A 57,671-nucleotide genomic window follows, 5' to 3' on the forward strand; every position below is an offset into this window, starting at 1 on the left:
GGACGGGCTGGTTGTGCGGACCGTAGCCGGCACATTCAGCCCGTCCGGCGTTTGAGGACAAGCGGCGCAGCCGCTTTGGGGGTCCGGGGGTCTCCCCCGGTTTCGGGAAGGGGCGGGGCTGGGGAAGAAATCAGGCGCGTGTCAGGCGCAAGGTGACGATCTCGAAGGGGCGGAAAGACAAGCGGATATCATCCGCATCGGCCGCGGCGACAGGCCGCTCCAGCAGATCGCAGATGGATACCGACCCCACCGCGAACCCCGCCGTCAGGCGGACCCGGGCCCGCCCGCCCAGCGACTCGTACAGCCGCACCACGACATCCCCGCTCCCGTCGTCCGCGAGCTTCACCGCCGAGACCACCACGGACTCGCCGGAGACCGACACCAGCGGCTCCACGCCGGCGGACCCCGGAACCCGCCGCTCCGGCAGGTTGATCCGGTACCCCTCCCGTACCGCGTCCGCCAAGGACGCGTTCGGGACGAGCGCGTAGCGGAAGCGGTGCACGCCCTGGTCCGTGCGCGGGTCCGGGAACCGCGGCGCCCGCAGCAGGGAGAGGCGGAGCGTGGTCGTGGTGCCCGTGCCGCCGTCGCGTACGGCGCGCGTCACGTCGTAGCCGTACGTAGAGTCGTTGACGACGGCCACCCCCCAGCCCGGCTCCTCCAGGTGGACGAAGCGGTGCGCGCACGCCTCGAACTTGGCGGCGTCCCAGCTGGTGTTGGTGTGCGTGGGCCGGTGGAGGTGGCCGAACTGGGTCTCCGCCGCCACCTGGTCCGTGTGCACGTCGAGGGGGAACGCCGCCTTGAGGAACTTCTCCGTCTCGTGCCAGTCGACCTCCGTCGTGACGTCCAGCCGCCGCTCGCCGGCGGGCAGCGTCAGGAGCTGCTCCACCCGCGAGGCGCCGAAGGTCCGCACCACGCGTACCGCCCGGTCGTCCGTGAGCTCCAGCGTCTCGACGTCGGTCAGGTCCGTGACGGTGTTGCGGTAGAAGTGGTCCACGTCCCAGGCGTCCCACATGTTCGGGAAGTCCTGGTGCAGTTGGAGCAGGTTCGCCGCCGTGCCCGGCGCGACCGTCTCGCGCTCCGCCGCCGGGTCGTACACGGAGACCACGAGCCCCCGCCCGTCCACCTCGACCCGCAGCAGCCCGTTGTCCAGGACGAAGCCACCGCCCTGCCGGGGACGGGCCACAGGCGCCGCAGCGGGCGCGGACCCGACCGCCGCGCCGTGCGCCTCGGCGTCCCCGCGCGCGTGCGGCGCCGCGTTGAAGACCACGCTGCCGCCCGCCGAGCCGTCCCCGGCCAGTGCCGTCAGCGCCTCCCCGACGATCGTCTCCAGCTCCTCCGCCACCGCCGCGTAGGTCGCCGCGGCCTCCCGGTGCACCCACGCGATCGACGTGCCCGGCAGGATGTCGTGGAACTGGTGCAGCAGCACCGTCTTCCACAGCCGGTCCAGGGCCTCGTACGGATAGCGGAAACCCGTCCGCACGGCCGCCGTCGCCGCCCACAACTCCGCTTCCCGCAGCAGGTGTTCCGAGCGCCGGTTGCCCTGTTTGGTCCGCGCCTGGCTGGTGAGCGTCGCGCGGTGCAGTTCCAGATACAGCTCGCCCACCCAGACGGGGGCGTGCTCGTACTCCGCGTGCGCCTTCTCGAAGAACGCCGACGGCTTCTCGAAGACGACCCTCGCCGCCCCCTCCAGATCCGCGAGCCGCTTCGCCCGCGCGAGCATCTCGCGCGTCGTCCCGCCACCGCCGTCCCCCCAGCCGGTGGGCGCGAGGGAACGGGTCGCGCCGCCCTTCTCCTGGAAGTTGCGGACGGCGTGCGCGATCTCCCTGCCCGACAGCTGCGCGTTGTAGGTGTCGATCGGCGGGAAGTGCGTGAACACCCGCGTCCCGTCCAGCCCCTCCCACCAGAAGGTGTGGTGCGGGAACTTGTTGGTCCGGCTCCATGAGATCTTCTGCGTCAGGAACCACTTGGCACCCGCCAGTTTCACCAGCTGCGGCAGGGCCGCCGAGTAGCCGAACGTGTCCGGCAGCCACACCTCCTCGGTCTCGATCCCGAACTCCTCCAGGAAGAACCGCTTCCCGTGCACGAACTGCCGTGCCAGCGCCTCCGACCCCGGCATGTTCGTGTCCGACTCCACCCACATACCGCCCACGGGGACGAACCGGCCCTCCGCGACCGCCTTCTTCACCCGTGCGTACACCTCCGGCCGGTGCTCCTTGATCCACGCGAACTGCTGGGCCTGCGACATCGCGTAGACGAAGTCCGGCTCGTCCTCCAGCAGCGCCGTCATGTTGGCGGTCGTCCGGGCGACCTTGCGCACCGTCTCCCGCAGCGGCCACAGCCACGCCGAGTCGATGTGCGCGTGACCGACCGCGCTGATCCGGTGCGCCGAGGCGTGCGCGGGCGCCGCCAGCGCGTCGGCCAGCCGCTCGCGGGCGCGGGCCGCGGTGCCGCCGACGTCCTGCAGGTCGATCACGTCCAGCGCCCGCTCGACGGCCCGCAGGATCTCCCAGCGGCGCGGCGAGTCCACGGACAGCTCGGCCATCAGCTCGCCCAGCACCTCCAGGTCCTGGACCAGCTCCCACACCGTCCGGTCGAGGACGGCCAGGTCCATCCGGCCCAGCCGGTAGCGCGGCGCCGCGTCCGCGGTCTCCCGGTCGCCCAGTTCGGTCGGCACGAAGGGGTGGTAGTCCAGGATCACCGGGTTCGACGACGCCTCGACGTGCAGCAGCACGTCCTCGCCGCCCGCGACCTTCTCACCGATGCGCACCCACTGGTTGCGCGGGTTGAGCCCCTTCACCGGCGAGCCGTCCGGACGGTAGACCAGCCCCTCGCACTGGAAGCCCGGCATGTTCTCGTCGAACCCGAGGTCGAGCAGCGCCTCCACGGTCCGGCCCGCCCACTCCGCCGGCACCCGCCCGGACACCGTGAACCAGCTCGTCCCCCACGGAGGTCCCCATTCCGCGCCGGGCCCGGTCGGCACCCGCTCGGCGGCCAGCCCCTCCGCCACGGGCACGGGCTCGCCCGGCGCGTTCCACACCGAGACGGCCAGCGGCACCGACTCGGGGTACACGGCGGGCCGGACGCGCTCGTCCAGCACCCGCTTCAGTCGGGCTTCGGTGATGCTGCGGTCGTTGTGCATGGAGTCGGTGTCCTCACGCAGTAGGTCTACCAGGGGAAAGCGACGGACGCGGGTGCCGAGGAGGCGTACAGCTCGTCCACGGCGCGCACTTCGACGCGCGTGGCCGCCTCACCGGCGGTGCGGCGCAGCGCCGCGACGTAGTAGGCATGCCCACAGGTGCCGCCGAGGAAGCGGTGGCCCCCGCCGGGCAGCACCTGGTGGATCTCGTAATGGCGTACGGGCGTCCCGGCCGCGGCGGCGCCCCAGACCAGCCGCAGTTCGGCTGTGCCGTCGGCGCGCGTACGCGAAGCGGTCACCCGCACGGGGCCCGGCCGCGCGGGCGCGGGCGGCTTGGCATCCCGTACCGCGAGCGCGCCGAGCCGCCAGCGGACCGTGCCGTCGTCCGGCCCGCGGAGCCGGACGCCCAGGGTGCGGATACCGCGACCCGCCCGGCCGCGCAGCAGCGCGCCGACGCGCAGTACCGCCGTGGTCCAGCCGTGCCCGCCCGCGGGCAGCGTGCCCACGGGAAGGTACGCGAGGAGGCCCGAGTCCAGGGCCACGGCGAGCTCCACGCGCACCGCCGCGGAACCGGCGTCGGTACGGTGCGCCAACTCCACCACCGTCGCGCCGGACAGCGGCAGCCGCGCCGCGTACAGCTCGACGGTCGCCGCGTCGGCGAGCGCGCCCGTCACGAGGAGGCTGCCGCCGCCGCGCCACGCGTCGGCGAAGTCGAAGCCGACGGCCGGCCGGGCCCCGCCCGTACGGATCACCCAGCGGCGGCCGGGCAGCCGGTCCTGGAGGCCGAGGTGGTTCCAGGCGGAGTCGGCGACGCGCCTCCCCTTCTCGTACCAGGCGGTGCCGTGGCCGGTGTTGAAGCTCGTCGCGAAGGGCAGCGAGGCGAGCGTCGAACGGTCCGCGACGGACGCGGCGGGCGCCCGCCAGGGACCGGTCGGCGGCGCGGCCGGGTCGAGGGCATCCCCGGACCAGAAGCGGTCGTCCCGCGCGTGGAAGGCGGCAGGGGAGCGGCCGTCCGCGGGCAGGCTCGTCCACGTCCACTCGGGCCGGTAGAAGCCGTACGAGACGGTGTGCGGCCCGGCCGCGGGCACGACCGCGTCCCAGTCGACGCGTGTGTCCCAGCCGTGCGCCTCGACGTCGACACCGGCCCACAGCGCGTAACGGCTCCGCCCCAGCCGCTCCGCGCGGGCGGCCGACTCCACGAGCCCCGCCCGGTCCCAGCCGAAGTTGAGGAACATCGAGTCGGCCGCCTCGAAGAAGGCGGAGTTCCGGTCGTCGAGCCGGTTCTGCCACGCGATGTCGCCGGACACGGCCATCGCGTCGTACCAGGTGACCCGCAGCCCCTCGCCGCGCGCCCGCAGGTACCGCACGAAGTCCCGTACGTCCGCGCCCAGACGGGCGTCGCCGCCATCGGTCTCGGCGTTGAGGAACCAGCCGTCGAAGCCGTACGCCCGTGCCACCTGGACGAGCTTGTCCGCCAGCGGGAAACCACCGCCCGGTGCGCGCCGCACCAGGTCCTCGGTCCAGCGCAGCCGCCCGCCGTACGCGGTCGGCGGCAGGAACACCGTGCCCAGGACCGGTACGCCGTTGCGGTGCGCGGCGTCCACGACGGGCGCGTTCGGCGCCAGGATCAGCCCCTCGCCCGACGACCCGCCCCAGAAGACCAGTTCGTCGAGGTACGCCCAGTGCGTCGGCGCGTAGAAGTCGGCGGTGCCCGAACCCTGGGACGGATTGCCCGACGTGGGGGCGAACGCGGCCAGCGCCGAGACCCGCGCCTGCCCGGCACGCGCCGTGCCGTTCACCGGCGGCGGGACGAAGCGCGCCGCGAGCGGCACGGTGGCCCGGTTGAAGGCCAGATCCATGTCGTCCTCGACCCGCCACGCGGCGAGACTCCGCCACCGGACGCCCTCGCCGGGCGGGCCGTCGGGGAGGGTGTCGGGGAACCAGTACGAGGCGTACGGCTGAAGGGTGTTGTCGGTCGTGGCCGCGGCCGCGGTCGCGGCTGTGCGTGGCAGGGCGAGTGCCGCGAGGGTCGTGGTGCCGATGGTGAGGACGTGGCGGCGGGTGGGTCTTGGACACATGGCTGCTCCGCGGGGGTGGAGGGGGAGTTGGGCGCGCAATTCAGCCCGTCCGGCGTTTGAGGACGCGGCCGCAGGCGGCAATGGCGGGTCAGCGAAAGGAACTACCGGACCTGGGCCACGGTCAGTACCTCCGTGATGCCCCGCAGGGCCAAGTGCTCGGCGTCACCCGCCAATTGGGCCAGCACGCAAGCCGGTCGCCGCCCGCGCGCAGCAAGCCGCATCCACGCCTCGAAATACCCCCCGCCCGGCGCGCAGACGGACCGCAGCGGCGCCCCCGCGACATCCCCCGCCTCCACGACCAGCGCGGTCGACCGCGGCGACGCGGCGGGCCCCGCGGCACGGTGCTCACGGGCGAGACGGGCGAGCGTCTCGCCCGCCGGTTTGACCCGCCGGTCGTTGGTGAGCAGCCCCAGCCCGTACTCCAGCTCGGGGAAGTCCGCGAGCGCGCGGTCGACGTCGTGGGAGCACCACCAGGTGATGCCCCAGAGGTGCGGGCAGTCCAGCGCGTTGGTGACGGTCGCCTCGGTGAACGCGGCCGCCCGTTCGGGCGCGATGTGCGGGGCGGGCGCCCCGACCTCCTGGAGCCATACCGGCCGGGCCGGGTCGTGTGCCCACGCCTTGGACAGTTCCACGAGGTATGCCGCGTGCAGTTCGGTGGCGGCGCCCCGCGGCCCGTGCCGCTGCGCGGTGCCGTTGAAGACCCAGGAGTGCACGGCGGTCATGGCGCCCAGCCGCGCCGAGTGGGCGGGTGTGAAGGCGTGCGTGCCGTCGTACCAGGCGGGGTCGTAGGAGGCGTGCAGATGGAGGCGGCCCGGCGCGGCCCGCTCGCAGGCGGCGAGCATCCGGCGCAGCCAGGTCTCCGCCTCGGCGGGCCCGATCCGGTCGGGGTCGGGGTGCGGGTCGCCGGAGAACTGGTTGGTCTCGTTGCCGACGGTCATGCCGAGGAAGTGCGGCCGGCCGGCGAGGGCCCCGGCGAGCGCGCCCAGGTACTCCTCCTGTGCCGCGACGACCTCGGGGTCGGTGAACATGTTGCGGCGGTGCCAGGTCGTCGTCCACGAGGGGATGAAGTCGAAGCTGGACAGGTGGCCCTGGAGCCCGTCCACGGCGACGTCGAGCCCCCGCTCGCCCGCCGCGTCCACGAGGCTCACCAGCTGTGCGACGGCGCGCGGCCGGATCAGCGTGCGGTTGGGCTGGAAGACGGGCCACAGCGGGAAGACCCGGATGTGGTCCAGACCGAGCGCGGCGACGGAGTCGAGGTCGGCGCGGATCTCGTCCAGGTCGAAGTCGAGCCAGTGGTGGAACCAGCCGCGGGTGGGCGTGTAGTTGACGCCGAAGCGCATGGAGTGTCCCTTCGGGCGGGGGAGCGGGGCCGGTCAGCCCTTGACGGCGCCTTCGCCGACGCCGCGGAAGAAGTACCGCTGGAGGCACGCGAACAGCACGATGAGCGGGGCGACCGCGATGACGGTCCCGGCGGCGACCAGCCGCGGGTTCTGCTGGAAGGTCCCGTGCAGGAAGTTCAGGCCGACGGTCAGGGTGAAGTGGTCCGAGTCGGAGAGGACGATCAGCGGCCAGAGGAAGTCGTCCCACGCCCCCATGAAGGAGAAGATCGCGACGACCGCGAGGGTGCCCCGCGCGGACGGCAGGGCGATCCGCAGGAAGCGCTGCCACGCGTTCGCCCCGTCGATGACGGCCGCCTCCTCGATCTCGTACGGGAGGTTCGCGAACGCGTTCCGCATCAGCAGGACGTTGAGCGAGCCGACGGCGCCGGGCAGGACCACGGCGGTGAGGGTGTTGTTGAGGTGGAGGTCGCGCATCATGGTGAACTGGGCGATGACGATGGACTCCAGGGGCACGAGCAGCGCCGCCACGAAGGCGAGCCCCGCGAGCCGCCGGCCGCGGAACTGCAGCCTGGCCAGCGCGTAACCGGCCAGGGAGGCGCCGACCAGGTTGGTCAGCACATTGGCGACGGCGACCTTCAGGGAGTTCAGGGCGTAGTCCCAGACCGGGATGATGTCGGCGACCCCGGAGTAGTTGCGGAGGGTGGGGTGTTCGGGGAGGAGATCCGGCGGATAGGTGTAGATGTCCTCGGAGGCGCCCTTGAACGAGGTCGACAGCTGCCAGAGGAAGGGGCCCACGGTGATGCCCAGCACGACGAGCATCAGCAGGTAGCGCAGCGCCTTCTCCCGGCCGGAGGTCCGGTTCACGGCGCGCTCTCCCTGCGGTCGGCGCGCAGCACCAGCAGCATCAGCAGCAGGGCGACGACGAAGACGACGAGGGAGAGCGCGGAGGCATAGCCGACGCGCCCGTTGAGGCCCGTCCCGGTGCGCTGGACGAGCATGACGAGGGTGGTGTCCTGGCCGGCGGGCCCGCCGGTGGGCCCCGCCAGCAGGTACACCTCGGAGAAGACCTTGAAGGCGGCCACCGACGACAGGGCGCCGACCAGCACCATCGTGGAGCGCACGGCGGGGACGGTGACGCTGACGAAGCGCCGCCAGGCGCCGGCCCCGTCGACGGCGGCCGCTTCGTGCAGCTCGCGGGGGACGTTCGCGAGCGCCGCCAAATAAATGATCATGTAGTAGCCGAGGCCCTTCCACACGGTCAGCGCCATGGCGCTGAACAGCAGCAGCCATTCGTCACCGAGGAAGGCGACCGGCCCGGCCCCGAAGAACCGCAGGATGCCGTTGAGCAGCCCCCGGTCGTCCAGCATCCAGCCCCAGATCAGTGCCACCACGACGACGGAGGCCACGACCGGGGTGTAGAACACGGACCGGAAGAACGCCACTCCCGGCAGCCGCTTGTGCACCAGGAGCGCGAGCAGCAGCGGCAGCAGCACGGTGAAGGGCACCACCAGCAGGACGTACAGCCCGCTGTTGCGCAGCGCCACCCAGAACTGGTCGTCGTCCAGCATGTCCCGGAAGTTCCGCAGCCCCACCCAGCCGCCGGGCGTCAGGGTGCGGGCGTCCGTGAACGCCTTGTGCACGGTGGTGAGGAAGGGATACAGGTTGAAAGCGGCGATGATCCCGAGGCCGGGCAGAAGGAAGAGCCAGGGGCTGGCCGCGCGGTGGGTGCGCACGCGTACGGCGGGCTGTCGCACGGCCGTCAGCTCTGCTTGAGGAGCTTGTCGCTCTGCGCCACGGCGTCGTCCAGTGCCTGCTGCGGGGACTTCTTCCCCTGGAGGGCCTTGGCGACCTCGTTCTTCAGCGCCACCTTCATTTCCTCGCTCATCACCACCGGCGTGTAATTCACCGCGCCCTTGAGCATTTTCGCCGAGGCCACCCGTACCCGGCCCTCGTCGGTGCCGTCGCCCTTCGTCCAGTACGGGTCGTCCAGCGAGCCCTTGGTGCTGGGGAAGACGGCGACCTTGTGGGCGAAACCCTCCTGGTTCTTCCGGTCCGTGACGAAGTGCGCGAAGGCGATGGCGGCGGCCTTGTGGCTGCTCTGCTTTCCGACGGCCAGGCCCATCACATACATATTCGGTCTGCCCGTGTTGTTCGGGGCGTCCGTGATGCCGAGCTCCTTGTACAGGGCGGGCGCGTTCTTCCTGAACGTGTCCAGGTCGTGGGCGCTGCCCGGATTGATGGCCACCTTCTGTTCCAGGAACTTCTGGCCCGAGGTGTCGGCGGTGTTGGTGAGTGCCTGCGCGTCGAGTCCGCCCTGCCGGTACAGATCCTTGTACTTGCCGAGGAGTTCGACGCCCTTGGGCTCGTTGTAGGTGAACTTCGTGGCGTCGGCGTTCATCAGCCGCACGCCGTAGCGGCCGAAGTCCTCGATGGACGGGGTGCCCGCGAGCGTCGCCGTCCTCCCACCGGACCTCCGCGCCAGGGCGTCCGCGGTGGCGAACAGCTCGTCGTAGGTCCTCGGCGGCTTCTCGGGGTCGAGCCCGGCCTGCCGGAACAGCGCCTTGTTGTAGAACAGCGGACCGGTGTTGAGGTACCAGGGGAAGGCGTACGAACCGTCCAGGCCCGGCAGCGAGTTGCCCTGCCAGGACTCGGGGGTGTACTCGTCCTTGAACTTCGCGGCGGTCTTCTCCCGGTCCAGGTTCAGCAGCATCCCGGCCTTGGCCAGGGGATAGGAGAGATCGGGCGAGACATTGACGACATCGGGCAGGGTGCCCCCGCCGGCGTCCGCACTCAGTTTCTCCGCGTAGTTGTCGGCCGGCTGGTCCAGCCATTTGACCTTGACCTTCGGGTACTGCTTCTCGAATTCCCCGATCAGGCCCTCGAAATAGTCCTTGAAGTTGCTCCGGAGATTCCAGGTCTGGAAGGTGATGCCGCCCTCGGGAGCGCCGCCCGCGTCATCCCCTCCGGAACCGCCTCCGGAACCACAGGCGGTGAGCAGCAGGGCGGACGCGAGGAACGGAACGGCGGCAGCGGATCTCCGGGATATGGGCATGGCGCGGCGAACTCCTTCGGTAGGACCGGGAGGTGCGCAACAAAAGCTGCCCCCGCCGCCCGGTGAAGTCAATACCGCCGGCACCGGCTAATGCGCTTTAGTCGTCGGTGAGTTACGGTCGCCCAAGCGCTTTGGCGCGACCCGGTGGCCGACACCGCAGCAGGAAGGAGAAGCATGCGCCGCACCCCGGCCCGCCGCCCCACGATGAAGGACATCGCACGCCGCGCGGGCGTCTCGGAGAGCGCGGTCTCCTTCGCGCTCAACGGCCGTCCCGGGGTCTCCGACGCCACCCGGGCCCGCGTCCGCCGCGTCGCCGAGGAGCTCGGCTGGCGGCCCAGCACGGCGGCCCGCGCCCTGTCCGGCGAGGGTGCGGCCACGGTCGGCCTCGTCCTCGCCCGGCCCGCCCGCACCCTGGGCGTCGAGTCGTTCTTCCTCCAACTCGTCTCCGGAGTACAGGAAGTGCTCGCCGACCACCACCTCGGGCTGCTCTTCCAGGTGGTCGAGGACATCGACGCCGAGTGCGCCGTCCACCGGCGCTGGTGGGCGGAGCGCCGCGTCGACGGCCTCCTCGTCGTCGACCCCCGCACCGACGACCCGCGCCCCGCCCTGCTGGACGAACTCGGCCTGCCCGCCGTGGTCGTCGGAGCGCTCGACGGCGGCGACGGCGGCGACGGTGCCCACGGAGCGATCTCCAACCTCTGGGCCGACGACACCGGCGCCATGGCCTCCGTCGTCGGTCACCTCCACGGCCTCGGGCACCGCCGCATCACCCACGTCGCGGGCCTGCCCGAACTCGCCCACACCCGGCGCCGTATGGCCTGCCTGCGCGCCGAGGCCGAGCGGCGCGGGCTGCCCGACACCACCTCGGTGACCACGGACTACTCCGACGCGCAGGGCGCGGAGGCCACGCGCCGACTGCTGTCCGGCCCCCGGCCGCCCACCGCGATCGTCTACGACAACGACGTCATGGCCGTCGCGGGACTCGCCGTCGCGGCGGAGCGCGGCGTGGCCGTACCGGGCGAACTCTCCATCGTGGCCTGGGACGACTCCGTCCTCTGCCGCAGCACGCACCCGGCGCTGACCGCACTGGCCCGTGACACGAACGCCTTCGGCCGGCAGGCCGCACGACTGCTGACCGCGCTTCTGGCGGGAGCCCCGCCGACCCGGGTCCAGGCGCCGACCCCACATTTGACGACCCGGGAATCGACGGGCCGGGAATCGACAGGCCGGGCGTAGGCGGCACACGACAACCCCTCTACCCCAGCCCTTACCAACCGCTTAGTATGCGAACCGCACGCCACCCACCACCCCGTCCGGAGGCCCCTGTGAAGGCATGGCGAGTGCACACCAACGGCGAACCCCGGGACGTCATGCGTCTCGAAGAGGTGCCGGACCCCCGGCCGGCCCCCGGCGAAGCCCTCGTCCGCGTCCGCGCCGCCAACGTCAACTTCCCCGACGCCCTGCTCTGCCGCGGCCAGTACCAGGTGCGCCCGCCCATGCCGTTCACCCCGGGCGTCGAGACGTGCGCGGAGATCCTCGCCCTCGGAGAGGGCGCCGAGGGCACGGTGGGAGCGCGCGTCCTCGCCCAACCCGCCCTCCCCGCAGGAGGTTTCGCCGAACTCGCGGTCGTCCGCGCCGACACCCTGCTGCCCGCACCCGGGCCGTTGGACGACGCCGAGGCCGCCGCCCTCCACGTCGGCTACCAGACCGGCTGGTTCGGCCTGCACCGCAGGGCCCGGATCCAGCCCGGCGAGACCCTGCTCGTCCACGCCGCGGCAGGCGGCGTCGGCAGCGCGGCCGTCCAGCTCGGCAAGGCCGCGGGCGCCACGGTCATCGGCGTGGTCGGCGGCCCCGACAAGGCGAAGGAGGCCCGCGAGAACGGCTGCGACGTGGTCGTCGACCGCCGCACCGACGACGTGATCGCGGCCGTCAAGGACGCCACCGGCGGCCACGGCGCGGACGTCGTCTACGACCCGGTCGGCGGCGACGCGTACACCCAGTCCACCAAGTGCGTCGCCTTCGAAGGCCGCATCCTGGTCGTCGGCTTCGCGAGCGGCAGGATTCCCAGCGCCGCCCTCAACCACGCCCTGGTGAAGAACTACACGATCCTCGGGCTGCACTGGGGCCTGTACAACACCAAGGACCCGGCCGCCGTCCGCGCCTGCCACGACGCGCTGACGGAACTCGCCGCACGCGGCGCGATCAGGCCCCTCGTCAGCGAACGCCTCCCGCTCGACGCGGCCGCCGACGCCGTCCAGCGCGTCGCCGAGGGCAGGACCACCGGCCGCCTCGTCGTCGTCCCCGCCCAGGACGGCACGCGGTGAGCGCCGTCGACGCCGACGGGCTGCGCGACCGCGTCGCCGCCCTCCTCGCCGCGCACGACCCCGCCACCACCGGCCGCCTCGACTTCCTGCGCGCCCGCTTCGACGCCGGGCTCGCCTGGGTCCACTTCCCCGAAGGGCTCGGCGGACTCGGCGCGCCGCGCACCCTCCAGCCCGCCGTCGACGCCGCGCTGGAAGCGGCGGGCGCCCCCGGCAACGACCCCCGCCGCATCGGCATCGGCCTCGGCATGGCCGCCCCCACCCTCCTCCAATACGGCACCGACGAGCAGAAGCAGCGCTTCCTGCGCCCCCTGTGGACGGGGGAGGAGGTGTGGTGCCAGCTGTTCAGCGAGCCCGGCGCGGGCTCCGACCTCGCCGGGCTCGCCACCCGGGCCGTACGCGACGGCGACACCTGGACCGTCGACGGCCAGAAGGTATGGACCTCCAGCGCCCACCTCGCCCGCTGGGCGATCCTCATCGCCCGCACCGACCCCGACGTCCCCAAACACCGGGGCATCACCTACTTCGTCTGCGACATGACCGACCCGGGCGTCGAGGTGCGGCCACTGCGCCAGATCACCGGCGAGGCGGAGTTCAACGAGGTGTTCCTGACGGGCGTACGCATCCCCGACGCGCACCGCCTGGGCGAGGCCGGCGACGGCTGGCGCGTCGCCCAGACCACCCTCATGAACGAGCGCGTCGCCATCGGCGGCACCCCCGTCCCCCGCGAGGGCGGCATGATCGGCACCGTCACCCGGACCTGGCGCGAACGCCCCGAGCTGCGCACCCACGACCTCCACCAGCGGCTGCTGAGGCTGTGGGTGGACGCCGAGGCGGCCCGGCTCACCGGCGAGCGGCTCCGCCAGCAGCTCAAGCAGGGCCGCCCCGGACCCGAGGGCTCCGCCATGAAACTCGCCTTCGCCCGGCTCAACCAGGAGATCAGCGGCCTGGAGGTCGAACTGCTCGCCGAGGACGGACTCGGCTACGACGACTGGACGATGCGACGGCCCGAACTCGTCGACTTCACCGGCCGCGACGCCGGATACCGCTATCTGCGCGCCAAGGGCAACTCCATCGAGGGCGGCACCTCGGAGGTCCTGCTCAACATCATCGCCGAGCGCGTCCTCGGCCTGCCGCCCGAGCCCCGCGACGACAAGGACCGACCGTGGAAGGACCTCCCCCGATGACGCCGGACCTGCTCTACTCCGAGCCCGAGGAAGACCTCCGCGCGGCCGTCCGCTCCCTGCTCACCGCGCGCGGAGCCCCCGCCTCCGTACTCGCCGCGGCCGAGAGCGGCCGCCCGTACGACGCCGGGATCTGGAACTCCCTCAGCGGCATGGGCGCCACCGGGCTGCTCGTGCCCGAGAAGTCCGGCGGCCAGGGCGCCACCGCCCGCGAGGCCGCCGTCGTCCTGGAGGAACTCGGCCGCACCGTCGCCGACGTCCCCTACCTGACCAGCGCCGTCCTGGCCGTACGCGCCCTGCTCGGCTGCGACACCGGGCGCGCCGACGTCGCGACCACGCTCGCCGCGCTCGCCGAGGGACGACGGATCGGCACGCTCGCCGTACCCCTGCCGACCGCCCCGGGCGCCGCCGCGCGGCCGACCGTGAGCGCTCGACCCACCGGCCCGGAACGGGCGTTGCTCACCGGGACGGTGAACGCCGTCGCCGGTGCCGTCGGCGCCGACGTCCTCTTCGTCCCCGCCGACACCGGCCTGTACGGCGTCGACACCGCCGCGGAAGGCGTCACGGTCACCCCCTTCACCCCGCTCGACCTCACCCGCCCGCTCGCCCGGATCACCCTCGCCGAGGCACCGGCCACCCTGCTCGCCGAGCCCGCGCGCGCCCGCACCGCCGTCGACGCCGCCCTGCTCACCGGCGCCGGACTGCTCGCCTCCGAACAGCTCGGCATCGCCGAGTGGTGCCTGGAGGAAACCGTCCGCTACACCACCGGGCGGCGGCAGTTCGGCCGCGCCGTCGGCTCCTTCCAGGCACTCAAACACCGGCTCGCCGCACTCTGGCTGGACATCGCCGCCGCCCGCGCCGCGGCCCGCAACGCCGCCGACGCCCTCGCGACCGCCGCCCCGGACACCGCGATCGCGGTCGCCGTCGCACAGTCCCACTGCTCCGAGACCGCGGTCCGTGCGGCACACGAGTGCGTACAGCTCCACGGCGGCATCGGCATGACCTGGGAACACCCCGCCCACCTCTACCTCAAACGCGCCAAGACCGCCGCGACCACCCTCGGCACCCCCGGCCACCACCGCGAAACCCTGGCCGGCCTGGCGGACCTGCCCGCACCTGTGCACTGACGCCGCCACGTTCCGCCTGTGGCCCACCAACCCCGATCATGACCCCTCCTTTGCGTAATGTTTAATTGCAACTGATTCGCAAAAGCAGCAGAACGTGAGTAAGAGGGTGTGGAGCATGACGGCCCGGTCCGTACGGGGAGTGGCCGCCGTGGCCATGGCAGGGGTTCTGGCGGCGAGTGCCGTGGCGTGTTCGACGCCCGGGGCCGATAAGGGCAAGGGCAAGGACTCTCTCGTCGTCGGGCTCGCCAATGAGCCCGAGACGCTCAGTCCGCTGCTCGGCTACGGCAAGGACGGCAACTCCAAGATCTTCGACGGGCTGCTCCGCCGCGACGCCGCCATGAAGCTCCGGCCCGCCCTCGCCGCCGCGCTCCCCACGGTGACCGACGACGGCCGGACGTACACCTACAAACTCCGGCACGGTGTGAAGTTCAGCGACGGCGAGCCGTTCTCGGCGAAGGACGTGGTCTTCACCTACCGGACCATCCTCGACGAGAAGACCAACAACGCCGCCAAGGGCGAGCTCGACGCCATCGACGGGGTGACCGCGGACGGCGACGACACCGTCGTCTTCAAGCTCAAGTACCCGTACGCGCCGTTCGCCGAGCGCACCGTCCTGCCCATCGCCCCCGAGCACGCGGCGAAGGGCCAGGACGTCAACACCGGCTCGTTCAACACCGCGCCGATCGGCACCGGCCCGTACGTCCTCACCGGCTGGAGCAAGGGCGAGAAGCTCAGCTTCAAGGCCAACCCCGGCTACTGGGGCGGCGAGCCGAAGATCAAGAAGCTCACCATGGCGATCATCAAGGACGACGACATCCGCGCCACCCGCCTGCGCGGCGGTGACCTGGACGGCGCCATCCTGCCGCCGAACCTCGCCAAGGGCTTCGGGAACGACAGGTCCAAGCTGTCCGTCACCGCACGGACCACCGACTTCCGCGGCGTCACCCTGCCCACGGCGAACAAGGTCACCGGCGACCTCGCCGTCCGCCGCGCCCTCGACCTGGCCGTCGACCGCGAGGCCATGGTCGACAAGCTCCTCGAAGGCGCCGGCAAGGCGGGCTACGGCCCGGTCCCGACCGACAGCGAGTGGTTCGCCAAGGGCACCGAGCGCCCGCACGACCTCGGCAAGGCCAGGAAGCTCCTCGACGACGCGGGCTGGAAGCCCGGCGACGGCGGCGTCCGCGAGAAGGACGGCCAACGAGCCGAGTTCACCCTCTGGTTCCCCGCCGGTGACAAGCTCCGCCAGGAGCACGCCCTGGCCTTCGCCTCCGACGCCAAGAAGGCCGGCATCAAGGTCGAGGTGCAGAGCGGCACCTGGGAGGTCATCGAACCGCGCATGAAGAACGACGCGGTCCTCGCCGGCGGCGGCAACCCCGCCGACCCCGACTTCGACCTCTACAACCTGCTCCACTCCTCGCTCGCCCTCGACGGCTTCAACAACATGGCCGCCTACGCGGTCCCCGACGTCGACAAGGCCCTGGAGGAAGGCCGCCGCAGCGGCGACAAGGCCGCCCGCAAGGCCGCGTACGACAAGGTCCAGCGCGGCCTCGCCGACAACCCCGGCTACACCTTCCTCACCCACGTCGACCACCTCTACGTCATGAACGACGACTGGCAGGACGTCACCACCCAGGTCGAGCCGCACGACCACGGCCTCGGCGCCGGACCCTGGTGGAACGTCGAGTCCTGGCAGCCGAAGAAGTGACCGCCCGGTTCCCCTGGGGGCCGATGGCACGCATGGCGGGACGGCGGCTGCTGGCCGCCGTCCCCGTGCTCGCCGTCGTGACCTTCGGCGTCTTCGCCATCGCCGCCGCCTCGCCCTTCGACCCCGCCAAGGCGTACGCGGGCTCCGCCGGACTCGGCGCGGGCCAGGGCGTCCTCGACCAGCTGAACGAGAACCTCAGCGCCGACCGGCCGTTCGCCGCCCGCTGGTGGGACTGGCTCACCGCCGCCCTCACCGGCGACCTCGGCGACTCCAGCTCCCTGCGCCAGCCCGTCGCCCAGGTCATCGGCGAACGCGTCGGCTGGTCCGTCCTGCTGTGCGCCGTCGCCTTCGCACTGGCCGTGACGGTGGGGACGGCACTGGGCGTCCTCGCTGCCCGGCGCCGCGGCGGCCTCGTCGACCGGGCCGTGACCTCCCTGGCCTACATGCTCGAAGCGGCGCCGCCCTTCTGGCTCGGGCTGCTCGCCATCTGGTGCCTCGCCCTCAAGCTCGACGCGCTGCCCGCGGGCGGCCTCACCGACACCGGCAGCGACGCCGTCACCGCGGGCCAGATCGCCTCCCATGTCGTCCTGCCCGCGACGGTGCTCGCCGTCTCCCAACTGCCCTGGTTCGTCCTGTACGTACGCCAGGGCGTCGGCGACGCCCTGGACGACGACCCCGTACGCGGGGCACGCGCCCGGGGCCTCGGCGAGCGGACCGTACTCCTCGGACACGCCCTGCGGTCCGGGCTGCTGCCCGTCCTCACGCTCGTCGGCTCGCGCGTACCCGAACTGATCACCGGCGCGCTCCTCGTGGAGACCGTCTTCAGCTGGCCCGGCATCGCCTCCGCGACCGTGGAAGCGGCCACCAAGGTCGACTTCCCGCTGCTCGCGGCGCTGACCGTGCTCGCCACGGCCGCGGTCCTGGTGGGCAACCTGCTGTCCGACCTGCTGTACGGACTGGCCGACCCGAGAGTGGGATTCGATGGCTGAGGCCGTGACTGAGTCCGCGGCTGAGGCCGTGAGCGCCGCCTCCCGGCGCATCATGCGCATTCCGCGCCCCCGTTTCTCCGCCGTGCTCGTCGTGGCCGTCGTCCTCGTCGCACTGCTCGTGCCCGCCCTGGTCCCCCTGGACGAACAGGCCGTCGACCTCGGCGCCAGACTGCGGGCACCCTCCTGGGCACACCCCTTCGGCACCGACGAGGTCGGCCGCGACCTGCTGCTCCGCTGCGTCTACGGGCTGCGGATCTCGCTCCTCGTCGGCGTCGTCGCGGCCCTCGCCGCGACCGTCGTCGGCACGGCGGTCGGCGCCCTGGCCGGTGCGCTCGGCGGCTGGGCGGACCGCGTCGTGATGCGGATCGTGGACGTCTGCTCCTCGGTACCGCACCTGCTGCTCGGCATCTTCATCGTGGCCATGTTCCGGCCCGGCGTCTGGCCCGTGATCGTCTCCGTGGCGCTCACCCACTGGCTGTCGACCGCGCGGATCGTCCGCGCCGAGGTGCTGTCGCTGCGCTCGCGCCCGTACATCGACGCGGCCGTCGTCGGCGGCTCGTCCCGGTGGCGCATCACCGTGCGGCACCTCCTGCCCGGCGTGCTGCCCCAGGCCGGGCTCGCCGCGGTCCTGATGGTCCCGCACGCGATCTGGCACGAGTCCGCGCTGTCCTTCCTGGGGCTCGGACTCCCCACCCACCAGGCGAGCCTCGGCAACATGGTCCAGGCCGCCCGGGGTTCGCTCCTCGCGGGGGACTGGTGGCCGACCCTCTTCCCGGGCCTGTTCATCATCGTCCCCACCCTCGCCGTCGCGGGCCTCGCGGCCGCCTGGCGCGACCGCCTCAACCCCCGCCGCCGATCGGAGCTGACGCTGTGACCACACCTCGGGTCCCGGCCCCCGCCGCGGAGCCCGCGCCGGGCGCGGACGACCGCGTATCCGACGACCGCGTATCCGACGACCGCGTATCCGACGACCGCGTATCCGACGACCGCGTATCCGACGACCGCGTATCCGACGACCGCGTATCGGATGACTGTGTATCTGGCGGCCCGGTATCTGACGACCGCGTACCGGACGGCCCTGTACCGGTCGGCCCCGTACCTGACGGCCCCGTGCTGGACGTCCGCGGCCTGTCCGTCCGCTTCCGGATGCGCGGCGGCCGGGAGATCGCCGCCGTCACCGACGTGTCGTTCACGCTCCGGCCGGGCGAGTGCCTCGCCCTCGTCGGCGAGAGCGGCTGCGGCAAGTCCGTGCTCGCCTCCGCCCTGCTCGGGCTCCTGCCCGGCAACGCCCGTACGGCGGGCCACGCGCGGCTCGGCGCCCTCGACCTCCTCGCCGCCGACGAACGCACGCTGGCCCGCACCGTACGCGGCCGCCTCGTCGGCCTCGTCCCGCAGAGCCCCTCCGCGCACCTCACCCCCGTGCGCACCGTCCGCTCGCAACTCCACGAGACCGTGCGGGAACTCACCGGCGTCCGGAAGTCCGGACTGCGCGCCGCGGCCGAAGCCGCCGCCGAACGCGCCGCGTTCCCCTCCGGCCACCTCGACCGCCACCCCCACGAACTCTCCGGGGGCCTCGCCCAGCGCGCCGCCACCGCGCTCGCCCTCGTCGGCGACGCCCCGCTGCTGCTCGCCGACGAGCCCACCACCGGCCTCGACCGCGCCCTCGTGAACCGCACGGCCGACGAACTGCGCCGGCACGTCGACGCGGGCCACGCCCTGCTGATGATCACCCACGACCTGGCGGCGGCGGAGCGCATCGCGGACCGCGTCGCCGTGATGTACGCGGGCCGCGTCGTCGAGATCGCCGACGCCACCGCGTTCTTCGGCGCGGACGGCCCCCGCCACCCCTATGCCCGCGGCCTGCTCGACGCCCTGCCCGAGCGCGCCTTCACCCCCATCCCCGGCATGCCCCCCGAACTCGGTGACCTGCCGTCCGGCTGCGCCTTCGCCGCGCGCTGCCCGAAGGCGACGGCCACCTGCGGGACGGTCCCCGAACCCGCCGACGGCGTGGCCTGCCACCACCCGGAGGAGACCGCACATGCTTGAGCTGAGCCGGATCACCGCCGGGTACGAGCGGCGGGCACCCGTCGTACGGGACGTCTCGCTGACCGTCGCACCGGGGGAGGCCGTGGGGCTCCTCGGGCCCAGCGGCTGCGGCAAGTCCACCCTCGCCCGCGTCGCCGCCCTGCTGCACCGCCCCTACTCCGGCACGGTCGTCGTCGACGGCCGCGCCGCCGACGGCTGGCGCCACAGGGCCCCGCGGGAACAGCGCACCGCCTTCGGCGTCGTCTTCCAGCAGCCACGCCTCTCCGCCGACCCGCGCATGCGCCTCGCCGACCTGATCGCGGAACCGCTGCGCGCCACCGGACGACGGGACGAGGCCGATGGCCGCGTGACCGAACTGGCCGGCCGCACAGGGCTCTCCGCCGAACTGCTGCGACGGCGGCCGCACGAGGTCAGCGACGGCCAGCTCCAACGCGCCTGCCTGGCCAGGGCCCTGGTGCTGCGCCCGCGCTGGCTGATCTGCGACGAGATGACGGCCATGCTGGACGCGTCCACGACCGCCGCCCTGGTGGCCGTGGTCGAGGACTACCGCGCGGAAACCGGCGCGGGTCTGCTGACGGTGGGCCACGACCGGATGCTGCTGAACCGCTGGTGTGACCGTACGGTGCACTGGGACGAGCTGGTGGGAGCGGCCGGGCGGCGGACCCCTTGAGCCGGGAGGGGCGGGCCGGGGGAGCGAGCTCCTAACGGCGGTCGCCCGCGCCGACCAGCTCCCGCTCGGGCTCGGCGGCCGCGGGCCGCGGCGCCGCCCGCCGCACCGAGGCGACGGCGACTCCCACCAGCACCAGTACTCCACCGAGCACCGCGTTCGCCGTCGGCAGGTTGCCGAGCAGCGCCGCGTCCAGCCCGAGCGCGGCGACCGGCACCGCGTAGAGGACGAGGGACGCCGTGGACGCCGTGGTCGCCCGCAGCGTCCGCGACCAGGTCCAGAAGGCCATGGCCGTACAGCCCAGGCCCAGCCAGAGGACCGCCAGGGTGCGGTGCCCCTCCGCGGCCGTCACCTGCTCGACGGCACCGGGGGCCGTCACCAGCAGCGGGAGCAGCCCGAAGAGGCTGCCGTAGAAGACGCACTCGGCACCCGAGTACTTCTTGAGCAGCGGCTTCTGCAGTGCGAAGGACGTCGCCTGGGTGGCGGCCGCGAGGAGGACCATCAGCGCCCCCGTCAGCGAACCGCTTCCGCTGCCCGAGGTCACGGCCACCAGCAGCGCGCCGCACAGGGCGAGCCCCAGGCCCGCGAGCCCCCGCCGTCCGGGGCGGTCGCCGAGGAACGCCATGCCAAGGATGGTGGTGAAGACCGGAGAAGCGGCGATCAGCATGGCCGCGGTGCCCGCTTCCACACTCTGCTCGCCCGCGCACAGGAGCACCTGGTAGGCCGTCATCCCGGTGAGCCCGAAGGCGGCCATCCGGAGGGCGTCCCCGCGCTTGAGCGGGCCGATGCGCTTCAGCGCGAGACAGGGCAGGAGCAGCACCACGGTGATCGCGATGCGCAGCAGCGCGATCGTGGTGGGCGAATAGTCCGGCAGCGCGATACGGATCGCGGTGAACGCCGATCCCCACAGCACTGCCGTGGCCGCCATCGGAAGCCAAGGGGTCGCCGCACGCTGTGCCGCCGTCATGGAAAACACCACCAGCTCGGTCTGGGACTGAGCTGTCAAATTAACAACGGCGGATCTATAAGGCAAATAATGAATTCTATCCAGAGATCAAAGAAATTCTTTGGGGGTGGTGGAATTCAGCGTCTCCGTACCAGCGGGAACGGCAGGGTCTCGCGGATCGACAGACCGGTCAGGAACATCACGAGCCGGTCCACCCCGATGCCGAGCCCGCCGGTCGGCGGCATCGCGTACTCCAGGGCCCGGAGGAAGTCCTCGTCCAACTCCATCGCCTCCGGGTCGCCGCCCGCGGCCAGCAGGGACTGCGCGGTCAGCCTGCGGCGCTGCTCGATGGGGTCGATCAGCTCCGAGTACGCCGTCCCCAGCTCCGTGCCGAACGCCACCAGGTCCCAGCGCTCGGCGAGACGGGGGTCGGCACGGTGCGGCCGGGTGAGCGGCGAGACGTCGGTGGGGAAATCCTTGTAGAAGACCGGCAGCCCCGTCCGCTCCTCGACCAGCCGCTCGTACATCTCCAGCACGATGTCCCCGCGCCCGTCCTCCGGCTTGTGCGGCACACCCGCCGCGTCGCAGTGCCGGCGCAGCGCCGGGACGGGCGTATCGGGGTCGATCTCCACGCCCAGGGCCTCCGACACCGCGCCGTGGACCGTCTTCACCGGCCAGCTGCCCGAGATGTCGTGCTCGACGAGCTTCCCCTCGCCGTCCGGGTGCAGGATGACGGCCGTGCCGTGGGCGGCCACCGCGGCGGCCTGGATCAGCTCGCGCGTCAGGTCCAGCATCACGTCGTAGTCCGCGAACGCCTGATACGCCTCCAGCATCGTGAATTCGGGATTGTGCTTGTAGGAGACACCCTCGTTGCGGAAGGTGCGGCCCATCTCGAAGACCTTCTCCATACCGCCCACGCACAGCCGCTTCAGATACAGCTCCGGCGCGATCCGCAGATAGAGGTCGAGGTCGTAGGCGTTGATATGGGTCGTGAAGGGCCGGGCGTTGGCGCCGCCGTGGACCTGCTGGAGCATCGGCGTCTCGACCTCCAGATAGCCGCGGTCGAGCAGTCCCTGCCGGAGCGCCTGCACCGTGGCGCTACGGGCCCGCACCGTCTGCCGGGCCTCCGGCGAGACCGCCAGGTCCACATAGCGCATCCGCACCCGCGCCTCCGGGTCGGTCAGGCCCCGGCGCTTGTCGGGCAGCGGCCGCAGGCACTTGGCGATCATCCGGCACCGGGACACGAAGACGGTCAGCTCGCCGCGGTCGGTGGTGCCCACCTCGCCCTCCGCCTCGACATGGTCGCCGAGGTCGATGTGGGTGACGAAGCGCCGCAGGCACTCCGCCCCCGAGTCGCTCCGCGTGAAGGTCAGTTGGAGATCGCCGGACCAGTCGCGGAGCACGGCGAACACGACCCCGCCGTGGTTGCGGACCAGCAGGACGCGACCGGCCACCGTCACCCGCTCACCCGTACGGGACGCGGGCGGGAGCCCCGGATGCGCGGCCCGCAGCACCGCGAGGGCATGGGTGCGGCGGGCATCGACCGGATAGGGGTCCACCCCCGCCTCCCGCAGCCGGTCCAGCTTCCGCCGCCGCACCCGCACCTGCTCGGGCAGACCCGCGAGCTCGTCCCCCCGGATCGCTCCGCCGCCCTCGCCATTGACGAAGCCGAGCTCGGACAACGAGGGCAGCCCCGCCGTGGAGGCCGGGCTGGAGATGCCCCTCGCCCGGCCGCGCCCCCACAGCTTGCCCAGGCTGGGCACGGCCACGAAGCCCTCGGCGATCCCGGACGCCAGCCCGATCCGGGCGAGAGCACCCGCGTCGGCGTAGCACAGGAACCTGGGGTGCCACTCGGGGTTGTACTTGACGTTCGACCGGTAGAGCGCCTCGAGCTGCCACCACTTGGAGAAGAACAGCAGCAGCCGGCGCCACAGCCGCAGCACCGGCCCCGCCCCGATCCGGGCACCCTCCTCGAAGGCGGAACGGAAGACCGCGAAGTTCAACGAGACGCGCTTGATGCCGAACCGCCCGGCCTGCGCGCACAGTTGGGCGACCATGAACTCCATGACGCCGTTGGGCGCCGCCCGGTCACGGCGCATCACATCGAGCGAGACGCCGTCACGGCCCCATGGCACGAACGACAGCAGCGCGATCATCTTCCCCTCGCTGTCGAACGCCTCCACCAGCAGGCAGTCGCTGTCGGCGGGATCGCCCAGCCGCCCCAGCGCCATCGAGAAGCCCCGCTCGGTCTCGGTGTCCCGCCAGGCGTCCGCCCGCTTGATGACCTCGCCCATCTCCGACTCGGACAACGCGGAGTGCCGCCGGATCCGCGTCGTGGCACCCGTGCGCTCCACCCGGTTGACGGCCTGCCGGGTCACCCGCATCTCCCGGCCGTCGAGATCGAACGCGGCCACCTGCAGGATCGCCTCGTCGCCGAGCTGGAGCGCCCCGAGCCCCGAGCGCGCGTACGCCTTGGCGCCCGCCTCGCTGGCCCCCATCACGGCGGGCTGCCAGCCGTACCGGCCCGCGAGCGCCAGCCAGGCGTCGATCGCCGGGGTCCACGCCTCGGGGTCCCCGAGCGGATCCGCCGAGGCCAGACAGACACCCGCCTCCACCCGGTAGGTCACCGCCGACTTGCCGCTGGGGGAGAAGACCACGGCCTTGTCGCGGCGGGTCGCGAAATAGCCGAGGGAGTCCTGGCCGCCGTAGCGGCCGAGGAGCGCGCGGATGCGCTGCTCCTCGTCGTCGTGCAGGGCCGCCTCCAGCCGCTGCGAGCGGAACAGCACCGTCGCCGCGTTGAGCAGCGCCAGCGCGCCGAGCAGACCGAGCAGGAAGAACAGCCAGTGCGGCGGATGCCCGGTGAAGTGCCGGCCGCTGACCAGACCGCCGCACACCTTGTTGGCCACGAACATCAGCCGATTGCCGCCACCGCGCTCCAACGTGCCCGGGAACGCCGACACCAGCCCCCAGCCCACCAGGATCGCCACGGCCAGCCCCGCCATCAGCACCAGCAGCGCCCGCAGGAACGCCCCGCGCCGGGACGCCGCGTAGAACTCGTGCCGGGCCAGCACCAGCAGCGTCATCGCGGCCACGCACAGCACCAGCGAAGGGATCGTGTCCCAGTAGCCCACCGCCAGCAGCAGCGCGTCCGCGATCAACAACAGCGCCAGATAACCGAGGACGAACCAGAGGGTGACCCGTTTGCGGGCCGCCATGGCCGTGGCGAGGAGCAGCAGGAAGACGGCGTAGGCCAGGTTCGGGGCGGTGGGGACGGTCAGGGTGTCCAGAGCGTCGGTCAGCGGGCGCGCCACCCGTCGCAGCGGAATGATCAACGAGGTGATTGCACAGAACATCCCGAGCAGACCGAAGAAGATCGCGAAACCGTTGGGCACACGGTGCAGCAGCCGCTGCCAGGCCGAGCCCCGCTCCTCGCCCTCCCGGCCCTCGGCGACAGCCATGGCGGACGGCGCCACGGCACTCTTGCTCTCCGAGGCTGTACGGCTCATTCCGTCAGCCTAGGCACGGCACGGCCGACCTGCCCGCCGAGCGGCGGCCCGCCGGGTGACCTGACACACGGCCCCGACCCCGGGCGGACGGAGCACAGTCGTCCGGGCCGCACCGGCGGCGGCCGCTCGCATCACCAGGGGGCCCGAGCCCCGTCCCGTTCATCTCCGGCCGCCCTCCCCGGCATCCGGACGAAGGCGTGTCGGTATCGGTTCCGCCTGTGCCGAGCCTGTCCGCGCGACCGGGACCGTGCAGGGCGCCGGGCTGACTCATACCCATTTGGAGTACACGCTTTTCGCAGGTCGCCGCCGTGCGATGGGTCAGACTGACGGACAACCACTCCGCAGAGGAGGCTCGCCATGGCCCTTTCGATCTCCGTGGTCCTACTGCTCCTGATCATGGCAGTGGTGTTTCTCCGCAGCGGCGCGCTGAGGCTCTCCCACGCCCTGGTCTGTGTCCTGCTCGGCTTCCTCCTCTCCGGCACCAGCGTCGCGCCGACCATCGCCCACGCGATGTCGGCCACCACGCGGATCGTCAGCGGCGTCCGGCCCTGACGACCCGCGCGTCGTCGGCCCGCCGTTACACGCGTCCGATCTCGACGTCCTCCAGGATGCCGAGGGCATCCGGCACCAGGATGGCCGCCGAGAAGTAGGCACTCACCAGGTAGGCCGAGACCGCCTGCTCATTGATGCCCATGAAGCGCACATTGAGGCTGGGCTGGTACTCGTCCGGGATACCGGTCTGGTGAAGGCCCACCACACCCTGGTCCGCCTCGCCGGTGCGCATCGCGAGGATCGAGCTGGTCCCCGATTCGCTGACCGGAATCTTGTTGCACGGCAGCAGCGGCACACCGCGCCAGGAGCGCACGGCCGAACCCATCACCTCGATGTTCTTCGGGTAGAGACCCCGGCTGCTGCACTCCCGGCCGAAGGCCGCGATGGTACGCGGATGCGCCAGCAGATACTGGGTCTTACGCCGCCGGGACAGCAGCTCGTCCAGGTCGTCGGGGGTGGGCGGACCACTCCGGGTGTGCAGCCGCTGCCCCAGGTCGGCATTGTGCAGCAGGCCGAACTCGCGGTTGTTGACGATCTCGTTCTCCTGGCGCTCGCGCAGCGCCTCGACGGTGAGACGCAGTTGCTGCTCGAGCTGGTTCATCGGGTCGTTGTAGAGATCGGCGACGCGGGTGTGCACGCGCAGCACCGTCTGAGCCACACTCAGCTCGTATTCCCGCGGGGCGATTTCGTAGTCGACGAAGGTGCCCGGGATGACCGGCTCCCCCGTGTGCCCCGAGGCCACGGAGATGTCGGCCTCACCGCGTTTGTTCTGCGCGGGGGTGGGACGGGAGGCGAAGTCCGCGACGTGGGCGCGCAGCGACTCCGAGCGGTCGGCCAGTTCCTGGAAGACCTGGCGGGGGAGCGCCAGGACCGTGCAGCGCGTCGCGGCGGTGACGGTGAACGGCCATGTGCCGTCCGGCTCCAGTGGCACGCTCTCGCCGAAGTAGTCACCGTCGGCCAGTACACCGAGCACGGTCTCGTCCCCGTATTTGCCGGGGCCCGTCTTGTTGAGCTTGCCGTGCGCGATCAGGAAGACCTGATCGGCCGGGCTGCCCACCTGGACCAGGGTGTCGCCCGCCGCGTACTCGCGCTGGACGAACCCGGCCGCCAGCGCCTCCAGAACGGCGCTGTCCTCGAAGCCCCGCAGCAGCGGCAGCTCGCCCAACTCCGGTGGGATGACCCGTACTTCCGTACCGGTGGAGAGGAACTCGACCCTGCCGTCCCCGACCGTATAACTCAACCGCCTGTTCACCCGGTAGGTGCCCGCGGACACCTGCACCCATGGCAGTACGCGCAGGAGCCAGCGGGAGGAGATCCCCTGCATCTGCGGCACGGACTTCGTCGTCGTGGCGAGTTGCCGTGCCGCGGGCGTGCCGAGGCTCAGCTGCTGTGACTGGCCCGGCTGTTCACCCGGTACGGACTCCACTGACGTGGTCATGGCTGGTCATCACCCATCTGTTGCGATATCTGGCGCTTGCCGCGCTGTCCGACGCGAAACGTACGGTGTGGTGCTCGGGGATTCCGGTCCGGCCCCGGTCCGGTTTCAGTGGCCGATTTCCACGTTCTCCAGAATCCCCAGGGCGTCGGGAACGAGAACGGCGGCTGAATAGTAGGCACTCACGAGATACGAGATGATGGCCTGCTCGCTGATTCCCATGAACCGCACGGAAAGGCTCGGGCGGTATTCGTCGGGGATTCCCGTGCGATGGAGGCCGACGACCCCCTGGGACTCCTCCCCGGTGCGCATCAGCAGAATGGAGCTGGTGCCGTTGTCGGTGACGGGAATCTTGTTGCACGGGAAAATGGGGACGCCTCGCCAGGCGGGCACAGCGTGTCCGCTCACGTCCACGCTGTCGGGATACACGCCCCTGCTGTTGAACTCGCGGCCGATCGCCGCGATCGCGCGCGGGTGAGCGAGCAGGAAACCCGGGTCCTTCCAGACGGTGGCGAGGAGCTCGTCCAGGTCGTCGGGGGTGGGCGGGCCGCTGCGGGTGTGGATGCGCTGCTTGAGGTCGGCGTTGTGCAGCAGGCCGAACTCGCGGTTGTTGACCAGCTCGTGCTCCTGGCGCTCACGCAGGGCCTCGATGGTCAGCCGCAACTGCTGCTCGACCTGGTTCATCGGTTCGTTGTAGAGATCGGCGACGCGGGTGTGCACGCGCAGCACCGTCTGGGCCACGCTCAGCTCGAATTCGCGCGGGGACAGCTCATAGGCGGCGAAGACGCCGGGCAGGGACGGCTCGCCCGTGTGCCCGGAGGCGACGTCGATGGCCGACTCCCCGTGCTCGTTCTGCGGGCGGTCGGCGGCGGCCAGGAATGCCGTGACATGGGAGCGCAATTGCTCCGAGGAGTCGAACAGCTCCCGGAACGCCTGGCGTGACAAGGTCAGCACCGTGCAGGCGGTCGCGGCCTTGGCGGTGAATCCCCAGGTCTGCTCCTCGGGTTCGGCGAGGGACCGGTCGCCGAAGTACCCCCCGTCGGCCAGCACGCCCAGTACGGCGGGATCGCCGTACTCGCCCTCGTGCACCTGGTTGAGCTTGCCGTGCGCGATCAGGACAACCTGGTCGGCCGGCTGCCCGGCCTCCACGAGCACATCACCGGGCTGGAGCTCCCGCTGAGCGAAACGGCTCGCCAGGGCGTCGAGAGTCGCCGCATCCTCGAAGCCCCGCAGCAGGGGCAGCTCGCCCAGCTCCGCCGGGATGACCCGGACCTCCGCTCCGGTGGAGACGAACTCCACCCGGCCGTCGCCGAGCGTGTGCGTAAGACGCCGGTTGACCCGGTACGTACCGCCGGGCACATGGACCCACGGCAGCATGCGGAGCAGCCACCGCGAGGTGATGCCCTGCATCTGCGGCACGGATTTCGTCGTGGTGGCGAGATTGCGTGCTGCCGCGGTGCCCAGACTCAGGGGACCGTGACCGTTATTCTCCGAGTTGGCGGTCTCCACCGACGTCGTCATATGCGAATGCCCACCCATTCATTGCGAACTGCCCGTTGCGGACCGGCGATTGATTTCTCGCTGACTTTCGCGCGTACACCCTCGAAGCTAGCAGCGGAGATCGGGCGATGCAGTCACTCAAATGGGTGGATTGATCGACGATGTTAATTGCGGATAAACACCCCGATGCCGTTGGCCACGGCTCGCTCGGCGCCGCCCGACGGGTGGTTGCGGACCGTCGCGCGCCCTTGGCCGGAATCGCGGGTGACCAGGGTGCTGGACCCGCCGCCGTCCAGGTTCATCGCATCCTCGGCCCCGATGTCCCGCATGAGACCGGCCAGTTCGGCGACGGTCATGCCCGAGCGGTAGTCGGGGCCGCCGTCGAGGGCCAGCAGGTAGAACCGCTGTCCCTCCTCGTCCACGCCGGCCGAGGTCCGCACCGCCGACGTCGAGTCGTCCAGGCCGGAGAGCGGTCTTCCGGCGCGCAGCACCGGGAAGCCGCCGATGGCGAAGCGGAGTGCCCCGCGCCCCTCGGGCTCCAGCCGCTCCTGGACGCTCACCGTGTCGCCGATCCGCAACTTGCGCAGCTCCTTCGCGCCCGCTTCGCGCCCGACCAGGACCACGGAACCGGACGGGATCGCGCCACGCCCCGGTCTGTTCGCCACCGACGTCACCCGGTCGCGCCGCACGGTCAGTTCATAGGTGTCCGAACTGCAGGACGCGGACCGGTCGTTGTCCGTACCGCAGGTCGCCCGCTTGCGCGAGGTCGCTCCCCAGTCGGAGGTGTACACCCCGATGCCGCCCACCGGCAGGGCGTACTGGTTCAGACCGCGCAGCGCCAGCCTCTTGCCGTTGGCCGTCACGGCCCCCGACAGAGTGAGGCGGTCCAGCCTGGCCGTACCGTCCGTCCCTACGCCGATAACGTCCCGGGTCGTCGCCCCCGACGGCATCGTCGGCCCGAACCGCTGGCCGTTCGGCACCGCCGCGCCGAGCTTGCCCCGGCTCGATACGGACGGGCCCACCGGGGCGCCCGTCGCGTCGACCCCCGGGTGCTGGGTCTCGCTGATGTTGAAGAAGTCCCCGTTGACCCCGCCGACCGCGCCGCTCCGCTCGACCATCCGGGACACGGTCGCCCGCGCCGCGACCGACCCCGGATACAGCAGGTCCAGTGAGATGCCCGGCTCGCGCAGGTCGACGGTCAGCAGATGCCCGTACGCGCGCCCGTGCGAAGCGGTCAGGGTGAAGTCCTGGTAATCCACCCCGTGCGCCACGGGCGTAGGAGCACTCAGCCGCAGCCCGTGCTCCGAACTCGCGTCCGCAGCGGTCGCCCAGGTGGCGCTTCCTCCGATCAGCGACGTCCACGCCACCAGAACCGTCAGCACCGCGCGCACGCGGCTTCTGCATCCAGTCACAGTCTCCCCAGAAGTCCCGTCAACTCTGGCACGATGCAAGAGAGTTCACCATGCCCCGAAAGAACGACAGGGAACGCGCCGACGTCGACACGGGCAACTCTTGCCACATCCCTGCCTTTTGACCCTGCGCGCCCGGATACTCGCAGGAGACAGCTCCTGCGTCCGCCGGGCCGCCGCCCGCGGACGGACCCCGACCCGGGAGACACCATGACCTCTCGTACGCGTCGCGCAGCCGTCATCACCCTGGGAGCCGCCCTCGCGGGATCCTTCGCGGGGCCCGCCTTCGCCGAACGGGCGGACGCGGAGCGCCGTACGGGCGTCAAGCGCGGCAAGCCGCCGCTGCGCCATGCGCACGCGCACAACGACTACGAGCACCCGCACCCGCTCTCCGGCGCTCTCTCGCACGGGTTCGGCAGTGTCGAGGCCGACATCTGGCTCGTCGGCAACGAGCTCCTCGTCGCGCACGACGCCTCTGAGCTCGACCCCACCCGCACCCTCGAGTCGCTCTACCTCGACCCGTTGTCGAACCGGGTCGGAGCCGGGCACGGCCGGGTCTTCCCGGGGTACGGCCTGTCCCTGCAACTGCTCATCGACATCAAGACGCCGGGCGCGCCCACCTACCGCGAGCTCTCCCGCCATCTGCGCCGCTACCGTTCGATGCTGAGCGTCTGCGACCACGGCCGGGTCCGCCGCGGCGCTGTCACCGCCGTCATCTCCGGTGACCGGGGCGCCCGGGGCCCCATGGAGGAGGAACGGGTGCGGTGCGCCTTCTACGACGGCCGTCTCGCGGACCTCGGCAGCGGTGTCCCCGCCTCCTTCGCCCCGCTGGTCAGTGACAACTGGACCGCGAACTTCACCTGGAAGGGCGTGGGGCCGATGCCCGAGCGGGAGCGGGCCAGGCTCGCGGGTATCGTCTCCACCGCGCACTCCGAACACCGGCAGGTGCGGTTCTGGGCCACGCCCGACCAGCCCGGACCTGCACGGGACGCCCTCTGGCGCGAACTCCTCGCCGCGGGCGTGGACTACCTCAACACCGACGACCTGGCCGGGCTGGAAGCATTCCTCCGCGCGCACCGCTGAGCGGCGCCCGCATCGTTCGGCAGACACCGGCAAATCGTACGATTATGGATCTTTTTAACAAGTCCGCCACGCGGAGGGCGGCAGGCCGTTCTCCGTGGCGGACCGTTTCCCGCGGTGGAATGTCGCGATCCGGAGCGAAGCGTGTAGCGGTACCGTCACCGTGCGGTGACGCGGTACGCGGTCCGGGGACGCTTGACCGCATGGCCACCCCACCCGGACCGCCGTACGGCCCGCCCGCAGGCCCACCGCCCCCGCCGCGCACTCCGCCTCCGGGTGGATTCGGCCCCGGGCAGCCGCCGTGGAACCCGGAGCCGCCGCCCTCCGGTGGTGCCGGCGGGCGGCGGACGGCGATCGCCGTGACCGTACTGGTGGCGGTCGCGGCGCTCGCGCTCGGCGCAGTGCTGATCATCGGCGACAAGGGCAAGAAGAGCGACGAGCCCGGCAAGGGGACTTCGTCCAGTGGCACTTCACCCTCGTTCGCCGTTCCCAGCGGACTGCCGTCCGGGCTGCCGAGTGGTCTGCCCACTCAGCTGCCGACAGGTCTTCCGTCCGGATGGCCCAGCGACCTGCCGACGAGCCTGCCCAGTGGCTTCCCTACGGAGCTGCTGCCGGCGTCGGCCGGCATCCTGCGGTCCCCGGTCGCCGGACGGTCCGTCACGTGGCCGGTACGGCCTGGATGTCCAGCTCGATCCTGATGGTCGCGCCGATCATGGCGATGCCTCGCTGGAGCATCGACCGCCAGTCCAGGGTGAAGTCCTCGCGGTGCAGCTCGGTCGTCGCCGAGCAGGCGGTGCGGGTCTCGCCCATGATGCCGGTGCCGATGCCCAGGTAGCGCGTGTCGAGGGAGACGTTGCGGCTGACGCCGTGCAGGTTGAGCACGCCCTGCACCGTCCACCGGGAACCGCCGCGGTGCACGAAGCGCTCGCTGGTGAACTGCATGTACGGAAACTTGGCGACGTTCAGGAACTCCGGCGAGCACAGGTGCTCGTCGCGCTGCGCGACCCCGGTGTCGATGCTCGCTGTCTCGATCACCACGTCGATCCGGGAGTGCTCCATGTTCTCGGCTATCCACAGGGTGCCCTCGAACCGGTTGAACCGGCCGTGTACTTCGGCGAGCCCGATGTGCCGGGAGATGAAACGCACGGCCGTGTGGTCCGGGTCGATCCGCCAGGCTCCGGGCGCGGGCATGGCGGGCGCGGGCGCCGGTTCCATGGCCATCGGGTCGAGCGCGGTCCGCACGCCGTCGCCGCACGTGACGGAGCGGTGTATCGGCTGGAAGCCTTCGGCCGTCACCGCGAGGTTGTACTCGCCGGGCGCCACGGTCGTCGCGAACCGGCCGTGCGGATCGGTCTGCCCGTGGACCACCTCCTGGCCGTTGAGGTCCCGTACGGACACTTCCGCTCTGTGCAGCGGCAGCTGAACGGGATCGAGGACAACACAGTCGAGAGCCCCCGCGCCATACGGAATCGGTGCGGCCTCCCGGCGAGGGGAACGCCTGTTACGGCGCAGCAGGGCGAAAACCATCCCGAAATGCCTTTCCGTGATCAGAAGGTGATGAAACTGTAGATCACCATATTCCAATACTGAAAGGCAAAAATCCGCCTCCTGCCTGTGAAAGCGTAGATTTCGCGCAGCCTGGCCTTCGATTCTTTGACGGGTTGGGGAAGGCTCATCGGTGACCCTGTCTCAGCTGCCTTGCGCGTCGTCCGCGAGGAGTGCCGCGAGTGCCGCCGCGGGATCACGGTCGCACGGGCCCGCGGGCTGCCATCGGCCGCTCTCCTTGCGATAGGGCCACCAGCGGCCGTCACGGTCGTAGCGCAACTGCGCGCCTGCCCCCGCCACCGTCCAGCGGTTGCGCGCGCACCGCAGCTCCGGCGCGGTGCCGTCCTCCCAGGCCGTCGACAGCTGTGTACGGGCACGGGCCAGAGCTTCTCCGCCGGGCGTCCATTCGTCCTCCAGGACTGTCAGTGCCGTGGGCCCGCCGTACCCCCACGCCCGTACGGCCTGCGCGAGTCCGGCCCGGTCGCGGCCGCAGCCCTCCGCCAGCCGGGCGGTGACCCCGACCGGCGGGCAGGACGCGCCGAGACGCACCGCGTCCTGCCACGGGGTCAGCTCATCCGCCACGGGCGTCCGCTCATGGCCCGGGGCGAGGGCCTCGGCGAGCATCCGACGGGCCCGCGCGGCCGCGTCCGCGGCCAGGAACTCCAGTGCCTCGGTATCGATCCCAGGCGCGGGAGCGATGTCCCCGGAGAGCACGGGAGGGCGGCCCGCGTTCTCCACCGGGGGAGGCGGACCGGGCAGAGGCGGTACCAGGAACCCCGCCGCGAACACCTCCCGTGCCGGCACACCGGGCGACTCCCCGGTGCCCGGTTGCGCAGTCCGCGCCGAACCGTGCGCGGCACTGCGGGCCTGCAGCTCGTACAGCAGCTCCCGTTCGCCGCGGCCACGCATCAGCAACAGGACGAACGGATCCTCGTCGAGCAGCCGGGCCACTTGATGGCACAGCGCCGCTGTGTGCGGACAGTGGTCCCAAGCGCCGCAACTGCACTCCGGTTCCAGATCCCCGATGCCGGGCAGCAGTTCCACACCGGAGGCCAGCGCGTCCTCGCCCAGGTGTGGGGGTATGTCGTGATCGAGCAGCGCCGCGATGTGCCCGGCACGATCGGCGACCAGGTCCAGCAACCGGTCCCAGTCGGCCGCCGAGAGCTCCTGGACCATCACGTCGGAGCGGTACGGCGTGCCGTCGCGATCGCGGACGACCGCCGTGATCCTGCCCGCCCGGACCGACACCGCGCCCACCGCGCCCGCGCGCGCGTTCCTGCGCCCGGCCTTCACCTGCCCGCCGTCCAGCGCGGTGTCCTCCAGTGCCTTCAGCCAGGCCCGGCCCCACCAGCTCCGGGCGAAGCCCCGCCCGCGTTCGGGCGGCAGGGCCGCGAAGGTGCGCTCGGTGACGTCGTGTCCGGTCATCGTCCGGTCCCCCTCAGTGCGACGAGTTCAGCGAGTTCGGCATCGGTCAGCTCGGTCAGGGCGGCCTCCCCCGAGCCGAGGACGGAGTCCGCCAGGGCCTGCTTGCGCGTGAGCATCTCCGCGATCCGGTCCTCGACCGTCCCCTCGGCGATCAGCCGGTGCACCTGGACCGGCTGGCTCTGGCCGATGCGGTAGGCACGGTCGGTCGCCTGCGCCTCGACCGCGGGATTCCACCAGCGGTCGAAGTGGACGACGTGTCCGGCGCGGGTGAGGTTGAGACCCGTGCCCGCGGCCTTCAGCGACAACAGGAACACCGGGACCTCGCCGTCCTGGAAGCGACGGACCATCTCCTCGCGCCGCGGCACCGGAGTGCCACCGTGCAGCAGCTGCGCCGGGACACCCCGTGCGGCCAAGTGCCGCTCCAGGAGCCGCGCCATCTGGACGTACTGCGTGAAGACCAGCACGCTCGCGCCCTCGGCGAGGATCGTGTCCAGCAGTTCGTCGAGCAGCTCGACCTTGCCCGAACGGCCCCGGATCCGCGGCGGGTCCCCCTTGTGGCCGTCCTCCTTCAGGAACTGTGCCGGATGGTTGCAGATCTGCTTCAGGCCGGTGAGGAGCTTGACGATCAGACCGCGCCGCTCGAAACCGTCCGCCGCCTCCACCTCGGCGAGGACCTCCCGCACCACGGCCTCGTACAGGGCCGCCTGTTCCTTGGTGAGCGTGACCGCGCGGTCGGTCTCGGTCTTCGGCGGCAGTTCGGGGGCGATGCCCGGGTCGGACTTGCGCCGCCGCAGCAGGAACGGGCGGACGAGAGCGGTGAGCCGTCCGGCGGCGCCGGGGTCGGCACCGCCCTCGACGGCCTGGGCGTAGCGACGCCGGAAGGAGCCGAGTGAGCCCAGCAGACCGGGTGTCGTCCAGTCGAGGATCGCCCACAGCTCGGACAGGTTGTTCTCCACCGGGGTGCCGGAAAGAGCGACGCGAGCCTTGGCGCCGATGGTGCGCAGCTGCTTCGCGGTGTCGGAGTAGGGGTTCTTGACGTGCTGCGCCTCGTCGGCGACGGCCAACCCCCATTCGACTGCGGCAAGTTGCCCCGCGTCGAGTCGCATCGTGCCGTACGTGGTGAGGACGAACTCGCCGTCCGCCAGTCCGTCCAGGGAGCGGGCAGGGCCGTGGAAGCGGCGGACGGGCGTCCCGGGGGCGAACTTCTCGATCTCGCGCTGCCAGTTGCCCATGAGGGAGGTAGGGCAGACGACCAGTGTCGGTCCGGTGGCGTCCGGGAGTGTCCGGCGGTGCAGGTGCAGGGCGATGAGGGTGACGGTCTTGCCGAGGCCCATGTCGTCGGCGAGGCAGCCACCGAGGCCGAGCGAGGTCATACGGTGCAGCCAGTCGAGGCCCCGCAGCTGGTAGTCGCGCAAGGTGGCGGCGAGCGCGGCGGGTTGCGCGACGGGCTCCCGGACGCTCTCGGGGTCGGCGATGCGGTCGCGCAGCGCGGCCAGCCAGCCTGTGGCCCGCACGTCGACGGTCTCCTCGTTCTTCTCATGGCCATCCGCCCGCGCACGGCCCGTGAGGGCCACGCCGAGTGCCTCGACAGGCGTGAGCTTGCGGTCCTGCCGATCCCGGGCACGGCGCACGGATTCCGGATCGACGAGCACCCACTGGTCGCGCAGCCGTACGGCCGGGCGGCTGGCTTCCGCGAGCCGGTCCAGCTCCGCTTCCGTGAGCTCCCGGTCGCCCACGGAGAAGCGCCAGCTGAACGTGAGCAGCGCGTCGGCCGACAACAAGGACGGCAGGCCCGAGCGGTCGACGTCCGGACCGTGACTGTCGTCGTCCGGCGGGCCGACGACGGCGTGTGCGGTCAGTCTGCGGGCCAGATCCTTCGGCCAGTGCACCTGGACACCGGCCGCGTCCAGGGCTTCGGAGGCGGCGCCGAGGAGCTCACCGACCTCTTCGTCGGCGAGGTCGATGGCGTCGGGCACCGCCGTGGAAAGGAGCGGGGTGAGTGCCGGCCAGGCGTGGGCGGCGCGGCGCAGCGCGAGCAGCGCGTTCATGCGCGCGCCCCGGCCGAGCGCGGCCGTCAGGGGCGAGTCGCCCGACCACGCGTCGGCGGCGTCCGCGACGAGCGCCGGGTCGGCGAGGCTGTGCAACTGGAGCACGGCCCGGAACCGGGGGGAGGCCATGTCGACACCGTCCACAGCCTCCGGAGCGGTGAGCCCCAGTACTTCGACACGGAGGGAGAGCCGTATGCCCGCGTCGTGCCCGGCCGCCACGCTGTCCGCCCAGGCACGCTGTTCGGGCAGCCTCCGGGGCGCCGGGGCGGCGAAGGAGGGGCCGCCCGCGGCGAGTGCCGCGGCGGGGGAGCGGGGGAGCCCGTCGGCGACGGCGTCCAGGAAGGCGCGTACGAGCCGTTCCGGGTCGGGGAGCAGGAGCGGGCCGCTGCCGTCGTGCGGGAGCGGCACGGCGTGCGCAGCGGGCGGCATGGCGGCCGCCAGCTCGTGTACCCGGCTCATGTCCTCCGGCGTGAACGGGCCGACGCGCCAGGCGTCGTGATCGGTCGCGGTCAGACCGGGCAGCAGCCGCCCACGGGCGGCCAGTTGCAGGGCGAGCACCGCGGCGGCACCCCAGAAGGCGGCCGCCTCGTCGGCGCCCGCCGCACGGGCACGGGTGAGAACGGGCAGGGCTTCGCGTACGGGCAGGACCACGGCCCGGACGGTCGTGGTGGTGACGTCCGCGCCGTCGGAGACGACGACGGTCAAGTCCTCGACGCTGCCCGGCGCGGCGGGCGGATCGTCGTCGAGGCGCCAGAAGGCCACGCGGCCGGTGCGTGCGGGGTCCCCGGGCAGGAAGACCGCCGAGCACCGGGCGAGCAGGGAGATCTCGGAGGGTGTAGCGGCAGAGGGCGGTGTCACGACGCTGCGCGTTCCTCAAATTTGACTAGCTGGTGAGCGCCCGAGGGTACATGAGGGGCGTGACGGAAGCGCGTGTTCCGGGTGTGATGCGCGGCATATCCCGAAAATGGGCCCAGGGCGGCCCTCTGCCACACGGAGCTCGCGCGCTTCGGACCCGGGCGGGGAACGCTATCGGGCTGCGGGGCGTTCTTCATGACAGACGGCAGCCGTCGAAGGAGGCCCGGAGATGAGCAACAAGACCAAAGTCGCGGTCGCCGGTGTGGTCGTAGGGGTGATCCTGCTGGCACTGCACCCCTGGATAGGTCTGCTCGTGATGGTGGGCGTGCCGGCCGTCGTCTATCTGCTGCTCGACCCCGCGCAGCGCAAGCGGCTGCGCCGGGCGTCCCGCAAGCAACTGGGCCGTTAGGGCTCCGCCGGGGCGCGGCCGGGGCTCAGTCGGTGAAGGCCGGCGCCAGGGCGGCGGTCATCAGCCGAGTCGGCGTACCGGAACCGTCCGCGGGCACCGCCCACAGGTCGGAGCCGTAATCGCCGGGCAACGAGTAGACAAGCGTGTGTCCGTCGCGCCAGACCGCCTGATCGTCGACGTTCCGCTGCTCCGCTGTGGCGCTCTCGCGGAGAGTACGCAGGTCCAGTACGTACAGCCGCCAGGGTGCGTCGGAGGAGACACCGTCGACACGTTTCTTGTAGGCGATGCGGGTCCCGTCGGGTGAGAGGGAGGGGCACTCGACATTGGTGTGCAGGGCGCGAAGCGTCCGGTCGGTGCGGTCGCCGCGTACGAGGTGGGTCCGTCCTCCGGTGGCGACGGTCGCGTAGAAGTGGGTGTCGTCGGCGAAGGTGACCCCCCAGACGTTCAGATCGGCGGCCCGGTGCGGGTGACCGTCCAGGAACAGCCGGTACTCCTCGAGGTTGCGGTCCAGGCTCCCCGTTCGGGTGTCGAGGACCGAGGTGCGGGTGGAGAAGGACGTGCCCGCGTACGAGTCGCCGCTGACGAAGACCGTCCAGGCCACGCTCCGGCCGCTGGGGGAGACCCTGGCCCGGGTGGGCACGCCCGCCAGATCGTAGTGGCGCAGCTCGCGCAGGTGCGAGTCGAGCACCACGGCGCGGTAGCTGTCACGGAGCTTGCCGTGCACCGCCTGCAGACAGATACCGGTGCCCGCGGCCGTATGGAAGCGCAGGCAGCGAACACCGGAGGACGTACGAGGTCCGGTCGGATCGCCGGCAGGGGTGGTGGAGATCTCGTCGCGGTGGGGCCCCCAGGCCATGTTCCGGAAGACGCTCTGCCCAGGGGCGTTCAGCACGACCCGGCCGGGGCGGACACGGGGGTCGCCCGGTCGCACGCGGTCCTTCTCCGCCGCTCGTCCAGCGGCGTGCAGGGTGGCGCCGACGGCGACACCGCCCAGGATCAGTACGGCGGCGAGCAGGGCCAGGATGCGGCTCTTGCGGTTCAACGGACAAGCTCCGGAGGGATGTCGGCGGGTGAAGGGCGCAGCAGCAGGACGCTGATCGCGGCGGAGACGGCGAGGCCGGTCGCCGCGGTGCCCAGCGCTGTCCGGTCGCCCCAGGCGGTCCAGGCCATGCCGAAGGTGATCGAGCAGACGAAACGGGCGGCGGCCTGGCCCGTCTGGACCACCGCCAGCCCGGTGCCTCGGATCGCCTCCGGTACGGCGTCGGCGGTCACGGCGGCCAGTACTCCGTCGGTGGCCGCGTAGAAACTCCCGTGCAGCGCGAGCACGATGAGTGCGAGCGTCGCCGAGTCACCGAGCGGGGCGACCAGCAGGCCGTACGCCACGAGCAGCGCCAGATGGCCACAGAGGAAGAGCCTGCGCCGTCCCACCCGGTCGGCGACCGTCCCGAGGGGAACGGCGAGCAGGAGGAACGCGGCGGCTGTTCCCAGTGGCAGCAGGGGAAACCATGTCTCCGAGAGATCCAGGCGGCGCTGCAGAGTGAGATAGAGGAAGGAGTCGCTGATGGTCGTCAGCCCCAGCAGGGCCGCGCAGAGGGTGAGACGGCGCACGGCCGGGAGGCGCAGCGCAGCACGGAGGGGCGCGGGACCGGAGCCCCGCTTCGGGGGAGGCTCTGTCCGACACCCCGGAACGAACAACAGGAGTACGAGTACCCCCAGTACGGCGACGCAGCCGCTGACGGCGAAGACGGCGTCGTAACCGTCGGCCGCTGCTCGCAGGATCACAAAGGCGAGCAGCGGACCGAGCAGCGCTCCGGCGGTGTCCATCGCGCGGTGCAGGCCGAACGCACGCCCCCTGCTGCCGGGTTCACAGGCCAGCGAGATCATGGCATCGCGCGGCGCGGTGCGCAGCCCCTTGCCCGTACGGTCGGCTGCGAGCACCACTCCGATCAGCGGCACGCTGTGCGCGAACAGCAACAGCGGCTTGCAGAGCGCGGACAGGCCGTAGCCGACCGCGGCCACGGCCTTGCGGCTGCCGCCGCCGCGGTCGGAGAGCCTGCCGCCGACGAGGCGTACGAGCGCGCTGACACCGTTGTAGACGCCGTCCAGGAGGCCGAAGCCGAGCGGGGACAGGCCGAGCCCGGCGACCAGGTAGAGCGGCAGGACGGCGGTGACCATCTCCGAGGAGACATCGGTGATCAGGCTGACGGAACCCAGGGCGAGCACTGTTCCGGGGACGAGGGCGGCCCGCCGGCCGGTGAGGGGGCGCCGACCGGCGGTGTCGGAGGGCTCCGGGGTGGTGCGACTGTCCGCGAGATACACGGGTCAGCTGTTCCAGATGCCGGAGACGTCCTGGGCGTTCGCGGCGTTCCCGGCGTGCGATGTGCCGTACATGTCCTCGAGCGTGCGCAGCACGTCGTAGTGGTTGTACGTGGTGTCGGAGCTCGAACCGGCCTGGACGGGCTGCCCGTAGAGGACGGTCGGGATGCGGTTCCCGCTCAGCCGGTTGTCCTCGTCGAAGGTGACGAGGAGCAGGCTGTTGTGGGACTTGGCCCAGTCGGCATAGCTCTTGAGGTTGTTCTTCAGCCAGGTGTCGCCGGTGCTCACGGAACAGTCGTGCATGTCACTGCACAGATTCGGGACGACGAAGGAGACGGTCGGCAGCGTGCTGTAGTCGTTGGGGAAGGCCGACATGGTGTGCGCCGTGCTGGTGGGCACGTTGTCGAACCCGAACCAGGGATTGTGCTTCTGGGCGTACTTGCCGCTCTTGCAGGCGGTGGAACCCTCGGACGGCAGGGACTCGTTGTAACTGGCCCATGACTTGCCCGTGACCACCAGTTCGGACGCGAGGTTCGGAGCGTCGCTGAAGCCCGGGGTGACACAACTGTCGTCGGTGATGCCCTGGGTGTCTCCCGAGAACAGCGCGTAGTAGTTCGGCTGACTGGGGTGGGTCTCGGCGTACGAGGCGGTCAGATTGGCGCCGCCCGATGCCAGGGAGTTGATGTACGGGGCGCTCGAACTGCCGATGACCTGGTCGTAGGCGTGGTTCTCGAAGACGACGACCACGACATGGTCCGGAGTGGGTACGGCCGCCGCGGCGGAGGAGTCCGAGGCCCACAGCCCGAGGGACGCGGCGGCGAGCCCGAAGGCCGTGGCGAGGGCGGCGAGATGTCGGCGGCGGGGGGTGCGGGACTGGCTGGCTGCGGCGGGCACGGGTCCTCCGTACGTATGGGCGACGGCGCGCAGGTGCAAGGAAGAACAGGGACAAGGGGCTCGCACCTGCGGGTTCGGTGGCAGCGTAGGGTCGCGGAGATGGCATGTACACGCCCTGTAGATGACAGGAACGGGAACAGTGGCCGAGCGGAACGCGACCTCGTGGCTGTCGGGCCGGTCAGGCGACGGGGAGCCCCAGCAGCGTCCGTGCCACGTGCTGCGGCGTCTGGTCCCGCTCGCGGGCGAGCGCTATGACCGCGCGGCAGGCCAGTTCGTTCACGCCGAAGCTGAGCGCCTCGGGCGAGACCCAGCGAGCCGCCTCCGCGCTGCTCTCGTGGTCGTTCTCCGCGCAGGCCGCGACATAAGTGGCCGCCGCCTCGAAGAGGTTCCGCCGACGGCCCGCGGGCGTCGGCACCGGCGGCTGTGCCGCTCCCTCGATACGCTTGCGGAGCCTGCCGAACACGCGGATCACCTGCCCCCGTGAGTCGTTCGCCCTGCGGTCGTTCAAGTGTGCCCGGCCCCCGTAGAGTTGAACCTCCGACAAACGAAGGGGCGACCGACGAGTGAAGCGTTACGACTGGCTCAAGGAGATCCGGCGGCTCGATCCGGAGAAGGACTTCCTGCGGATCTACCGGATCATCGCGACCCTCGAATTCCCCTGGGACATGACGCGCGCACTCGAACTTGCCCTCTACCGGACCTACGCCGTGCCCAGCATCGGCCGCCTCCTCGACCGCACCGGAGAGTTCCCGGACCGCACGCAGAAGCGCTACGACGACACAGCGCTGTTGCTCGACGCCGTCGTCGAGCACGGCTTCGACCACGAGAGCGGACGGTCGGCGATCCGCCGCATCAACCAGATGCACCGTGGCTACGACATCAGCAACGACGACATGCGCTACGTCCTGTCGACGTTCGTCGTCATTCCGGCAAGGTGGATCGACGCCTACGGCTGGCGCCGCCTGTCCGAGCACGAGCGGCACGCACTGGCCGCCTATTACGGCACCCTCGGCAAACACATGGGCATCCAGGAGATCCCCCGGACCTACGCCGACTTCCAGCGCTTCCTCGACGACTATGAGGAAGCCCACTTCGGCTGGGACGAGGGCGGGCGGAGAGTCGCGGACGCCACCCTCGACCTCATGGCCTCCTGGTATCCCCGCCGCCTCGCCCCACTGGTGCGCGGAGCGGGCAAGGCCCTGCTGGACGACTCCCTGCTGCGCGCGTTCCGCTACGAGCAGCCGCACCCGGCCGCCCGCTCCCTGGTGCACGGCGCTCTCCGCGCCAGGGCGAAGGCCGTACGCCTGCTCCCTCCCCGCCGCACCCCTCACTACGTCCGGCAGAACCCCGAGATCAAGGGATACCCGAACGGCTACGACATCGCGGCGCTCGGCACGTTTCCCGCACCCCGGACGGCTGGACAGGCGCCCACCTGCCCGGTGCCGCACGGCCGCTCCGGACCGGCCGTCGCCGACTGAGCGGAACGCCCGATCCCTGCCCTAACCACCCAGCAGCGGGCGACTGTCACGGATCGCGATCGCCAGATAGCGGTCGTCCTCATCGGTGTAGGAGACGAGCCGCCAGCCGCTCCGGGCCAGCAGTGGACGGAGCAGGGGCTCGGCGCGCTCGTCGTTGGGCGTCACCTGGCGGCCGTGGCGCGCGGCGAGCGCGGCCCGGCCGACAGGATGGAAGAGCGCGAGACGGCCACCGGGCCGCACGACCCGTGCCAGCTCGCGAAAACCCGACTCCACGTCTGCCAGGTGCGAGATGAGTCCTGCGGCGAACACCGCGTCGAGCGAACCGGCACGGAGCGGAAGCCGGGCGACATCCGCGAGGACCAGCCGTCCGTCGCGGTCCCGGCCGGCCCGTACGGCCGCGCCCAGCATCGCGGGAGTGACGTCGACGCCGAGCACGACTCCGTCCGCGCCGACCGCTGTGCGCAGCGCGGGCAGCGCCCTGCCGGTGCCGCACCCCGCGTCCAGGACCACATCGCCACCGCGCAGCCCGAGGTCGGCCACAGCCGCCGCGTAGGCGGGCCCGTCGTCGGGGAAACGGGCATCCCAGCCGTCGGCCCGCGCGGTGAAGAACTCCTTCACCTGGGCAGGGTCGTTGCTCACGTACGGTTTCCTTTGCGGTGCGGAGGGACGGCGGACTAGTCGGCCACTTCGGCGAGCGCCACGGCCTTGTCGATACGGACGCGGACCAGCAACTCCCCGGGGACGCCATTGCGGGCCCCGAACTCCTCCGCGCTCTCGTCCCCCATATAGCGTGCGGCGATCCGGGTCGCCCAGGACCGTACCTCATCCAGATCGCCGCTCAACTCGGCACGCCCTTGCACCGTGACGAAAGAGAACGGCGGCCGGTCGTCGTCGACGCACAGCGCGATCCGGCCGTCGTGCGCCAGATTGCGTCCCTTGACCGTCTTTTCGCCGGTGTTGAAGACCAGATCGTCCCCGTCGAGAACAAACCAGATGGGCGCGATGTGCGGGCTTCCGTCGGCGCGTACCGTCGCGAGTTTTCCCGTGCGGGTGCCTGCGGAAAGAAAGGCCTGCCACTCTTCCTTGCTCATTTTCCGTGCCATGTCCCCATCCTGTGCCAACTGGCGCACGGACGCGTGCCGACAGGCCGGGCGGGTTGCCGACCGGGCCGGGGTGAGCAAGGCTTGCACGGCAGTTACGGGGAAACGGTGGAACGGGGAGGCAGGGCATGGCACTCAGCAAGGGGCTCGACTGGATGCTGGACGACCTGACCGAGCGCGTCGACCACATACGCCACGCAATGGTGCTGTCCAATGACGGACTGGTCACGGGTGCGAGCGCGAGTCTCGAAAGGGAGGACGCCGAGCACTTGGCCGCGGTCGCGTCCGGACTGCACAGCCTCGCGAAAGGCACCGGTCGGCAATTCCGGGCCGGACGGGTACGGCAGACGATGGTCGAATTCGAGGAGGGAGTCCTGTTCGTGACGGCGGCGGGGGACGGGAGCTGTCTCTGCGTCCTCGGCGGGCCGGGTGCCGATATCGGCCACGTCGCGTACGAGATGACTCTCTTGGTCAACAGGGTCGGAGAGCACCTGAGCGTGGACTCCCGGCAGCAGGGCGGCGCAGGTCAGGACGTGGGTCGCATGATCTGACCGAAGTTATCCACAGGGCGGACATGATGTCGCACCTCGCCGCTACAGTCGTCACTGTCAGTGATTGTTCCGTGGCGGGGAGGGTGTCATGACGGTGCAGCAGTACCGGGATCCGAGCACGGCGGCGGCCGGGGTGCCGTTCGGGAGGGCGGCGCGGGAGCTGGGGCTCAAGCCGCGCGAGTTCGAACTGGCCGTACAGCTGGGGCATGTGCGGACCGTTCGCCTGGGTCCCGGAGGGAGGCAGCGGGTCAGGCGGGAGGAGATCGAGAGGCATACGGCCGGGACCGGGTTCCCCGATGCGCTCCGAACCCGGGTGTGGGTGGTGGGCACCGCCGAGGGCGCCGAGCTGATGGGGATCAGCCAGGCCCGCTTCGGGCGCCTCGCCAGAACAGGTTGCTTCGCACCCGTGAGGTTCTATGTGAATCGGTATCGTGCGGTGGTCTGGCACTACCTGGCGACCGACCTCGTCGATTTCGCCGACGCGAACCCGGACCTGCTCACCGGCCGCACACCGCAGGCGCTACGGGCGGCCCTGGCGAGACATGAGGACAAGCGGGCCCGCACCTGGCGCGCCCGGCGGATCGGCCAGTTGACGGCCCTGACCCAAGACCCCTGGGAACGAGCGGCGGTCATTGCTTCCGTACTCGGCCCTGATCAACTGGCCGACGCGATCCCCGACCCGTACGAGCGGGCCTACGTCAGAGCCCTGCGCCCGGAGCTCACCCAGGGCCGCTCGGACACCGTGGCCGGTCGCGAGGTCATCGACAGAGTGACCGCGGCAGCGGATCCGGACGAGATCGAGTCGTTCCGGCACCGGCTCACCACCGCCCTGTCCGAGGCCCGCGCGGATCGGCACGCACCGAGGCCGGAGCGGCGACAGGTTCCGGGCGCGCCGACCGCTCCCGACCGGCCGACCGCGGATCCGATGCCCGCCGCGACCGTGGCATCGGAGAAACGGCCGCCGGGCCCGAAGGGACTAAGGGCCCTGTGGAGGCGGCTCCGGCACGGGGACTGACGAACTGTCCACTGAGGGGACGGCCCTGTTCACGGCACTTTCCGGAAGAGGCCCTCCTGCATCACGGACACCAGGAGCCTGCCCTCGCGGTCGAAGATCTGGCCGCGGGCGAGCCCCCTGGCGCCGGTGGCGATGGGGGACTCCTGCTGGTAAAGGAACCACTCGTCGGCGTGGAACGGCCGGTGGAACCACATCGCGTGGTCCAGCGACGCCAGATCGAAACCACGCGGACCCCACAGTGGTTCGACCGGGATCCGCACCGCGTCGAGAAGGGTCATGTCACTGGCGTATGTGAGGGCGCAGGTGTGCACGAGCGGGTCGTCGCCGAGCGGCCCCAGGGCGCGCATCCACACCGCGCTGCGGGGTTCCGCGCCGGCCAGCTCCTGAGCGGTCCAGCGCAGCCGGTCCACATAGCGGATGTCGAAGGCGAGCCTGCGTTCCATGTGCCGCAGCGCGCTGGGCAGCTCACCGCCGAGGTGATCACGGATCTCGTCGGCGAGCCGCGGCAGGTCTTCCGGATCAGGCACCTCGGGCATCGCCACCTGGTGTTCGAAACCCGGCTCGGGCTGATGGAAGGAAGCGGTGAGATTGAAGATCGTTCGACCCTGCTGGACGGCCACCACGCGCCGTGTGGTGAAGGACCGCCCGTCGCGGACCCGCTCCACCTGGTACACGATCGGCACGCCCGGCCGCCCCGGACGCAGGAAGTACGCGTGCAGCGAGTGGACCGGGCGGTCACCGTCGGTGGTCCGCCCGGCCGCGACCAGTGCCTGCCCGGCCACCTGCCCGCCGAAGACCCGCTGGAGGGACTCGTCCGGGCTGCGGCCCCGGAAGATGTTCAGATCGATCCGCTCGAGGTCGAGCAGACCCACCAGGCGGTCCGTGGGACTGGACATCGGTACTCCTCTGCTTCCGGGGCGTGCCGCGCCTCGGAGGCTACAGCTGCCCGACGTCCATGACGCGTACCACCGCGCGGCCCTCCTCGTCGGAGGCGGCCAGGTCCACCTCGGCGGAGATGCCCCAGTCGTGGTCGCCGTTCGGGTCGGCGAAGGTCTGCCGGACCCGCCACAGACCGTCCTCGGGCCGCTCCTCGATGCGCAGCAGCTTCGGCCCCCGGGCGTCGGGGCCGGTGCCCAGCTCGTCGTACTCGTCCCAGTAGGCGTCCATGGCATCGGCCCAGCGGTCCCCGTCCCACCCGGCCTCGGCGTCCATCTCGCCCAGCTCGTCGACCTTGTCGAGCGCGGCGAGCTCGACGCGGCGGAACATCGCGTTGCGCACCAGCACCCGGAAGGCGCGGGCGTTCGAGGTGACGGGCTTGACCTGGTCGGCGCGGTCCTGCGCCTCGTCCGCCGACTCGTCCTCGGGGTTGGCCAGCTGCTCCCACTCGTCGAGCAGGCTGGAGTCCACCTGTCGGACCATTTCGCCGAGCCAGGCGATGAGGTCCTCGAAGTCATCGGACTTGAGGTCGTCGGGAACCGTGTGGTCCAGCGCCTTGTACGCGCCGGCGAGGTAGCGCAGCACGATGCCCTCGGTCCGCGCCAGGTCGTAGTAGGAGGTGAACTCGGTGAAGGTCATGGCGCGCTCGTACATGTCGCGGATGACCGACTTCGGGGAGAGCGGGTGGTCACCGACCCAGGGATGGCTCTTGCGGTAGAGGCCGTACGCGTGGGACAGCAGCTCGTCCAGCGGCTTGGGGTGGGTGATGTCCATGAGGCGCTCCATGCGGTCCTCGTACTCGACCCCCTCCGCCTTCATCGCCGCGACGGCCTCGCCCCGTGCCTTGTTCTGCTGGGCGGCCAGGATCTGCCGCGGGTCGTCCAGCGTCGACTCGACCACGGAGACCATGTCCAGGGCGTAGGACGGCGACTCCGGGTCGAGGAGCTCGAAGGCGGCCAGCGCGAACGTCGACAGCGGCTGGTTGAGGGCGAAGTCCGACTGGAGGTCGACCGTCAGCCGTACGATCCGGCCCTCGGCGTCCGGCTCGTCGAGCTGCTCCACCACGCCGCCGTCCAGCAGCGAGCGGTAGATGGCGATGGCACGGCGGATGTGCCGCAGCTGGTTCCGGCGCGGCTCGTGGTTGTCCTCGAGCAGCCGGCGCATCGCCTCGAAGGCGTTGCCCGGCCGTGCGATGACCGCCAGCAGCATCGTGTGCGTGACCTGGAAACGGGATGTGAGCTGCTCGGGCTCGGAGGCGATGAGCTTCTCGAAGGTGTTCTCGCCCCAGTTGACGAAGCCCTCGGGAGCCTTCTTGCGGACCACCTTGCGCCGCTTCTTCGGGTCGTCGCCGGCCTTCGCGAGGGCCTTCTCGTTCTCCACGACGTGCTCGGGCGCCTGGGCGACGACGAACCCCGCGGTGTCGAAGCCCGCCCGCCCGGCCCGGCCGGCGATCTGGTGGAATTCGCGGGCGCGCAGCGTGCGTACCCGCTGGCCGTCGTACTTGGTGAGCGCGGTGAACAGCACGGTGCGGATCGGTACGTTGACCCCGACGCCCAGTGTGTCCGTGCCGCAGATGACCTTCAGCAGCCCCGCCTGCGCCAGCCGCTCCACCAGCCGTCGGTACTTGGGCAGCATCCCCGCGTGGTGGACGCCGATACCGTGGCGTACGTAACGCGACAAGTTCTGGCCGAACTTGGTGGTGAACCGGAAATTGCCGATCAGCTTGGCGATCTCGTCCTTCTCCTCGCGCGAGCACATATTGATGCTCATCAGCGCCTGCGCCCGTTCGACGGCGGCGGCCTGGGTGAAGTGGACGATGTAGACCGGTGCCTGATGGGTCTGCAGCAGCTCGGTCAGGGTCTCGGTCAGCGGCGTCGCGCGGTACTCGTACGACAGCGGCACGGGCCGGGTCGCGGAGCGGACCACGGTGGTGGGCCGCCCCGTGCGCCGGGTCAGATCCTCCTCGAACCGGGAGACGTCACCCAGCGTCGCGGACATCAGGATAAATTGCGCCTGCGGCAGTTCGAGGAGCGGGATCTGCCAGGCCCACCCGCGGTCGGGTTCCGCGTAGAAATGGAACTCGTCCATGACGACCTGGCCGATGTCCGCGTCCTTGCCGTCCCGCAGCGCGATGGAGGCGAGCACCTCGGCGGTGCAGCAGATGATGGGCGCGTCGGCGTTGACCGAGGCGTCGCCCGTGAGCATGCCGACGTTCTCCGTGCCGAAGATCTTGCACAGGTCGAAGAACTTCTCCGAGACCAGTGCCTTGATGGGCGCGGTGTAGAAGGTCACCTGGTCATTGGCGAGGGCGGTGAAGTGCGCTCCGGCGGCGACGAGGCTCTTGCCCGAGCCGGTCGGCGTCGACAGGATCACGTTCGCGCCGGAGACCACCTCGATCAGTGCCTCCTCCTGCGCGGGGTACAGCGAGATCCCCCGCTCCTCGGCCCAGGTCGAAAAGGCTTCGAAAAGGGCATCGGGGTCGGCATGGCTCGGCATCTGATCGATAAGGGTCACGCCTCCATACTGCCTGGCCCGAGGCGGTATCAGGGAACCGGGCGGCCGAACCATGATCGTCGGACGCTACGCTGAGTTGCCGACCTGACATCGAAGATCCGGGGCATCGGCCGATGGAATGCCAACAAAAGGGGTGAAACGACCATGATGGGACCGGCGCACTCGCTGTCCGGCGCGGCCGCCTGGCTGGGAGTGGGGTCCGCGGTCGCAGCCGCCGGTCACCCGATGCCGTGGCCAGTGCTGGTCGTCGGCGCCCTGATCTGCGCCGGCGCGGCACTCGCCCCCGACCTCGACCACAAGTCGGCGACCATATCGCGCGCCTTCGGACCGGTCTCCCGGACCCTGTGCGAGATCATCGACAAGCTGTCGCACGCGGTCTACAGGACCACCCGGGGCCATGGCGACCCGCGCCGCAACGGCGGCCACCGCACGCTCACCCACACCGCGCTGTGGGCCGTGCTGATAGGCGTCGGCGCCTCGGTGCTGGCGATGACCGGAGGCCGCTGGGCAGTGCTCGGCATCCTCTTCGTCCACCTCGTGCTGGCCGTCGAGGGCCTGCTGTGGCGCATGGCCAGGACCTCCAGCGACGTCCTGGTGTGGCTGCTCGGCGCCACCAGCGCCTGGATACTCGCAGGCGTCCTGAACGAACCGGGCAACGGCGCCGACTGGCTGTTCACGGAACCCGGCCAGGAGTACATGTGGCTGGGCCTGCCCATCGTCCTCGGCGCGCTCGTGCACGACATCGGCGACGCCCTCACCGTCTCCGGCTGCCCGATCCTGTGGCCCGTCCCCATCGGCCGCAAGCGCTGGTATCCGCTGGGCCCCCCGAAGTCCATGCGCTTCCGGGCGGGCAGCTGGGTGGAACTGAAGGTCCTCATGCCGGTCTTCGTCCTCCTTGGAGCAGTGGGCGGGCTCGGCGCCCTGGAAGTCGTCTGACCCAGGGCCCCGGCCCGCCGCCGAGCGGCTATTGGTGCCAGGACCGCCACAGCGCCGCGTACGCGCCGTCCGCCGCCACGAGCTCCTCGTGACTGCCCAACTCGGTGATCCGCCCGTCCTCCGCGACCGCGATCACATCCGCGTCATGAGCGGTGTGCAGCCGGTGGGCGATCGCCACCACCGTGCGCCCCTCCAGCACCTTCGCCAGAGAGCGCTCCAGATGCCGCGCCGCCCGCGGGTCCAGCAGGGAGGTCGCCTCGTCCAGCACCAAGGTGTGCGGATCCGCGAGGACCAACCGCGCCAGCGCCACCTGCTGGGCCTGCGCCGGGGTGAGCGAGACCCCACCGGAACCGACCTCCGTGTCCAGACCGTGTTCCAGAGCCCGTGCCCAGCCGTCGGCGTCCACGGAGCCGAGTGCCGCCCAGAGTTCACCGTCACCGGCCGTGGTCCGGGCGAGGAGCAGATTGTCACGCAGTGATCCCACGAAGACGTGGTGCTCCTGATTGACCAGAGCCACGTGCTGCCGCACACGCTCGGCGGGCATCCGGGCCAGCTCGGCGCCGCCGAGAGTCACCGCCCCGGAGCGCGGGGCGTAGATTCCCGCCAGCAGCCGTCCCAGCGTCGACTTGCCCGCACCGGACGGCCCGACCAGCGCCACCCGGCTTCCCGGCCTGACTTCGAGGGACACACCGTGCAGCACATCGTTGCCCGCCCGGTACCCGAACCGGACCTCGTCGGCCCGGACGTTCCGGCCCTTCGGGTCCGTTCCCTCGTCCGCACCGTCCGGCTCGATCTCCCGGACCCCCACCAGCCGGGCGAGCGACACCTGGGCGACCTGGAGCTCGTCGTACCAGCGCAGGATCAGCCCGACCGGGTCGATGAGCATCTGCGCGAACAGCGCCCCCGTCGTCAGCTGGCCGATCGTGACCCACCCCTGGAGGACGAAAACACCACCGATGATCACCACCGAACCGAAGACCAGTGTGTGCGTCACATTGATCACCGGAAAGAGCACCGAGCGCAGCCACAGGGTGTAGCGCTCCCACTGGGTCCATTCGGTGATCCGCCGGTCGGAGAGCGCCACCCGGCGGTGACCCAGCCGGTGCGCCTCGACCGTCCGCCCCGCGTCCACGGTCTCCGTGAGGGAGGCCGCGACCGCCGCGTATCCCGCGGCCTCGGAGCGATAGGCGCTCGGCGCGCGCCGGAAGTACCAGCGACAGCCCGTCACCAGCACCGGGAGCGCGACGAGCACGCACAGGGCCAGCGGCGGCGCCGTCACCGCGAGCGCCCCCAGCAGCAGACCGGCCCACACGAAGCCGATCGCCAGCTGGGGCACGGCCTCGCGCATGGCGTTGGCCAGCCGGTCGATGTCCGTGGTGATCCGGGACAGCAGATCACCCGTACCGGCCCGCTCCAGGACACCGGGTGGCAGAGCCACCGACCGCACGAGGAAGTCCTCGCGCAGATCCGCCAGCATCTCCTCGCCGAGCACCGCACCGCGCAGCCGCACCAGCCGTACGAACACGGTCTGCATGGCCAAGGCGACCGCGAACAACGAGATCGTACGGCCCAGATGGATGTCCCGAGTGCCCGAGGAGAGCTCTTCGACCAGGCCGCCGAGCAGATAAGGACCGACCATGGACGCGGTCACGGCCAGCGCGTTCACCGCCACCAGCAGGACGAAGGCCGTGCGGTGCCGACGGAACAGCCCGCGCACGTAGGCTCGAACGGTCGCCGGCGCCGCGACGGGCAGGGTCGTCGCCGACTCCGGCGCCGCCGGGTCGTGCGCAGGCGGTGTCACGCCGATCATGCCGACTCCTCGATGTGTGCGGTCCTCTTGAGCTCGGTGAGCTCCGTCTCCAACTCCGCGTCGGACCCTGCGTCCGGCTCCCGGGTGACGACAGCGCGATAGCGGGCGTCCCCCAGCAGCTCACGGTGCGTACCCGCCGCCATCACCTCGCCCTGCTGCACGAACACCACACGGTCGGCCCGGTCGAGCAGCAGGGGACTGGACGAGAACACCACGGTCGTGCGGCCCTCCCGCAGGGACCGCAACCCGTCGGCGATCCGCGCCTCCGTATGCGAGTCCACCGCAGAGGTTGGCTCGTCCAGCACCAGCACCTCCGGGTCCGTCACCAATGACCGCGCCAGAGCCAGCCGTTGGCGCTGCCCTCCCGACAGCGAACGGCCGCGCTCGGTGATCCGGGTACGCATCGGGTCACCGGAATCGTCCGCAGACGCCTGTGCCAGCGCAGCCAGCACATCGCTGCACTGCGCCGCCCTCAGGGCCGCAGTGGCGCTGACAGCTCCTGAGGACGGCACGTCCAGCAGTTCCGCGAGCGTTCCCGACAGCAGCACCGGATCCTTGTCCTGGACGAGCACCGCGGTACGGGCCGTACACAGCGGAAGTTCGTCCAGCGCCACGTCGCCCAGCCGGGCCGACGCCACGTCTGCGTCACCGCCTGCCGCATGCCCGCCCAGCCGGTCGGCCAACTTCCCCGCGGCGTCGGGATCGCCGCACACCACCGCCGTCAGTCGGCCCGCCGGCGCGAGCAGACCGCTCGCCGGGTCGTACAGATCACCGGTCGGCCCGGGGCAGCCGTCGGCGGCCTCCGTGGCTGGTCCGGTGCGTGACAGAGCCAGCACCCGGGCGGCCCGCGCCGCTGACGGGCGCGAGAAGGAGTACGCCATGGCGATCTCCTCGAACTGACGCAGCGGGAACAGCAGGAAGGTGACCATGCTGTAGACGGTGACCAGCTCACCCACGCCGATTCGACCGTCCCGTACCAGACCGACCCCGTACCAGACCATCGCGATCAGCAGCACTCCGGGCAACAGGACCTGCACCGCGGCGATCAGAGCCCACATCCGGGCGCTGCGCACGGCAGCCTTGCGGACCTCCTGGGACGCGCGGCGGTAACGGGTCAGGAACAGCTCCTCGCCGCCGATACCCCGCAGCACCCGCAGGCCGGCCACGGTGTCCGAGGCCAACTCCGTGGCCCGACCCGCCTTCTCGCGCTGCTCGTCCGCCCGTTTCGTCGCGTGCGGCAGCAACGGCAGTACGGCCAGGATCAGCACGGGCACGCCGACCGCGACCACGATCCCGAGAGCCGGCTGGTAGATCACCAGGGCGACGCACACCGCCAGCGTGGTGAAGGCGGCGGAGGCGAAGCGCGACAGTGCCTCGACGAACCAGCCGATCTTCTCGACATCGCCTGTCGACACGGCGACGACCTCACCCGCCGCGACCCTCCGGGTCAGCGTGGCCCCCAACTCGGCCGTCTTCCGTGCCAAAAGCTGCTGCACCCGCGCCGCGGCCGTGATCCAGTTGGTGACGGCCACACGGTGCAGCATCGTGTCGCCGACGGCGATGAGCACGCCGAGCAGCGCCAGCAGGCCGCCTGCCGACGCCAGTCGAACGCCGGACCGGTCCACGACCGCCTGGACGGCGACTCCGAGGGCCACCGGCAGCAGGGCCACCGATGCCATGTGCACGATGCCCCACAGCATGGCCTTGACCTGCCCTGCCAGCTGGTTCCGTCCCAGCCAGAACAGCAGGCGCGGGCCGGAACGTACGTCGGGTCGGCCGGGATCGGGATACGGGAGATCCTGAATCTGCATGACATCCCAGAGTTCGGGGTGGGTGGTGGGAGCGGTGAAAGGTTCGCGCCACTGGAGGCCGTATTCAACTGGTTTTTCTCAGGTACGACACATCAGGCCAAAGGAGGCCTGGCGCGCCGCACCGCGACGCGCTTCACTCCTGCCTCATGAGACGACTGCTTCTCGCACTGTGTGCCGCGGCCGTCGGCCTGTTGCTGGGCATGAGCCCGGCCACCGCCGCAGCGCCGCCGACAGAGTTCGGCACCGACTGGCACGACCCGGTCACCGCCGCCCCGCCGATAGCCACCCCGGACACGCCCTCCTGCCGGGCGACCGTCGCCGAAACCGAATTCCGCGACTACACGCCCTACACAGGCACCTACACGCCCCCCAGGGGCTGCGGAGGCCGGTGGAGCAAAGTGGTTCTACGCCTCGAAGGGGCCGTTGTCGGGCGGCAGTTCGACCGGCTGGGCTATCTGCACATCGGCGGCGTCGAGATCCTCCGCACCTCGACGCCCGAGCCCTCGCCCAAAGGCATCACCTGGAACGTGGAGAAGGACGTCACGCGCTACGCCGCCGCGCTGCGCACCGATCAGCCTGTCGAGATGCTGATCGGCAACACTGTGGACGCCACGTACACCGGAGTCATCAAGGTCAAGGTGACCCTCACGTTCTACGCGGCCGAGGGGCCGGTGAAGGCCGCTTCCACCCCGGACAAGGTCCTCACCCTGGACGGGGCGCACAGCGTGGGCTCCACGTACGAGGGGCAGCTGACGACGCCGCGCAACAGTGAACGCATCGTGGCGGAGGTCTACGCGACCGGCTCAGGCGGCGGTTGTGAGGAGTTCTGGTACCTTACCGTGCCGGACGCGGCGCCCTACTCCTGCAAGGCCAAGGACGGCCCCTATCGCGAAGTCCGGATCTCGGTCGACGGCCGTCTCGCGGGCATCGCCGCGCCCTTCCCCACGGTATGGACCGGCGGTTGGTCCAATCCGTTCCTCTGGTACGTCGTGCCGGGCCCCCGCGCCTTCGACGTACGGCCGATCGAGTACGACCTCACCCCGTTCGCCGGGCAGCTCGACGACGGCAAGCCGCACCGGATCACGGTCTCGGTAGCCGGACTGCCCGAAGGGCAGAGCGGCTGGAGCACGCCCACCAATGTCCTCGTCTGGCAGGACGCCAAGTCACCCCGGGTCACGGGAGAACTGACCGCCCATGAGGCAGGTGAACCCCGCAACACCACCACGTACGAAACCGGTACCGAACACCGTCTGCAAGCCGACGGTCGGCACTCCTTGACCGTCGCGGGATATCTCGATACCTCGCACGGCCGGGTGACGACAACCGTCACCCGGGACGTCACGGCCGCCTCCACCCACCGATGGAACGACGGGGAGACCACGGACGCACTGAAGGCACGCTGGAGCGACGACGAGACGGTCACGGTCGGCGGACGGAGACCGGCTACTGCCACGCACACCCGCCGGGTGTACACCATGGACGGCGCGACGACGGTGTCGCCTGCGGACCGGCTTCGGACGGTGATGACCATGGGCGACCGGTCGGACAGTGTCACTCTGCGTGCCGACAGGCGACTCGACTGGTCGAGCTTCGACGACACCTATACGGGGGACGCCGCGTACAACCAGAACGTGCCGCGGGACCAGAGGCATGCCACGGGCGTCTCGCATGAGCGATACCGACTGTACGGGGCCGACAGCTGCTACGACCGGACCCTGGGCACCGCACAGGGGGAGCTGACGGAGGACCGGCAGCGCTGCTGACCGACCCGTGCCGACCGGCAGGGCCGTGCTGACCGACCCGTGCTGACCGGCAGGGCCGTGGGGGCCGGAGCGGTCCCCACGGCCCATCCGCGCCATCCGCGTCACCTACATGTCAGCAGCGCTGGTCCGGGCCGTTCAGCAACTCGGTCAGCAGGCTGTTGAGCAGCTCACGCTGCTCGGCGGAGAGCGGGGCGAGGATGTCCTCGACAGCGGCTCGCCGCGATTCCCGCAGGGCGCGCAGAGTGGCGCGGCCGTGGTCGGTGAGCTCGATCCGGACGACCCGGCGGTTGGCGGGGTCCTGCATCCGGCGCACCGAGCCGTTCTCCTCCAGGGCGTCGACCAGTGTAGTCACGGCTCGCGGCACCACCTCGAGCCGCTGGGCGAGGTCCGCCATGCGGGGCGGCTCCTCGTAATGCGCGACGGTACGCAGCAGCCGGGCCTGGGCGGGTGTGATGCCGACCGGGTCCAGGTAGAGCTTCTGCGCGCGGTGAAGCCTGCGGGTGAGGCGCAGCAACTGCTCGGTGAGCTGGCCTGACGTGTCGGGGGCGGTCATGATCACAGATTACAGGACCCGGTCCATTGTGAGTACAGGTAACAGTGAGCTATGCTCTCAATGTGGCCGCGGTCCCACCGTCGAATCCGGCGGACGCCTCGACCGTCTCTTCTCTGCTTTTCTCCGCACACTTCCGCGATCAGAGAACCCAGGAGCCCATGCGTCACGACCGATCTGACTGGACACCCCCGCCCGCAGACCCGGAGCAACCCGCGCAAGTGCGCCGGATTCTCCGGCTCTTCCATCCCTACCGCGGCAGACTCGCCTTCGTCGGACTGCTCGTCGCCGCGTCCTCACTGGTCTCCGTCGCCTCGCCGTTCCTACTGCGAGAGATCCTCGACGTGGCCATCCCGCAGGGCCGAACCGGCCTGCTGAGCCTGCTGGCGCTCGGCATGATCGCGGCCGCCGTCGTGAACGGCGTCTTCGGGGTGTCACAGACGCTGGTCTCCACCACCGTCGGCCAACGCGTCATGCACGACCTGCGCACCGCCGTCTACGACCGGCTCCAGCGCATGCCGCTCGCGTTCTTCACCCGGACCCGTACCGGTGAGGTGCAGTCCCGTATCGCCAACGACATCGGTGGTATGCAGGCCACGGTCACCTCAACGGCCACATCGCTGGTCTCCAACCTCACCAGTGTGGTCGCCACGGTGGTGGCGATGCTGGCCCTGGACTGGCGGCTGACCGTCGTCTCGGTGCTCCTGCTGCCGGTGTTCATAGGGATCAGCCGCCGCGTCGGCCGCGAGCGGAAGAAGATCACTTCCCAGCGTCAGAAGCAGATGGCGGGCATGGCCGCCATGGTCACCGAATCGCTTTCGGTGAGCGGCATCCTCCTAGGGCGCACCATGGGCCGCTCCGAGTCCCTGACCCAGGCCTTCACCAAGGAGTCCGAACGACTCGTCGACCTGGAGGTGCGGGCGAACATGGCAGGCCGGTGGAAGATGTCCACCATCGGCGTCGTCATGGCAGCCATGCCCGCTCTCATCTACTGGGCAGCAGGCATCACGCTGCAGGCAGGCGGCCCCGGCATCTCCCTGGGCACGCTCGTCGCCTTCGTCTCCCTCCAACAGGCCCTGTTCCGGCCCGCAGTCAGCCTGCTGACCACCGGTGTGGAGATGCAGACCTCCCTCGCCCTCTTCCAGCGCATCTTCGAATACCTCGACCTGCCCCCGGACATCACCGAGCCGGAGAAGCCGGTGCGACTGGGGAAGGTGCGCGGTGACGTCCGCTTCGAGAACGTCACCTTCGCCTACGGGTCTCCCGGGTCGACCGAGCCGTCCAGGGCGACGCTCAGCGGCATCGACCTCACGGTGCCCGCAGGGGGCAGCCTGGCGGTCGTCGGCCCGACCGGCTCGGGCAAGAGCACCCTGAGCTATCTGGTGCCCCGTCTGTACGATGTCGTCGGCGGCCGGGTCCTGCTCGACGGAGTCGACGTCCGCGACCTCGACTTCGACACGCTCGCCTGTGCGGTCGGCGTGGTCTCCCAGGAGACCTATCTCTTCCATGCCTCCGTCGCCGACAATCTGCGATTCGCCAAGCCCGACGCCACCGATGAAGAGATCGTGGCCGCCGCCACGGCAGCACAGATCCACGATCACATCGCCTCCCTGCCTGATGGCTACGACACTCTTGTCGGGGAGCGCGGCTACCGCTTTTCCGGGGGAGAGAAACAGCGGCTCGCCATCGCCCGCACGATTTTGCGCGACCCGCCGGTCCTCATCCTGGACGAGGCGACCAGCGCCCTGGACACCCGCACGGAACACGCGGTTCAGCAGGCCATCGACGCACTGTCGGAGGGAAGGACGACGATCACCATCGCGCACCGGCTCTCCACCGTCCGTGATGCCGATCAGATCGTCGTCCTCGACCAGGGACGTATCGCGGAACGCGGCACCCACCAGGAACTCCTCGACGACGACGGCCACTACGCCGCATTGGTTCGCCGTGACACCCAGCTTACGGCGAGTGTCTGACGCCATCCGGCCGATCGGTCACAGGGAGTCCAGGTCCACGGCTTCTGCCATGACCCGGTAGCCGAGGTCGTTGGGGTGCTTGAGGTCGCCGCAGTCATAGGCAGGGTCGAGCACCTCCGGGTCGTCGGACGAGGCGAGTGCCTTGTCGAAGTCGGCCACCGCGTCGTACTCACCGGACGTACGGATCCATTCGTTGAGTGCGACGCGTTTGGCCTCGGCCCGAGGAGTGTGGTACTCGGAGCCCTTGAACGGGAGGATGGTCGCTCCGACGACCCTGATGCCGCGTTCATGAGCCTTCGCTATCAGTTCACGGTACGCGGCAATCAACTCCGGTACCGAGACATCGGGATTGGGCTTGTACGTCTCCAGGTCGACCTCGCTGAAGCCGATGTCATTGAGCCCCGCGAAGACAATCACCGAACGGACGCCGGGCTTGTCGAGCACATCACGCTCGAAGCGGCTCACAGCCCGCTCGCCGAACCAGAGTGAGTCATGGAGGACGAGATTGCCGCCAATACCCGCGTTGATGACGGCCCAAGGTTTGCCGTTGACGGCGAGCCGCTCGGCGAGGGCATCCGGATAGCGGTGGTTGGCCCCATTGGTCGAACCGAAGCCATCGGTGATGGAGTCCCCGAAGGCCACAACTGTGCCGTACCGGGGCTGGCTGTCCGACAGTTCGACATCGGCGAGGTAGTACCAGGAATGGGTCCGGTCCTTGAACCCGTCACCCCGGGCATCGGCGGTGTGGTCTCCCACGGCGCGGTAGCTGTCCGCATACGCCTGCGAATGGAAGGTCGAGGGGCCGGTCGGCGCGTCGAAGTACAGCGTCACCGTCACGGAGTCGAAACGCTCCGCAGTGAGCTCCACTGCATCACTGACGGCCTCACCGCCTGCGGGAATGGTCACTGCCGCCAGACCGCCGAAGGTCGCCTCGCTCAGTGTCCCGGGCCGGACCGCGGCGCCCTCGCCTGCCAGGGCGAGGCTGGCCGCGGAGATGGTCAACGGCCGGTCACCGAAACGGTTCGACAACCTGATCCTTGCGGCGGTTCCCCCACGGGTGACTCGCACGACCTGCCGCACCGACTGCCGGTCGAATCCCGTACGCGCCCAGTTCTCCTCGAATCCGGAACTGGGCCGCTGCACCGGCGCCGACCACCCCGCGGACCAGGACATTGCCGTGTCCTGGCGCTCCGCGACCTCAGTGAGCGGTACGGCTGTCGGCTGTGCTTCCTGGGCCCTCATGGTCAAGCCTTTCTCTGGCATGTGCTGTTGGGAAGATCCTCCTGCCCCACGGGGGCGCGACCCAGCCCCTTGCGTCACATACGACCCCCATGCATACCCCTGGCAGGGTCACCTTGTGAGAAACGGGATCGGGCCGGTGTGCGAGGCGGTGCTCGAGGGGATCCAAAGGATCATGACGCAATCCGAGTCCCTGTATGCCGACGGTGCCGATACCTGCGAACCGCCGAACCCGAAGAGGGCGACGGGCGGCCGCTCCCGCTCCTCCGCCCGCCAACTCATCGCGGCTTCGATAGGCAACGCCGCGGAGTGGTACGACTGGTACGCCTACTCATTCCTCGCGATCTACATCGCCGACCGGGTCTTTCCCAAAGGTTCGGGGAACTCCCTGGTGCCCTTGCTCTCCACCTTCGCCGTTTTCGCCGTC

46 protein-coding genes (1 of these 46 running past the window's edge) are annotated in these 57,671 nt (G+C 70.9%); 20 read left to right on the top strand and 26 right to left on the bottom strand.

The genetic code is table 11. The features are described 5' to 3' along the window. Nucleotides 1-130: 130 nt before the first annotated feature. From ACWD4A_RS15270 to ACWD4A_RS15295, 6 genes are all read right to left on the bottom strand, one after another. On the bottom strand, nt 131-3,139 hold the full coding sequence (locus tag ACWD4A_RS15270) for an alpha-mannosidase (protein ID WP_451193950.1): 3,009 nt from the start codon (nt 3,137-3,139) through the stop codon (nt 131-133). Between the two features lie 26 nt (nt 3,140-3,165). Further along, nucleotides 3,166-5,214, bottom strand: coding sequence for an endo-beta-N-acetylglucosaminidase (locus ACWD4A_RS15275; RefSeq protein WP_451193952.1), 2,049 nt, complete (start codon nt 5,212-5,214; stop codon nt 3,166-3,168). A 101-nt stretch (nt 5,215-5,315) separates the two neighbouring features. Then, nucleotides 5,316-6,554 (bottom strand): glycoside hydrolase 5 family protein, encoded by a 1,239-nt coding sequence (locus ACWD4A_RS15280; RefSeq protein ID WP_451193954.1) that lies wholly within the window; start codon nt 6,552-6,554, stop codon nt 5,316-5,318. A gap of 33 nt (nt 6,555-6,587) precedes the next feature. Then, nucleotides 6,588-7,373 carry a carbohydrate ABC transporter permease gene (locus ACWD4A_RS15285; protein ID WP_451194043.1) on the bottom strand — a complete coding sequence of 262 codons (786 nt, stop codon included), beginning with the start codon at nt 7,371-7,373 and terminating at the stop codon, nt 6,588-6,590. 41 nt (nt 7,374-7,414) lie between these two features. Then, on the bottom strand, nt 7,415-8,317 hold the full coding sequence (locus tag ACWD4A_RS15290; RefSeq protein ID WP_451194045.1) for a carbohydrate ABC transporter permease: 903 nt from the start codon (nt 8,315-8,317) through the stop codon (nt 7,415-7,417). Next, the gene (locus ACWD4A_RS15295) at nt 8,314-9,606 is read right to left on the bottom strand and encodes an ABC transporter substrate-binding protein (protein WP_451193956.1); all 1,293 of its coding nucleotides are present in this window, start codon (nt 9,604-9,606) and stop codon (nt 8,314-8,316) included. The genes ACWD4A_RS15290 and ACWD4A_RS15295 overlap by 4 nt, the downstream gene beginning before the upstream one ends. 174 nt (nt 9,607-9,780) lie before the next feature. Here ACWD4A_RS15295 and ACWD4A_RS15300 point away from each other — a divergent pair, with 174 nt between their 5' ends. From ACWD4A_RS15300 to ACWD4A_RS15340, 9 genes are all read left to right on the top strand, one after another. Beyond that, entirely contained in the window at nt 9,781-10,842 is a 1,062-nt protein-coding gene (locus ACWD4A_RS15300; protein ID WP_451193958.1) for a LacI family DNA-binding transcriptional regulator, read from the top strand. A gap of 89 nt (nt 10,843-10,931) precedes the next feature. After that, nucleotides 10,932-11,930: an NADPH:quinone oxidoreductase family protein gene (locus ACWD4A_RS15305; protein ID WP_451193960.1), complete on the top strand. Its 999-nt coding sequence runs from the start codon at nt 10,932-10,934 to the stop codon at nt 11,928-11,930. After that, nucleotides 11,927-13,114: an acyl-CoA dehydrogenase family protein gene (locus ACWD4A_RS15310; protein WP_451193962.1), complete on the top strand. Its 1,188-nt coding sequence runs from the start codon at nt 11,927-11,929 to the stop codon at nt 13,112-13,114. The genes ACWD4A_RS15305 and ACWD4A_RS15310 overlap by 4 nt, the downstream gene beginning before the upstream one ends. Further along, on the top strand, nt 13,111-14,238 hold the full coding sequence (locus tag ACWD4A_RS15315) for an acyl-CoA dehydrogenase family protein (RefSeq protein WP_451193964.1): 1,128 nt from the start codon (nt 13,111-13,113) through the stop codon (nt 14,236-14,238). The genes ACWD4A_RS15310 and ACWD4A_RS15315 overlap by 4 nt, the downstream gene beginning before the upstream one ends. A gap of 115 nt (nt 14,239-14,353) precedes the next feature. Further along, on the top strand, nt 14,354-15,943 hold the full coding sequence (locus tag ACWD4A_RS15320) for an ABC transporter substrate-binding protein (protein ID WP_451194047.1): 1,590 nt from the start codon (nt 14,354-14,356) through the stop codon (nt 15,941-15,943). 23 nt (nt 15,944-15,966) lie between these two features. Beyond that, entirely contained in the window at nt 15,967-16,932 is a 966-nt protein-coding gene (locus ACWD4A_RS15325) for an ABC transporter permease (protein ID WP_451193965.1), read from the top strand. A 52-nt stretch (nt 16,933-16,984) separates the two neighbouring features. After that, nucleotides 16,985-17,806: an ABC transporter permease gene (locus ACWD4A_RS15330; RefSeq protein WP_451194049.1), complete on the top strand. Its 822-nt coding sequence runs from the start codon at nt 16,985-16,987 to the stop codon at nt 17,804-17,806. 272 nt (nt 17,807-18,078) lie between these two features. Next, a complete protein-coding gene (locus ACWD4A_RS15335; RefSeq protein ID WP_451194051.1) occupies nt 18,079-18,978 on the top strand; it encodes an ABC transporter ATP-binding protein in 900 nt (299 codons plus the stop codon). Next, on the top strand, nt 18,971-19,648 hold the full coding sequence (locus ACWD4A_RS15340; protein WP_451193967.1) for an ABC transporter ATP-binding protein: 678 nt from the start codon (nt 18,971-18,973) through the stop codon (nt 19,646-19,648). Before ACWD4A_RS15335 ends, ACWD4A_RS15340 begins: the two co-directional genes overlap by 8 nt. Nucleotides 19,649-19,679: 31 nt before the next feature. Here ACWD4A_RS15340 and ACWD4A_RS15345 read toward each other — a convergent pair whose 3' ends face one another. Both ACWD4A_RS15345 and lysX read right to left on the bottom strand, forming a co-directional pair. Next, complete coding sequence (locus ACWD4A_RS15345; protein ID WP_451193969.1) at nt 19,680-20,612, bottom strand: DMT family transporter; 933 nt, start codon at nt 20,610-20,612, stop codon at nt 19,680-19,682. Between the two features lie 116 nt (nt 20,613-20,728). Continuing rightward, entirely contained in the window at nt 20,729-24,049 is a 3,321-nt protein-coding gene (gene lysX, locus ACWD4A_RS15350) for a bifunctional lysylphosphatidylglycerol synthetase/lysine--tRNA ligase LysX (protein ID WP_451194053.1), read from the bottom strand. A gap of 405 nt (nt 24,050-24,454) precedes the next feature. Here lysX and ACWD4A_RS15355 point away from each other — a divergent pair, with 405 nt between their 5' ends. Next, the gene (locus ACWD4A_RS15355) at nt 24,455-24,649 is read left to right on the top strand and encodes a hypothetical protein (protein WP_451193971.1); all 195 of its coding nucleotides are present in this window, start codon (nt 24,455-24,457) and stop codon (nt 24,647-24,649) included. A gap of 25 nt (nt 24,650-24,674) precedes the next feature. Here the strand turns inward: ACWD4A_RS15355 and ACWD4A_RS15360 are convergent, their stop codons facing one another. The 3 genes from ACWD4A_RS15360 to ACWD4A_RS15370 all read right to left on the bottom strand — a co-directional run bounded on the left by ACWD4A_RS15360 (nt 24,675) and on the right by ACWD4A_RS15370 (nt 28,975). Further along, nucleotides 24,675-26,087, bottom strand: a complete 1,413-nt coding sequence (locus tag ACWD4A_RS15360) for a family 2B encapsulin nanocompartment shell protein (RefSeq protein ID WP_451193973.1) — start codon at nt 26,085-26,087, stop codon at nt 24,675-24,677. Nucleotides 26,088-26,192: 105 nt separating this feature from the next. Beyond that, complete coding sequence (locus ACWD4A_RS15365; RefSeq protein WP_451193974.1) at nt 26,193-27,605, bottom strand: family 2B encapsulin nanocompartment shell protein; 1,413 nt, start codon at nt 27,603-27,605, stop codon at nt 26,193-26,195. 143 nt (nt 27,606-27,748) lie between these two features. Next, nucleotides 27,749-28,975: a phosphodiester glycosidase family protein gene (locus tag ACWD4A_RS15370; RefSeq protein ID WP_451193976.1), complete on the bottom strand. Its 1,227-nt coding sequence runs from the start codon at nt 28,973-28,975 to the stop codon at nt 27,749-27,751. A 228-nt stretch (nt 28,976-29,203) separates the two neighbouring features. Between ACWD4A_RS15370 and ACWD4A_RS15375 the strand changes: the two genes are divergently transcribed. Together ACWD4A_RS15375 and ACWD4A_RS15380 are read left to right on the top strand one after the other, a co-directional pair. Beyond that, a complete protein-coding gene (locus ACWD4A_RS15375) occupies nt 29,204-30,076 on the top strand; it encodes a phosphatidylinositol-specific phospholipase C/glycerophosphodiester phosphodiesterase family protein (RefSeq protein ID WP_451193977.1) in 873 nt (290 codons plus the stop codon). 200 nt (nt 30,077-30,276) lie between these two features. Beyond that, entirely contained in the window at nt 30,277-30,771 is a 495-nt protein-coding gene (locus tag ACWD4A_RS15380) for a hypothetical protein (protein WP_451193979.1), read from the top strand. On the opposite strand, the gene ACWD4A_RS15385 is transcribed toward ACWD4A_RS15380, so the two are convergent. The 3 genes from ACWD4A_RS15385 to ACWD4A_RS15395 all read right to left on the bottom strand — a co-directional run bounded on the left by ACWD4A_RS15385 (nt 30,731) and on the right by ACWD4A_RS15395 (nt 35,949). Beyond that, nucleotides 30,731-31,600, bottom strand: coding sequence for a YceI family protein (locus ACWD4A_RS15385; protein ID WP_451193981.1), 870 nt, complete (start codon nt 31,598-31,600; stop codon nt 30,731-30,733). The genes ACWD4A_RS15380 and ACWD4A_RS15385 overlap by 41 nt on opposite strands. Nucleotides 31,601-31,762: 162 nt before the next feature. Then, complete coding sequence (locus ACWD4A_RS15390; RefSeq protein WP_451193983.1) at nt 31,763-33,043, bottom strand: SWIM zinc finger family protein; 1,281 nt, start codon at nt 33,041-33,043, stop codon at nt 31,763-31,765. Continuing rightward, the gene (locus tag ACWD4A_RS15395; protein WP_451193985.1) at nt 33,040-35,949 is read right to left on the bottom strand and encodes a DEAD/DEAH box helicase; all 2,910 of its coding nucleotides are present in this window, start codon (nt 35,947-35,949) and stop codon (nt 33,040-33,042) included. Before ACWD4A_RS15395 ends, ACWD4A_RS15390 begins: the two co-directional genes overlap by 4 nt. Before the next feature lie 226 nt (nt 35,950-36,175). Here ACWD4A_RS15395 and ACWD4A_RS15400 point away from each other — a divergent pair, with 226 nt between their 5' ends. Continuing rightward, nucleotides 36,176-36,355: a hypothetical protein gene (locus ACWD4A_RS15400; RefSeq protein ID WP_451193987.1), complete on the top strand. Its 180-nt coding sequence runs from the start codon at nt 36,176-36,178 to the stop codon at nt 36,353-36,355. Nucleotides 36,356-36,380: 25 nt separating this feature from the next. Here ACWD4A_RS15400 and ACWD4A_RS15405 read toward each other — a convergent pair whose 3' ends face one another. The 4 genes from ACWD4A_RS15405 to ACWD4A_RS15420 form a co-directional block, all read right to left on the bottom strand. Then, the gene (locus ACWD4A_RS15405; RefSeq protein WP_451193988.1) at nt 36,381-37,397 is read right to left on the bottom strand and encodes a TolB family protein; all 1,017 of its coding nucleotides are present in this window, start codon (nt 37,395-37,397) and stop codon (nt 36,381-36,383) included. Further along, complete coding sequence (locus ACWD4A_RS15410) at nt 37,394-38,674, bottom strand: MFS transporter (protein WP_451193990.1); 1,281 nt, start codon at nt 38,672-38,674, stop codon at nt 37,394-37,396. The genes ACWD4A_RS15405 and ACWD4A_RS15410 overlap by 4 nt, the downstream gene beginning before the upstream one ends. A gap of 3 nt (nt 38,675-38,677) precedes the next feature. Then, the gene (locus tag ACWD4A_RS15415) at nt 38,678-39,565 is read right to left on the bottom strand and encodes an alkaline phosphatase family protein (RefSeq protein WP_451193992.1); all 888 of its coding nucleotides are present in this window, start codon (nt 39,563-39,565) and stop codon (nt 38,678-38,680) included. Nucleotides 39,566-39,743: 178 nt separating this feature from the next. Continuing rightward, complete coding sequence (locus ACWD4A_RS15420; RefSeq protein ID WP_451193994.1) at nt 39,744-40,028, bottom strand: hypothetical protein; 285 nt, start codon at nt 40,026-40,028, stop codon at nt 39,744-39,746. A 100-nt stretch (nt 40,029-40,128) separates the two neighbouring features. Between ACWD4A_RS15420 and ACWD4A_RS15425 the strand changes: the two genes are divergently transcribed. Further along, nucleotides 40,129-41,043: an oxygenase MpaB family protein gene (locus ACWD4A_RS15425; protein ID WP_451193995.1), complete on the top strand. Its 915-nt coding sequence runs from the start codon at nt 40,129-40,131 to the stop codon at nt 41,041-41,043. A gap of 21 nt (nt 41,044-41,064) precedes the next feature. Here ACWD4A_RS15425 and ACWD4A_RS15430 read toward each other — a convergent pair whose 3' ends face one another. Continuing rightward, nucleotides 41,065-41,682 carry a class I SAM-dependent methyltransferase gene (locus ACWD4A_RS15430; RefSeq protein WP_451193997.1) on the bottom strand — a complete coding sequence of 206 codons (618 nt, stop codon included), beginning with the start codon at nt 41,680-41,682 and terminating at the stop codon, nt 41,065-41,067. 35 nt (nt 41,683-41,717) lie between these two features. Next, nucleotides 41,718-42,146, bottom strand: coding sequence for a PPOX class F420-dependent oxidoreductase (locus ACWD4A_RS15435; protein WP_451193999.1), 429 nt, complete (start codon nt 42,144-42,146; stop codon nt 41,718-41,720). A gap of 125 nt (nt 42,147-42,271) precedes the next feature. Between ACWD4A_RS15435 and ACWD4A_RS15440 the strand changes: the two genes are divergently transcribed. Both ACWD4A_RS15440 and ACWD4A_RS15445 read left to right on the top strand, forming a co-directional pair. Continuing rightward, nucleotides 42,272-42,694 carry a roadblock/LC7 domain-containing protein gene (locus ACWD4A_RS15440; RefSeq protein ID WP_451194000.1) on the top strand — a complete coding sequence of 141 codons (423 nt, stop codon included), beginning with the start codon at nt 42,272-42,274 and terminating at the stop codon, nt 42,692-42,694. An 88-nt stretch (nt 42,695-42,782) separates the two neighbouring features. Beyond that, nucleotides 42,783-43,709, top strand: coding sequence for a DUF6397 family protein (locus ACWD4A_RS15445; protein WP_451194001.1), 927 nt, complete (start codon nt 42,783-42,785; stop codon nt 43,707-43,709). A 29-nt stretch (nt 43,710-43,738) separates the two neighbouring features. On the opposite strand, the gene ACWD4A_RS15450 is transcribed toward ACWD4A_RS15445, so the two are convergent. After that, nucleotides 43,739-44,605, bottom strand: coding sequence for an acyl-CoA thioesterase (locus ACWD4A_RS15450; protein ID WP_451194002.1), 867 nt, complete (start codon nt 44,603-44,605; stop codon nt 43,739-43,741). A gap of 40 nt (nt 44,606-44,645) precedes the next feature. Then, the gene (locus ACWD4A_RS15455) at nt 44,646-47,159 is read right to left on the bottom strand and encodes a DEAD/DEAH box helicase (RefSeq protein WP_451194003.1); all 2,514 of its coding nucleotides are present in this window, start codon (nt 47,157-47,159) and stop codon (nt 44,646-44,648) included. A 144-nt stretch (nt 47,160-47,303) separates the two neighbouring features. On the opposite strand from ACWD4A_RS15455, the gene ACWD4A_RS15460 reads away from it, so the two are divergent. Continuing rightward, nucleotides 47,304-48,095 (top strand): metal-dependent hydrolase, encoded by a 792-nt coding sequence (locus ACWD4A_RS15460; RefSeq protein ID WP_451194004.1) that lies wholly within the window; start codon nt 47,304-47,306, stop codon nt 48,093-48,095. 28 nt (nt 48,096-48,123) lie between these two features. Here ACWD4A_RS15460 and ACWD4A_RS15465 read toward each other — a convergent pair whose 3' ends face one another. Both ACWD4A_RS15465 and ACWD4A_RS15470 read right to left on the bottom strand, forming a co-directional pair. Next, a complete protein-coding gene (locus tag ACWD4A_RS15465; protein ID WP_451194005.1) occupies nt 48,124-49,905 on the bottom strand; it encodes an ABC transporter ATP-binding protein in 1,782 nt (593 codons plus the stop codon). Further along, nucleotides 49,902-51,716 (bottom strand): ABC transporter transmembrane domain-containing protein, encoded by a 1,815-nt coding sequence (locus tag ACWD4A_RS15470; protein WP_451194006.1) that lies wholly within the window; start codon nt 51,714-51,716, stop codon nt 49,902-49,904. The genes ACWD4A_RS15465 and ACWD4A_RS15470 overlap by 4 nt, the downstream gene beginning before the upstream one ends. A 146-nt stretch (nt 51,717-51,862) precedes the next feature. Between ACWD4A_RS15470 and ACWD4A_RS15475 the strand changes: the two genes are divergently transcribed. After that, on the top strand, nt 51,863-53,479 hold the full coding sequence (locus ACWD4A_RS15475; RefSeq protein ID WP_451194007.1) for a peptide-N4-asparagine amidase: 1,617 nt from the start codon (nt 51,863-51,865) through the stop codon (nt 53,477-53,479). Nucleotides 53,480-53,591: 112 nt separating this feature from the next. On the opposite strand, the gene ACWD4A_RS15480 is transcribed toward ACWD4A_RS15475, so the two are convergent. Then, complete coding sequence (locus tag ACWD4A_RS15480; protein WP_451194009.1) at nt 53,592-54,032, bottom strand: MarR family transcriptional regulator; 441 nt, start codon at nt 54,030-54,032, stop codon at nt 53,592-53,594. A gap of 158 nt (nt 54,033-54,190) precedes the next feature. Here ACWD4A_RS15480 and ACWD4A_RS15485 point away from each other — a divergent pair, with 158 nt between their 5' ends. Further along, nucleotides 54,191-56,005, top strand: a complete 1,815-nt coding sequence (locus tag ACWD4A_RS15485) for an ABC transporter ATP-binding protein (RefSeq protein WP_451194011.1) — start codon at nt 54,191-54,193, stop codon at nt 56,003-56,005. A gap of 18 nt (nt 56,006-56,023) precedes the next feature. Here the strand turns inward: ACWD4A_RS15485 and ACWD4A_RS15490 are convergent, their stop codons facing one another. Further along, nucleotides 56,024-57,007 carry an SGNH/GDSL hydrolase family protein gene (locus ACWD4A_RS15490; protein WP_451194013.1) on the bottom strand — a complete coding sequence of 328 codons (984 nt, stop codon included), beginning with the start codon at nt 57,005-57,007 and terminating at the stop codon, nt 56,024-56,026. A gap of 412 nt (nt 57,008-57,419) precedes the next feature. On the opposite strand from ACWD4A_RS15490, the gene ACWD4A_RS15495 reads away from it, so the two are divergent. Then, on the top strand, nt 57,420-57,671 hold the beginning of the coding sequence (locus tag ACWD4A_RS15495) for an MFS transporter (protein ID WP_451194054.1). It continues 1,083 nt past the right edge of the window; only the first 252 of its 1,335 coding nucleotides appear in the window; its start codon is at nt 57,420-57,422; the stop codon falls past the right edge of the window.

This window comes from Streptomyces sp. NPDC002537 (assembly GCF_053594975.1).

Coding starts and splice junctions, on each gene's coding strand:
- ACWD4A_RS15475 (WP_451194007.1), top strand. CDS start 51,863: ATGAGACGACTGCTTCTCGCACTGTGTGCCGCGGCCGTCGGCCTGTTG.
- lysX (WP_451194053.1), bottom strand. CDS start 24,049: ATGGCTGTCGCCGAGGGCCGGGAGGGCGAGGAGCGGGGCTCGGCCTGG.
- ACWD4A_RS15365 (WP_451193974.1), bottom strand. CDS start 27,605: ATGACGACGTCGGTGGAGACCGCCAACTCGGAGAATAACGGTCACGGT.
- ACWD4A_RS15315 (WP_451193964.1), top strand. CDS start 13,111: ATGACGCCGGACCTGCTCTACTCCGAGCCCGAGGAAGACCTCCGCGCG.
- ACWD4A_RS15345 (WP_451193969.1), bottom strand. CDS start 20,612: ATGACGGCGGCACAGCGTGCGGCGACCCCTTGGCTTCCGATGGCGGCC.
- ACWD4A_RS15445 (WP_451194001.1), top strand. CDS start 42,783: ATGACGGTGCAGCAGTACCGGGATCCGAGCACGGCGGCGGCCGGGGTG.
- ACWD4A_RS15360 (WP_451193973.1), bottom strand. CDS start 26,087: ATGACCACGTCAGTGGAGTCCGTACCGGGTGAACAGCCGGGCCAGTCA.
- ACWD4A_RS15285 (WP_451194043.1), bottom strand. CDS start 7,373: ATGCTCGTCGTGCTGGGCATCACCGTGGGCCCCTTCCTCTGGCAGCTG.
- ACWD4A_RS15340 (WP_451193967.1), top strand. CDS start 18,971: ATGCTTGAGCTGAGCCGGATCACCGCCGGGTACGAGCGGCGGGCACCC.
- ACWD4A_RS15280 (WP_451193954.1), bottom strand. CDS start 6,554: ATGCGCTTCGGCGTCAACTACACGCCCACCCGCGGCTGGTTCCACCAC.
- ACWD4A_RS15450 (WP_451194002.1), bottom strand. CDS start 44,605: ATGTCCAGTCCCACGGACCGCCTGGTGGGTCTGCTCGACCTCGAGCGG.
- ACWD4A_RS15335 (WP_451194051.1), top strand. CDS start 18,079: ATGCGCGGCGGCCGGGAGATCGCCGCCGTCACCGACGTGTCGTTCACG.
- ACWD4A_RS15465 (WP_451194005.1), bottom strand. CDS start 49,905: ATGATCGGCGTGACACCGCCTGCGCACGACCCGGCGGCGCCGGAGTCG.
- ACWD4A_RS15270 (WP_451193950.1), bottom strand. CDS start 3,139: ATGCACAACGACCGCAGCATCACCGAAGCCCGACTGAAGCGGGTGCTG.
- ACWD4A_RS15400 (WP_451193987.1), top strand. CDS start 36,176: ATGAGCAACAAGACCAAAGTCGCGGTCGCCGGTGTGGTCGTAGGGGTG.
- ACWD4A_RS15480 (WP_451194009.1), bottom strand. CDS start 54,032: ATGACCGCCCCCGACACGTCAGGCCAGCTCACCGAGCAGTTGCTGCGC.
- ACWD4A_RS15485 (WP_451194011.1), top strand. CDS start 54,191: ATGCGTCACGACCGATCTGACTGGACACCCCCGCCCGCAGACCCGGAG.
- ACWD4A_RS15390 (WP_451193983.1), bottom strand. CDS start 33,043: ATGACCGGACACGACGTCACCGAGCGCACCTTCGCGGCCCTGCCGCCC.
- ACWD4A_RS15300 (WP_451193958.1), top strand. CDS start 9,781: ATGCGCCGCACCCCGGCCCGCCGCCCCACGATGAAGGACATCGCACGC.
- ACWD4A_RS15435 (WP_451193999.1), bottom strand. CDS start 42,146: ATGGCACGGAAAATGAGCAAGGAAGAGTGGCAGGCCTTTCTTTCCGCA.
- ACWD4A_RS15320 (WP_451194047.1), top strand. CDS start 14,354: ATGACGGCCCGGTCCGTACGGGGAGTGGCCGCCGTGGCCATGGCAGGG.
- ACWD4A_RS15380 (WP_451193979.1), top strand. CDS start 30,277: ATGGCCACCCCACCCGGACCGCCGTACGGCCCGCCCGCAGGCCCACCG.
- ACWD4A_RS15460 (WP_451194004.1), top strand. CDS start 47,304: ATGATGGGACCGGCGCACTCGCTGTCCGGCGCGGCCGCCTGGCTGGGA.
- ACWD4A_RS15470 (WP_451194006.1), bottom strand. CDS start 51,716: ATGCAGATTCAGGATCTCCCGTATCCCGATCCCGGCCGACCCGACGTA.
- ACWD4A_RS15385 (WP_451193981.1), bottom strand. CDS start 31,600: ATGGTTTTCGCCCTGCTGCGCCGTAACAGGCGTTCCCCTCGCCGGGAG.
- ACWD4A_RS15440 (WP_451194000.1), top strand. CDS start 42,272: ATGGCACTCAGCAAGGGGCTCGACTGGATGCTGGACGACCTGACCGAG.
- ACWD4A_RS15355 (WP_451193971.1), top strand. CDS start 24,455: ATGGCCCTTTCGATCTCCGTGGTCCTACTGCTCCTGATCATGGCAGTG.
- ACWD4A_RS15375 (WP_451193977.1), top strand. CDS start 29,204: ATGACCTCTCGTACGCGTCGCGCAGCCGTCATCACCCTGGGAGCCGCC.
- ACWD4A_RS15295 (WP_451193956.1), bottom strand. CDS start 9,606: ATGCCCATATCCCGGAGATCCGCTGCCGCCGTTCCGTTCCTCGCGTCC.
- ACWD4A_RS15275 (WP_451193952.1), bottom strand. CDS start 5,214: ATGTGTCCAAGACCCACCCGCCGCCACGTCCTCACCATCGGCACCACG.
- ACWD4A_RS15330 (WP_451194049.1), top strand. CDS start 16,985: ATGCGCATTCCGCGCCCCCGTTTCTCCGCCGTGCTCGTCGTGGCCGTC.
- ACWD4A_RS15325 (WP_451193965.1), top strand. CDS start 15,967: ATGGCACGCATGGCGGGACGGCGGCTGCTGGCCGCCGTCCCCGTGCTC.